Source organism: Mesorhizobium sp. Root157 (genome assembly GCF_001427385.1).
In the GTDB taxonomy this organism is placed as follows: domain Bacteria; phylum Pseudomonadota; class Alphaproteobacteria; order Rhizobiales; family Rhizobiaceae; genus Mesorhizobium.
This window is the reverse complement of sequence record NZ_LMGJ01000035.1, coordinates 48,383-105,510: the sequence shown is the minus strand read 5'-3', so window position 1 is coordinate 105,510 and position 57,128 is coordinate 48,383. Positions and strand designations below refer to the sequence as shown.

General features: G+C 60.8%; 52 protein-coding genes and 1 other RNA gene (1 of these 53 cut by a window edge). 15 read left to right on the top strand and 38 right to left on the bottom strand.

Going from position 1 to position 57,128, the window contains the following annotated elements:
- The 12 genes from murB to mraZ all read right to left on the bottom strand — a co-directional run.
- On the bottom strand, nt 1-388 hold the 5' end (the start) of the coding sequence (gene murB, locus ASD64_RS17200) for a UDP-N-acetylmuramate dehydrogenase (RefSeq protein ID WP_056107406.1). The gene continues 578 nt to the left of window position 1, outside the view; the window shows 388 of its 966 coding nt (coding positions 1-388); the start codon lies at nt 386-388; its stop codon lies off the left edge, out of view.
- The gene (gene murC, locus ASD64_RS17195; protein ID WP_056107403.1) at nt 385-1,791 is read right to left on the bottom strand and encodes a UDP-N-acetylmuramate--L-alanine ligase; all 1,407 of its coding nucleotides are present in this window, start codon (nt 1,789-1,791) and stop codon (nt 385-387) included. Before murC ends, murB begins: the two co-directional genes overlap by 4 nt.
- Nucleotides 1,788-2,915: an undecaprenyldiphospho-muramoylpentapeptide beta-N-acetylglucosaminyltransferase gene (gene murG, locus ASD64_RS17190; RefSeq protein WP_056107400.1), complete on the bottom strand. Its 1,128-nt coding sequence runs from the start codon at nt 2,913-2,915 to the stop codon at nt 1,788-1,790. The genes murC and murG overlap by 4 nt, the downstream gene beginning before the upstream one ends.
- Nucleotides 2,916-4,067, bottom strand: coding sequence for a putative lipid II flippase FtsW (gene ftsW, locus ASD64_RS17185; protein WP_056107395.1), 1,152 nt, complete (start codon nt 4,065-4,067; stop codon nt 2,916-2,918).
- A complete protein-coding gene (murD, locus tag ASD64_RS17180) occupies nt 4,067-5,467 on the bottom strand; it encodes a UDP-N-acetylmuramoyl-L-alanine--D-glutamate ligase (RefSeq protein ID WP_056107391.1) in 1,401 nt (466 codons plus the stop codon). The genes ftsW and murD overlap by 1 nt, the downstream gene beginning before the upstream one ends.
- 8 nt (nt 5,468-5,475) lie before the next feature.
- Nucleotides 5,476-6,558 carry a phospho-N-acetylmuramoyl-pentapeptide-transferase gene (gene mraY / locus ASD64_RS17175; protein WP_056107387.1) on the bottom strand — a complete coding sequence of 361 codons (1,083 nt, stop codon included), beginning with the start codon at nt 6,556-6,558 and terminating at the stop codon, nt 5,476-5,478.
- A gap of 23 nt (nt 6,559-6,581) precedes the next feature.
- Nucleotides 6,582-8,015 carry a UDP-N-acetylmuramoylalanyl-D-glutamyl-2,6-diaminopimelate--D-alanyl-D-alanine ligase gene (locus ASD64_RS17170; RefSeq protein WP_056107385.1) on the bottom strand — a complete coding sequence of 478 codons (1,434 nt, stop codon included), beginning with the start codon at nt 8,013-8,015 and terminating at the stop codon, nt 6,582-6,584.
- Complete coding sequence (locus tag ASD64_RS17165) at nt 8,012-9,466, bottom strand: UDP-N-acetylmuramoyl-L-alanyl-D-glutamate--2,6-diaminopimelate ligase (protein WP_056107383.1); 1,455 nt, start codon at nt 9,464-9,466, stop codon at nt 8,012-8,014. The genes ASD64_RS17170 and ASD64_RS17165 overlap by 4 nt, the downstream gene beginning before the upstream one ends.
- A 62-nt stretch (nt 9,467-9,528) precedes the next feature.
- A complete protein-coding gene (locus tag ASD64_RS17160) occupies nt 9,529-11,241 on the bottom strand; it encodes a peptidoglycan D,D-transpeptidase FtsI family protein (RefSeq protein ID WP_156460200.1) in 1,713 nt (570 codons plus the stop codon).
- Entirely contained in the window at nt 11,241-11,612 is a 372-nt protein-coding gene (locus tag ASD64_RS17155; RefSeq protein ID WP_056107377.1) for a hypothetical protein, read from the bottom strand. The genes ASD64_RS17160 and ASD64_RS17155 overlap by 1 nt, the downstream gene beginning before the upstream one ends.
- 4 nt (nt 11,613-11,616) lie before the next feature.
- Nucleotides 11,617-12,633, bottom strand: a complete 1,017-nt coding sequence (gene rsmH / locus ASD64_RS17150) for a 16S rRNA (cytosine(1402)-N(4))-methyltransferase RsmH (protein ID WP_056107374.1) — start codon at nt 12,631-12,633, stop codon at nt 11,617-11,619.
- Complete coding sequence (mraZ, locus tag ASD64_RS17145) at nt 12,630-13,088, bottom strand: division/cell wall cluster transcriptional repressor MraZ (protein ID WP_056107371.1); 459 nt, start codon at nt 13,086-13,088, stop codon at nt 12,630-12,632. Before mraZ ends, rsmH begins: the two co-directional genes overlap by 4 nt.
- A 404-nt stretch (nt 13,089-13,492) precedes the next feature.
- Between mraZ and ASD64_RS17140 the strand changes: the two genes are divergently transcribed.
- Entirely contained in the window at nt 13,493-14,626 is a 1,134-nt protein-coding gene (locus ASD64_RS17140) for a cystathionine gamma-lyase (protein WP_056107368.1), read from the top strand.
- Between the two features lie 86 nt (nt 14,627-14,712).
- Here the strand turns inward: ASD64_RS17140 and rnpB are convergent.
- The 5 genes from rnpB to ASD64_RS17120 form a co-directional block, all read right to left on the bottom strand.
- Nucleotides 14,713-15,110, bottom strand: an RNA gene (gene rnpB, locus ASD64_RS17605) — RNase P RNA component class A.
- A 61-nt stretch (nt 15,111-15,171) separates the two neighbouring features.
- Nucleotides 15,172-15,813, bottom strand: a complete 642-nt coding sequence (locus ASD64_RS17135) for a lytic transglycosylase domain-containing protein (RefSeq protein WP_056107366.1) — start codon at nt 15,811-15,813, stop codon at nt 15,172-15,174.
- Nucleotides 15,814-15,999: 186 nt separating this feature from the next.
- On the bottom strand, nt 16,000-16,764 hold the full coding sequence (locus ASD64_RS17130; protein ID WP_056107363.1) for an N-acetylmuramoyl-L-alanine amidase: 765 nt from the start codon (nt 16,762-16,764) through the stop codon (nt 16,000-16,002).
- Entirely contained in the window at nt 16,761-17,480 is a 720-nt protein-coding gene (locus ASD64_RS17125; protein WP_056107361.1) for a J domain-containing protein, read from the bottom strand. Before ASD64_RS17125 ends, ASD64_RS17130 begins: the two co-directional genes overlap by 4 nt.
- A 125-nt stretch (nt 17,481-17,605) precedes the next feature.
- Nucleotides 17,606-17,875: a hypothetical protein gene (locus ASD64_RS17120; protein WP_162249086.1), complete on the bottom strand. Its 270-nt coding sequence runs from the start codon at nt 17,873-17,875 to the stop codon at nt 17,606-17,608.
- A 189-nt stretch (nt 17,876-18,064) separates the two neighbouring features.
- Between ASD64_RS17120 and ASD64_RS17115 the strand changes: the two genes are divergently transcribed.
- The gene (locus tag ASD64_RS17115) at nt 18,065-21,808 is read left to right on the top strand and encodes a hydantoinase B/oxoprolinase family protein (protein WP_056107359.1); all 3,744 of its coding nucleotides are present in this window, start codon (nt 18,065-18,067) and stop codon (nt 21,806-21,808) included.
- A 32-nt stretch (nt 21,809-21,840) separates the two neighbouring features.
- Here ASD64_RS17115 and ASD64_RS21760 read toward each other — a convergent pair whose 3' ends face one another.
- Complete coding sequence (locus ASD64_RS21760; RefSeq protein ID WP_244480840.1) at nt 21,841-22,086, bottom strand: hypothetical protein; 246 nt, start codon at nt 22,084-22,086, stop codon at nt 21,841-21,843.
- Between ASD64_RS21760 and ASD64_RS17110 the strand changes: the two genes are divergently transcribed.
- Both ASD64_RS17110 and ASD64_RS20755 read left to right on the top strand, forming a co-directional pair.
- Nucleotides 21,994-23,139, top strand: coding sequence for a DUF3419 family protein (locus tag ASD64_RS17110; RefSeq protein ID WP_244480838.1), 1,146 nt, complete (start codon nt 21,994-21,996; stop codon nt 23,137-23,139). The two genes, ASD64_RS21760 and ASD64_RS17110, sit on opposite strands and share 93 nt — an antisense overlap.
- A complete protein-coding gene (locus ASD64_RS20755) occupies nt 23,136-23,870 on the top strand; it encodes a class I SAM-dependent methyltransferase (RefSeq protein WP_082550031.1) in 735 nt (244 codons plus the stop codon). Before ASD64_RS17110 ends, ASD64_RS20755 begins: the two co-directional genes overlap by 4 nt.
- On the opposite strand, the gene ASD64_RS17100 is transcribed toward ASD64_RS20755, so the two are convergent.
- Nucleotides 23,809-25,197: a serine hydrolase domain-containing protein gene (locus ASD64_RS17100; protein ID WP_056107353.1), complete on the bottom strand. Its 1,389-nt coding sequence runs from the start codon at nt 25,195-25,197 to the stop codon at nt 23,809-23,811. The genes ASD64_RS20755 and ASD64_RS17100 overlap by 62 nt on opposite strands.
- A gap of 192 nt (nt 25,198-25,389) precedes the next feature.
- Here ASD64_RS17100 and ASD64_RS17095 point away from each other — a divergent pair, with 192 nt between their 5' ends.
- Both ASD64_RS17095 and ASD64_RS17090 read left to right on the top strand, forming a co-directional pair.
- Nucleotides 25,390-26,181 (top strand): GH25 family lysozyme, encoded by a 792-nt coding sequence (locus tag ASD64_RS17095; RefSeq protein WP_056107350.1) that lies wholly within the window; start codon nt 25,390-25,392, stop codon nt 26,179-26,181.
- Between the two features lie 96 nt (nt 26,182-26,277).
- Entirely contained in the window at nt 26,278-27,453 is a 1,176-nt protein-coding gene (locus ASD64_RS17090; RefSeq protein WP_056107347.1) for a lytic murein transglycosylase, read from the top strand.
- A 2-nt stretch (nt 27,454-27,455) separates the two neighbouring features.
- Here the strand turns inward: ASD64_RS17090 and ASD64_RS17085 are convergent, their stop codons facing one another.
- Complete coding sequence (locus ASD64_RS17085; RefSeq protein ID WP_056107344.1) at nt 27,456-28,676, bottom strand: alanine racemase; 1,221 nt, start codon at nt 28,674-28,676, stop codon at nt 27,456-27,458.
- Nucleotides 28,677-28,887: 211 nt separating this feature from the next.
- Between ASD64_RS17085 and ASD64_RS17080 the strand changes: the two genes are divergently transcribed.
- Nucleotides 28,888-29,805, top strand: coding sequence for a DMT family transporter (locus ASD64_RS17080; protein ID WP_056107629.1), 918 nt, complete (start codon nt 28,888-28,890; stop codon nt 29,803-29,805).
- Between the two features lie 21 nt (nt 29,806-29,826).
- Here ASD64_RS17080 and ASD64_RS21125 read toward each other — a convergent pair whose 3' ends face one another.
- The 3 genes from ASD64_RS21125 to ASD64_RS17070 all read right to left on the bottom strand — a co-directional run bounded on the left by ASD64_RS21125 (nt 29,827) and on the right by ASD64_RS17070 (nt 32,101).
- Entirely contained in the window at nt 29,827-30,057 is a 231-nt protein-coding gene (locus ASD64_RS21125) for a hypothetical protein (protein ID WP_156460199.1), read from the bottom strand.
- 107 nt (nt 30,058-30,164) lie between these two features.
- Nucleotides 30,165-31,088: a methylenetetrahydrofolate reductase [NAD(P)H] gene (gene metF, locus ASD64_RS17075; protein ID WP_056107343.1), complete on the bottom strand. Its 924-nt coding sequence runs from the start codon at nt 31,086-31,088 to the stop codon at nt 30,165-30,167.
- Nucleotides 31,088-32,101 carry an ArsR/SmtB family transcription factor gene (locus ASD64_RS17070; protein ID WP_056107340.1) on the bottom strand — a complete coding sequence of 338 codons (1,014 nt, stop codon included), beginning with the start codon at nt 32,099-32,101 and terminating at the stop codon, nt 31,088-31,090. Before ASD64_RS17070 ends, metF begins: the two co-directional genes overlap by 1 nt.
- Nucleotides 32,102-32,262: 161 nt before the next feature.
- Between ASD64_RS17070 and tsaA the strand changes: the two genes are divergently transcribed.
- Nucleotides 32,263-32,769: a tRNA (N6-threonylcarbamoyladenosine(37)-N6)-methyltransferase TrmO gene (gene tsaA / locus ASD64_RS17065; protein ID WP_056107627.1), complete on the top strand. Its 507-nt coding sequence runs from the start codon at nt 32,263-32,265 to the stop codon at nt 32,767-32,769.
- The gene (locus tag ASD64_RS17060; RefSeq protein WP_056107337.1) at nt 32,766-33,080 is read left to right on the top strand and encodes a DUF2293 domain-containing protein; all 315 of its coding nucleotides are present in this window, start codon (nt 32,766-32,768) and stop codon (nt 33,078-33,080) included. Before tsaA ends, ASD64_RS17060 begins: the two co-directional genes overlap by 4 nt.
- A gap of 7 nt (nt 33,081-33,087) precedes the next feature.
- Here the strand turns inward: ASD64_RS17060 and tam are convergent, their stop codons facing one another.
- Nucleotides 33,088-33,858 (bottom strand): trans-aconitate 2-methyltransferase, encoded by a 771-nt coding sequence (gene tam / locus ASD64_RS17055; protein ID WP_056107334.1) that lies wholly within the window; start codon nt 33,856-33,858, stop codon nt 33,088-33,090.
- Nucleotides 33,859-33,875: 17 nt separating this feature from the next.
- Entirely contained in the window at nt 33,876-35,525 is a 1,650-nt protein-coding gene (ettA, locus tag ASD64_RS17050; RefSeq protein WP_056107331.1) for an energy-dependent translational throttle protein EttA, read from the bottom strand.
- A gap of 292 nt (nt 35,526-35,817) precedes the next feature.
- Between ettA and ASD64_RS17045 the strand changes: the two genes are divergently transcribed.
- The 4 genes from ASD64_RS17045 (at nt 35,818) to ASD64_RS17030 (ending at nt 41,019) form a co-directional block, all read left to right on the top strand.
- Complete coding sequence (locus ASD64_RS17045) at nt 35,818-37,101, top strand: sensor domain-containing diguanylate cyclase (protein WP_082550037.1); 1,284 nt, start codon at nt 35,818-35,820, stop codon at nt 37,099-37,101.
- A gap of 74 nt (nt 37,102-37,175) precedes the next feature.
- Nucleotides 37,176-38,105, top strand: coding sequence for an alpha/beta fold hydrolase (locus tag ASD64_RS17040; RefSeq protein WP_056107328.1), 930 nt, complete (start codon nt 37,176-37,178; stop codon nt 38,103-38,105).
- Nucleotides 38,106-38,200: 95 nt separating this feature from the next.
- On the top strand, nt 38,201-39,373 hold the full coding sequence (locus tag ASD64_RS17035) for a CaiB/BaiF CoA transferase family protein (protein WP_056107325.1): 1,173 nt from the start codon (nt 38,201-38,203) through the stop codon (nt 39,371-39,373).
- A complete protein-coding gene (locus tag ASD64_RS17030; RefSeq protein WP_056107322.1) occupies nt 39,370-41,019 on the top strand; it encodes a thiamine pyrophosphate-binding protein in 1,650 nt (549 codons plus the stop codon). The genes ASD64_RS17035 and ASD64_RS17030 overlap by 4 nt, the downstream gene beginning before the upstream one ends.
- Nucleotides 41,020-41,028: 9 nt before the next feature.
- On the opposite strand, the gene ASD64_RS17025 is transcribed toward ASD64_RS17030, so the two are convergent.
- A complete protein-coding gene (locus ASD64_RS17025) occupies nt 41,029-42,312 on the bottom strand; it encodes a cystathionine gamma-synthase family protein (RefSeq protein ID WP_056107319.1) in 1,284 nt (427 codons plus the stop codon).
- Between the two features lie 116 nt (nt 42,313-42,428).
- On the opposite strand from ASD64_RS17025, the gene ASD64_RS17020 reads away from it, so the two are divergent.
- Nucleotides 42,429-42,902, top strand: a complete 474-nt coding sequence (locus tag ASD64_RS17020) for an Lrp/AsnC family transcriptional regulator (RefSeq protein ID WP_056107317.1) — start codon at nt 42,429-42,431, stop codon at nt 42,900-42,902.
- Nucleotides 42,903-42,957: 55 nt separating this feature from the next.
- Here ASD64_RS17020 and ASD64_RS17015 read toward each other — a convergent pair whose 3' ends face one another.
- From ASD64_RS17015 to ASD64_RS16980, 8 genes are all read right to left on the bottom strand, one after another.
- Nucleotides 42,958-43,923: an ABC transporter substrate-binding protein gene (locus ASD64_RS17015; RefSeq protein WP_056107315.1), complete on the bottom strand. Its 966-nt coding sequence runs from the start codon at nt 43,921-43,923 to the stop codon at nt 42,958-42,960.
- A 24-nt stretch (nt 43,924-43,947) separates the two neighbouring features.
- A complete protein-coding gene (locus tag ASD64_RS17010; protein ID WP_156460198.1) occupies nt 43,948-45,057 on the bottom strand; it encodes an ABC transporter permease in 1,110 nt (369 codons plus the stop codon).
- Complete coding sequence (locus ASD64_RS17005; RefSeq protein WP_056107311.1) at nt 45,054-45,932, bottom strand: ABC transporter permease; 879 nt, start codon at nt 45,930-45,932, stop codon at nt 45,054-45,056. The genes ASD64_RS17010 and ASD64_RS17005 overlap by 4 nt, the downstream gene beginning before the upstream one ends.
- A gap of 5 nt (nt 45,933-45,937) precedes the next feature.
- Nucleotides 45,938-46,729, bottom strand: coding sequence for an ABC transporter ATP-binding protein (locus ASD64_RS17000; RefSeq protein ID WP_056107618.1), 792 nt, complete (start codon nt 46,727-46,729; stop codon nt 45,938-45,940).
- A gap of 171 nt (nt 46,730-46,900) precedes the next feature.
- Nucleotides 46,901-48,352 (bottom strand): dihydropyrimidinase, encoded by a 1,452-nt coding sequence (gene hydA / locus ASD64_RS16995; RefSeq protein WP_056107308.1) that lies wholly within the window; start codon nt 48,350-48,352, stop codon nt 46,901-46,903.
- An 83-nt stretch (nt 48,353-48,435) separates the two neighbouring features.
- Nucleotides 48,436-49,272: a hypothetical protein gene (locus ASD64_RS16990; RefSeq protein ID WP_200957845.1), complete on the bottom strand. Its 837-nt coding sequence runs from the start codon at nt 49,270-49,272 to the stop codon at nt 48,436-48,438.
- Between the two features lie 60 nt (nt 49,273-49,332).
- Nucleotides 49,333-50,595, bottom strand: a complete 1,263-nt coding sequence (locus tag ASD64_RS16985; protein WP_056107305.1) for a Zn-dependent hydrolase — start codon at nt 50,593-50,595, stop codon at nt 49,333-49,335.
- A 66-nt stretch (nt 50,596-50,661) separates the two neighbouring features.
- Entirely contained in the window at nt 50,662-51,990 is a 1,329-nt protein-coding gene (locus ASD64_RS16980; protein WP_056107302.1) for an aspartate aminotransferase family protein, read from the bottom strand.
- A 239-nt stretch (nt 51,991-52,229) separates the two neighbouring features.
- On the opposite strand from ASD64_RS16980, the gene ASD64_RS16975 reads away from it, so the two are divergent.
- On the top strand, nt 52,230-52,859 hold the full coding sequence (locus ASD64_RS16975; RefSeq protein WP_056107299.1) for a TetR family transcriptional regulator C-terminal domain-containing protein: 630 nt from the start codon (nt 52,230-52,232) through the stop codon (nt 52,857-52,859).
- 23 nt (nt 52,860-52,882) lie between these two features.
- Here the strand turns inward: ASD64_RS16975 and ASD64_RS16970 are convergent, their stop codons facing one another.
- The 4 genes from ASD64_RS16970 to ASD64_RS16955 all read right to left on the bottom strand — a co-directional run bounded on the left by ASD64_RS16970 (nt 52,883) and on the right by ASD64_RS16955 (nt 56,655).
- Nucleotides 52,883-53,341 (bottom strand): carboxymuconolactone decarboxylase family protein, encoded by a 459-nt coding sequence (locus ASD64_RS16970; protein ID WP_056107297.1) that lies wholly within the window; start codon nt 53,339-53,341, stop codon nt 52,883-52,885.
- An 11-nt stretch (nt 53,342-53,352) separates the two neighbouring features.
- Nucleotides 53,353-53,871 (bottom strand): RrF2 family transcriptional regulator, encoded by a 519-nt coding sequence (locus tag ASD64_RS16965; RefSeq protein WP_056107615.1) that lies wholly within the window; start codon nt 53,869-53,871, stop codon nt 53,353-53,355.
- A gap of 103 nt (nt 53,872-53,974) precedes the next feature.
- Nucleotides 53,975-55,288: an NAD-dependent dihydropyrimidine dehydrogenase subunit PreA gene (gene preA / locus ASD64_RS16960; protein WP_056107293.1), complete on the bottom strand. Its 1,314-nt coding sequence runs from the start codon at nt 55,286-55,288 to the stop codon at nt 53,975-53,977.
- Between the two features lie 2 nt (nt 55,289-55,290).
- Nucleotides 55,291-56,655, bottom strand: coding sequence for an NAD(P)-dependent oxidoreductase (locus ASD64_RS16955; RefSeq protein WP_056107290.1), 1,365 nt, complete (start codon nt 56,653-56,655; stop codon nt 55,291-55,293).
- Nucleotides 56,656-57,128: the final 473 nt, after the last annotated feature.

The following is a 57,128-nucleotide window of genomic DNA, read 5'->3' as shown; positions in this document are numbered from 1 at the left end:
AGAAGTGGAAACCGCCAATTCCGGCCTCCAGCGCCACCGCTGCAACGCGCTTGTCCGGCGTGGCGGCGCCGGCCTTGATACGGGTCGCTGAAATGGCCTCGGCCACGCCGAAGCCCTTTGCCGACAGGCGCACGACGAAACCCGCAATGCCGCCGTCGCGAACCAGCAAGTTGGAGCCGACGCCCACTACGGTCAGCGGCACGTCATCCGGAACGGCGCTCAGGAAGGCCGCGAGATCGTCTTCGTCCGCAGGCTGGAACAGGGCGTCGGCAAGCCCGCCCGCCCTGAACCAGGTAATCTTGTCCATCTCCGCATTCGGCGTGATGCGTCCTCGCAAGCCTGCGAGCGTATTGCCAAGCCTCTCGATCAATGCTTCGCCACGGCTCAAGTCGTCGCCTCGCCAAGTTCCTTGGGCAATGCGTATGCCCACTGCGTGATGTTACCAGCGCCAAGGAAAACAACGAAATCGCCAGGCTTCGCCAGATCGCGCACGATAGGAGCGATCGCTGGCGCGCCCTCAATGTAGCGTGCGTCGCGATGTCCGCCGGCGCGCATGCGTGCCACCAGGGCATCGCTTGTTGCCCCCTCGATCGGCTCTTCGCCGGCCGCATAGACCGGCGCAACCATGACGGTATCGGCATCGTTGAAGCAGACCGAAAAATCATCGAACAGGTCATGCAGACGCGAGAAGCGATGCGGCTGGGCAATCGCGATGATGCGTCCCTTCGTGGAGTCGCGCGCGGCGCGCAGCACGGCTTTGATCTCGACTGGATGGTGGCCATAATCGTCGAATATATCGACTCCGTTCCACGAGCCTGTGTGAGTGAATCGCCGCTTCACCCCACCGAATGACGATAGCCCTTTCCTGATCGCCTCGGCTGAAAGTCCCAGTTCGTGTGCAACGGCAATAGCGGCCGTTGCGTTGGAAACATTGTGGCGACCGGGCATCGGCAGCCTCAGGCCGGCAATCGTGCTGTCCGCACCCGTCTTGCGATTGCGGATGACCACGTCGAATTCGGAAATCGCACCGTGCATGCGATGGTTGGTGAAGCGCACATCTGCCTGGGCGTTTTCACCATAAGTGATGACGCGCCGATCTTCGATGCGGCTGACCAGCGCCTGCACTTCCGGGTGGTCGATACACATCACGCCGAATCCGTAGAACGGTACGTTTTCCACGAATTGCCGGAACGCCTCGCGCACGCGGTCGAAACTGCCATAGTGGTCGAGATGTTCAGGGTCGATGTTGGTGACGACGGCGATATCGGCCGGCAGTTTCAGGAAAGTGCCGTCGCTCTCGTCTGCCTCGACCACCATCCACTCGCCGTCGCCCATGCGGGCGTTGGTGCCGTAAGCATTGATGATGCCGCCATTGATGACGGTTGGATCGAGCCCACCGGCATCCAGCAGCGTCGCCACCATTGAAGTCGTCGTTGTCTTGCCGTGCGTGCCGCCGATGGCCACGGCTTGGCGAAAACGCATCAGTTCGGCCAGCATTTCGGCGCGGCGCACCACCGGCAGCAGCTTCTCGCGCGCAGCTTTCAGTTCGGGATTGGAGTTCTTGATGGCGGTAGACACCACGACCACTTCGGCATCGCCAAGATTTTCCTCCCGGTGGCCGACGAAGCATTCGATGCCCTTGCCGCGCAACCGCTGCACGTTGGCGCTATCCGCCTGGTCGGAGCCTTGCACCTTGTAGCCGAGATTGTGCAGCACCTCGGCAATGCCGCTCATTCCGATGCCGCCAATGCCGATGAAGTGCACGAGGCCGATGGATTGCGGCATCTTCATGCGTGCAGTTCCTTCCTGAATTCATCTACTGATTTGCCAGACGCAATAGCCTCTGTCAGATCGGCGAGCAACCTTGTGGCGTCGCGCTTGCCGGCTGTCTTTGCAGCCGTAGCCATCGAGTTCAGCCGGTCAGGCTCATTCATGAGGCCGCCGATCAGCTCCGCGATCTTCTCCGCCGATAGCGTTGCTTGCACATGCACCTCGGCACCGCCGGCAGCGGCAAGCGCAGCGGCATTTGCCGCCTGATCATGATCGAGCGCATGCGGATAGGGTACGAGCAATGCCGGCCGGCCAATCACCGCGATCTCCGACACGGTCGAAGCGCCCGAGCGCGAAATCACCAGTTGCGACGCGGCCATGCGTGCCGCCATGTCGGTGAAGAACGGCGATACCTCGGCACGGACGCCAATGTCGCCGTAAGATGCCTTGACCCGAGCCACGTCTTCCGCACGCGCCTGCTGGACGACGGAGAGCCGCGCCAACTGCTCCTTGCCCAGCCGTGCCAGGGCGGCGGGGACCGCATCGGAGAAGAATTGCGCACCCTGGCTGCCGCCAAAGACCAGAAGGCGGAACGGCTCGCCGTTACGGGACGCGGCGTAAGGCGTTCGAGCCGCCTCTATCACTTGCGGTCGCACCGGGTTTCCGGTCGCGATCGTCTTTGTCCCGGTAGAACTGGTATCTTCGGGCAGGAAGCCGCCCGCGATCACCGTCACGCGTTTGGACAGTGCCCGATTGGCGCGGCCCATGACCGCGTTCTGCTCATGAATGAGCGTCGGCACGCCACGCCTTGTCGCAGCATAAAGCGGCGGTAGTGTCGGGTAGCCCCCGAACCCAACAACGGCGGCGGGTTTGATATTCCCGATGATGGCGGATGCCTGGCGCACGCCACCCCACAACTTCCAGAACGTGGCCAGCAGCGCCAGCGGGTTCTTCGACCCGAAGGTCGCCGAACGCACCCGGTGAACGGCGGCAGCCGGAAAATTGCCGGCGTAGCGCTCGGCACGATCGTCGGTCGCGAGATGGACTGCCCAGCCACGCTCGTTCAGTTCGTGCGCCAGCGCTTCGGCCGGGAAAAGATGCCCACCAGTGCCGCCCGCGGCCAGAAGAATGACGCCTCTTGCCATTTATTCCGCCGGCATGGACCGCTGCAAAAAGCCGTGTCCAGCCTGTTTGCGCTTTTCCGGCCTCCTGCGCGTGAGAGCGAGCACCATGCCCATCGAAAGGGCAATGGCGATCTGAGAGGAGCCGCCGTAGGAAATGAAGGGCAGCGTCATGCCCTTGGCCGGCATCAACTGCAGATTGACGCCCATGTTGATGACGGATTGCAGGCCGAAGACGGTCACAAGGCCGCCGATGGCGTAGCGCGTGAAGTCATCGTACTCCTTGAGCGCGGTATTCAGCCCACGCAACACGATGAAGGCGAATATCAGCATGATGCCGAGGCACATGATCAGGCCGAATTCCTCACCCGCGACCGCGAAAACGAAGTCCGCGTGGCTGTCAGGAATCAGGCGCTTGATCGTGCCTTCGCCGGGTCCAAGCCCCAGCCAGCCACCATTGACCAGCGCCTCATGGCCCATATCGACCTGGAACGTATCGCCTTCGCCGGTCATGAAGCGGTCGATACGACCGGCCACATGCGGAAAAACCTCATATGCCGCAAACATGCCGCTTACGCCGATCGCACCAAGTGCAATGATCCAAAGCCATGGCAGTCCGGCCATGAAGAACATCACGCCCCAGGTGCCGGTCACCAGCATGGTCTGGCCAAGGTCCGGCTGGGCCACGAGCAGCGCCAGCACGAGCCCAAGCAGGATCATGGCGAACAGGTTGCCCGGAATGTCCGGCTGGCGCTTATGTTCGGCGAAAAGCCAAGCGCAGATCACCACGAATGCCGGCTTCAGAAACTCCGAAGGCTGGATCGACAGGCCAGCCAGCGACACCCATCGCCGGGCGCCCTTCACTTCAACGCCGACGTAGAGAACCACGACCATAAGCACCAGCATCAGGCATAGCATGATGACGGCCAATCGCCTGATCTGGCGTGCATTCAGGAAGGACACCGCCAGCATCACGCCCAGCGCAGGTATCGTGAAGATGATCTGGCGGGTAGCAAAATGAAACGAATCCAGGCCGATGCGCTCCGCGACCGCAGGGCTGGCAGCAAAGGAAAGGATGATGCCAAGCCCCATCAACGACAGAAAGGCGGCGAGAAACCAGCGGTCGATTGTCCACCACCAGTTGGCTACCGGACTTGTATCGAGACGGCTCTGCATCAGCGTGCCCCTCCAATGGGCGTTACGCCCTTTATTGCATGCGCAGCTTGCCTGAAGGCTTCGCCCCGCACCTCGAAGTTCTTGAACTGGTCGAAGCTGGCGCAGGCCGGCGACAACAGCACCACGGCCTCGCCGCTCCCATCCTGCTCGGCATCATGGGCGGCATGCTCGATAGCCGCTGCCAGCGTACCAGAGATCTCGTAAGGGACGGCCTCGCCCAATGTCGCCGAGAATGCAGGCGCCGCCTCTCCGATGAGGTAAGCCTTGGCGATACGCGAGAACAGACCGCGCAACGGTTCGATGCCACCCTCCTTCGGCAGTCCACCGGCAATCCAGTAGATGCGAGGGAAGCTGGACAAGGCAGGCGCTGCCGCGTCGGCATTCGTTGCCTTGGAATCGTTGACGAAAAGCACGTGACCTTTGCGGCCAACCTGCTCCATGCGGTGTTCAAGGCCCGGAAAGCTCTCGAGGCCCGACTGGATTTCGCCGAGATCGAGACCAACCTTGAGGCAGGCCGCCACCGCCGCCAGCGCATTCTGAGCGTTATGCTGGCCGCGCAACGAACCAATGCCCTCCAGAAAGCCGATACGGCTGTAGCGGCCATGGACAGCTTCCATGAGGTCCGCGCCATTCGCGAAATACCCATCCGTCAGCGGGAGGCGCTTGGAGATACGAATGACGTCCTTCCCGACCCGCTCCAATCGGTCGGCGATCTGGGCACACCAGGAATCGTCAACACCGATGATTGCCACATCGCTGCCGGCAACGAGGCGTTCCTTGATCGAGGCGTAGTGTTGCATCGTGCCGTGGCGGTCGAGATGATCTGGCGTCAGATTAAGCAGCACGCCAGCGGTTGGATTGACCGAGGGAGCCAGATCGATCTGGTAGGATGAGCATTCGACGACATAGTGCCGGCCGGAAGCGAGAGCATCGAGCGTCATCACCGCACGCCCGATATTGCCGCCCATCTGGGCATCGCGGCCAGCCGATTTCAGGATGTGCGCGGTCAGCGCCGTCGTCGTGGATTTGCCGTTCGTTCCGGTAATGGCGATGAACGGCGCATCCGGCGCACGGACGATACGCTCGCGCGCGAACAGTTCGATGTCGCCGATGACTTCGACACCGGCGCCACGGGCGAGTTCGACCGTCCAGTGTGGTTTGGGGTGGGTCAGCGGCACCCCGGGCGACAGGACGAAGGAAGAAAAGGTATTCCAATCGGCAGAACGCAAATCACCGGTTGGAATGCCCTCTGCCTCTGCGCTTGCCACGCTTTGCGGATTGTCGTCCCACGCAACTACGTTGGCTCCGCCGGCCATCAGTGCGCGCGCCGTCGCTGTTCCCGAGCCGCCAAGCCCGAAAAGTGAAACACGCTTGCCTGCAAATGCCGATGCTGAGATCAAGGTCGTTGCTACCGCAGCTTGAGGGTGGAAAGGCCGATCAAGGCCAAGATCACCGCGATGATCCAGAAGCGGATGACAACCTGGCTCTCGGTCCATCCGAGCTTTTCGAAATGGTGGTGGATTGGCGCCATCAGGAAGACGCGCTTGCCGGTCATCTTGAAGTAACCGACCTGGATGATGACCGACAGGATTTCGACTACGAACAGGCCGCCGACGATGGCCAGCACGATCTCGTGCTTGGTGGCAACCGCAATGGTGCCGATTAGCCCACCCAACGCCAGCGATCCGGTATCTCCCATGAAGATGGCGGCAGGCGGCGCATTGAACCAGAGGAATCCGAGGCCTGCCCCGATGACCGCACCAAGGATGACCGCCAGTTCGCCAGTGCCCGGAACAAAGTGGATCTGCAGATATTCAGCGAAAACAGCATTGCCGGACAGATAGGCGATGACGCCGAAGGACGCGGCCGCGATCATGATCGGCACGATCGCCAGGCCGTCGAGACCGTCGGTCAGGTTGACTGCATTACCGGCACCAACCACGACGAAGGCGGCGAACGGAATGAAAAACCAGCCCAGATTGAGCAGGAATTCCTTGGCAAAAGGAAATGTCAGCGACGAAGAGAACGGCGCCTGGCCGTTATGCATGATCACCCAGGCGGCCATGCCGGCGATCAGGAACTCGAAGGCAAGTCGCGCCTTGCCGGAAAAGCCGAGATGCGATTGCTTGGTGACCTTGAGATAGTCGTCATAAAAGCCGATGGCGCCGAAGCCGAGTGTCACCAGAAGCACCACCCAGACATAGACGCTGGAGAGATTTGCCCACAACAGCGACGACACCACGATGCCGGTGATAATCATCAGGCCGCCCATCGTCGGCGTGCCCGCCTTCTTGAAGTGCGTCTGCGGACCGTCGGCCCGGATCGGCTGGCCCTTGCCCTGCCGGATGCGCAGCGAATTGATGATGGTCGGGCCAAAGATGAACACGATCAAGGCGGCGGTGATCAGTGAACCGCCGGTCCTGAACGTGATATAACGAAAAACGTTGAAGACCGTGACCCGGTCCGCAAATTCAACGAGCAGCGTCAGCATGCGTTCTTCGTCCCCCTGACCCGCTAGGCCGGTCTTGAATATTCAGTTTCCGCCGGAAATTTCTTGAGCAAGGCGTCGACAAGCTTCGAAAAGCCGATCCCTTTCGACGACTTGATCATAATGACGTCACCCGGCCCGATCGCATCGATGAGAACAGGTCTCAAATCCTCGGCCCCAGCCCGGTAGGCTACCTGGATATCCGCAGGCAGCGCCTCGGCAAGGTACTTCATCTGTGGCCCGCCAAGCATCACGGTCGAGGTTTCCGTGCCGACGATAAGTTCGGCCAGTGCCGCATGCAGCTTGGCGGAATGGTCGCCCAACTCCAGCATGTCGCCAAGCACCGCTACCCGCCGGCCTTCGCCCGAGACAGGCGTCGTGTTGAGCAGTGCCATGGCCGCCTTCATGGAGGCCGGATTGGCATTGTAGCTCTCGTCGATAAGCGTGAACGGGCCCTTCGGATGGTGCAACAAATGCCGTTTGCCGCGGCCCTGCTCAGCGGCAAGATCGTTAAGCGCAAGCGCGGCCTTGGCGACATCGGCTCCGACAAGATGGACGGCACCCAGTACGGCAAGCGCGTTCTGCACCATATGACGTCCCGGCGCGCCGATGCGAAGCACCATTTCCTGGCCGGCAATCTTGACCGTCACTGTCGAATGGTCGGCATGCAGGACGCAATCGACCAGACGGTAAGTCGAACGCGCATTTTCACCAAAGCCGAAGACGCGCGGCACGCCGGCCGCACGCGCCATCTTGTTCAGCATATTGGCACGCGGGTCGTCGCGGTTGAGCAGTGCGGCACCCTCAGGCTCGATTCCTTCGAATATCTCGGCCTTGGCCTTGGCGATTTCGTCCAGGTTCTTGAAGAAGCCGAGATGGGCCGCGGCAATCAGCGTGATCAGCGCCACATGCGGTCTCACCATCTTCACCAGCGGGCGGATTTCGCCCGGATGGTTCATGCCGATTTCGAAGATGGCGTATTCCGTGTGTTCCGGCAGCCGCGCCAGCGTCAGCGGCACGCCCCAATGATTGTTGAACGATTTGTCAGAGGCATGGACCGAGCCGACCGAGCCAAGTACTTGTCGCAGCGCTTCCTTCGTCGTCGTCTTGCCGGCCGAGCCGGTGACGGCGATGATCTTGCCCTTCGACCGCGCCCGTGCCGCAATGCCGAGCTTTTCCAGCGCCACCAGCACGTCGGGCACGACGATCATTGGAGCCGTGAGCCGTCCCAACGCCGGCAGTTTGCCCTCGGCAACCACAAGCACGGCAGCACCGGCCTTGATGGCAGCGGTCGCGAAATCATGACCGTCCATCGTCTCGCCCTTGATGGCGAAAAAGGCATCACCCGGTTGCAGGCTGCGGCTATCGATGGAAATACCTGAAACGCCTTCCGGCATCTGGCCCAGAGGCCGTCCGCCCATCGCGGCGACAAGAGCGTCGGAGGTCCAGAGAAAACTCATGCGGCGCGATCCTTCAGCGCTGCACGCACCTCTTCGTGATCGGAAAACGGGAAAGTGTCGGCGCCGATCGTCTGGCCTTCCTCATGGCCCTTGCCGGCCACGATCAGCGTATCACCAGCGTGCAGCATGGCGACCGCCTCCTGGATGGCTTTGCGCCTGTCGCCGATCTCAATAGCGCCGGGCGCTGCCGCCAATATCGCAGCGCGGATTTCTGCCGGCGCCTCGGAGCGCGGATTGTCGTCGGTCACAATGGTGACGTCTGCAAGCCGGGTCGCGATCTCGCCCATGATCGGGCGCTTGCCGCGATCCCGGTCGCCGCCGCAGCCGAACACCACGATAACGCGGCCCGTCGTGAAGGGGCGCACCGACGTCAGCACGTTTTCAAGCGCGTCAGGCTTGTGGGCATAATCGACATAGACCGGCGCTCCTTCGGCGGTCGTCCCAACGAGATCGAGACGGCCAGGCGCACCTTTCAATTTTTCCAATGCCATCATGGCCTTGGCGACGGCAGTTCCCGTGGAGATCGCAAGTCCAGCCGACACCAGCGCGTTGGAAATCTGGAAGTCGCCCGCCAATGGCAGATCGATCTCATAGAGAGTGCCGTCAACGGTGATCTCGGCCCGCTGGCGATGTCGCTCGTGTTCGACGCGTTTCAACTTCAGAAACGAGCCATGCCGCCCCACGGTCAGGACATCGAGCCCCGCCGCTTGCGCGGCCTTGATTGTCGGCCCGGACCACGGATCGTCAGCGAAAATGACGGCGGGCGCACCTTTCGGCAGCAGTGTGTCGAACAGGCGAAGCTTCGCCCGATGATACTCCTCCACCGTCGGATGATAGTCCATGTGGTCGCGGCCGAGATTGGTAAATCCGCCAGCGGCGAGCCGCACTCCATCCAGGCGACGCTGATCGAGACCATGACTGGACGCTTCCATCGACGCGTGGGTCACACCTGCATCCGCCAACTCCTTCAACAGCCGATGCAAGGCGACCGGATCGGGCGTGGTCAGCGACCCATATTCATTGCGGTTCGGCGCAACGACGCCGGTCGTGCCGATCGAAGCGGCGGCGTAGCCAGCCTGTTCCCAGATCTGGCGGGTAAAGGCGGCGACCGAAGTCTTGCCACTTGTACCGGTGACAGCGACCATCGTCTCGGGCTGCTTGCCAAAGAATTTCGAAGCCGAAATTGCCAGTGCAAGCCGTGGATCGGCGACCTTCAGTATGGGGGTTGGAAGCTCGGGTCCCACACCGCCATTACTGGCCACCACGGCAACCGCACCCCGCCTTGCCGCATCGGCAGCATAGGCTGCGCCGTCGGCCTTCGTTCCAGGGAGGGCGAAGAACAGCATGCCCGGCTGGATCTGGCGCGAGTCCGAGGAAATCCCGGTAATTTCCGTGCCGGAGGAAAGCGCTCCTTCGACAGGCAATACACCGGCTAGGTCTTTCAGCTTCATCTAAATCCAGTCATCCATTTCCAGACATCGCGACCACGCGACGTGCCAAAGCGCCGACAGAATCACTCGTAGGAAACCAGCGTTGCCGCATTTTCATGGCTGAAATCCGGCTCTACGCCAAGCATCGAAGCTGAACGACGAATGATGTTGGCAACAATTGGCGCGGCATTCGAGCCGGCAGTCGCCCCCATGCCCGGCTTTTCCGGCTGCGGTTCGTCGACGATGGATAATACGATATATTGCGGATCATCCATCGGGAATGCCGCAACGAAGGCATTGAAGCGCTTGTCGCTCGAATAGCGGCCGTTGACGACTTTTTCAGCCGTACCCGTTTTGCCGCCGACCCGGTAACCAGGAACCTCGGCCCGCTTGCCCGATCCCTTTTCGGCATTGAGCCGGTAGAGATAGCGCATATCTGCACTTGTCTTCTCTTTGATGACCTTTTTCGCTCCGGCCATCGCCTGTTCCTGCGTGCGCGGCAGGAAGGTTGGTTCCATCAGGTAGCCGCCGTTCATGAGTGCCGCACAGCCAACGGCGGTCTGCAGGGGCGTCGTCGACACGCCGTGCCCGAAAGCGATGGTGATGGAATGGACCTTCTTCCACACCTTCGGCTCTGTCGGGCGAGCGACCTCCGGCAGTTCGGTCTGCATCCTCTCGAGGATGCCAAGCCGGTGCAGGAATTCGCGATGACCCTCGATTCCCACCACGTCGGCCTCCTTGGCCGAGCCGATGTTGGAGGAATAGATGAAGACTTCCGGCACGGTCAGCACACGGTGCTTGCCGTGAAAGTCGCGGATGGTCTGGTGGCCGATGGTGATCGGACGGGTGGCGTCGAAGGTGCTGTCCAGCGTTACTTTGCCGGAATCGAGCGCCATGGCAGTCGTGAAGCTCTTGAAGGTCGAACCCATTTCATAGAGACCGGCAGACATGCGGTTCAGCCTGTCCTTGTCCTGAGCGTTGAATGGATTGTTCGGATCGAAATCCGGAACCGAGGCCATGGCAACGACTTCACCGGTCTTGACGTTGAACACCACTGCGCCGGCGGCGATCGCGTGATACTTTTCAAGAGCGGTCGAGATTTCATCGTGGACGATGTGTTGCACGCGCAGATCGACCGACAGACGGACCGGTTCAAGGTCCTTGGCGATGGCAAGGCCGGACTGCTGCAGATCGGCAAGCCCCTGCCCGTCGATGTATTTTTCAAGGCCCGAAATGCCTTGGTTGTCGATGTTGGTCAGGCCGACGATATAGGCCGCTGTCTCACCGGCAGGATAAAAGCGGCGCTTTTCCGTCCTGAAACCTATGCCGGGAATGCCAAGCTGCAGGATTTCGGCCTGTTGCTTCGGCGTCAATTGGCGCTGCAGCCACACAAATCCGGCACCGCTCTTCAGCTTGTTGTAGGTCTGCTCGTAATCGATTTCGGGCAGGACGGTGGCGAGTTTTTCGATCGCCTCATCCGCATCCACGATGTGGCGCGGCTCTGCATAGAGTGACGACGTCTTGATATCGGTCGCCAGCACTTCACCATTGCGGTCGACGATGTCGGGACGCGAGGCCGTGACCCGGCTTGCCGGCGCGCCAGACGTGTCGGGCTCTTGGAAACCGAGATAGACCAGACGACCGCCAATCGTCGCATAGATGCCGAAAAACACCGCCATCGTCATGACGACGCGGGTCCTGGTTCTGCCTCCCGTAGCCTTGCGCGCGGCATCGACGACAATAGAGCCATCGTCCACATTATTGCGGCTGTGTCTGAAAGGGTTGAACTTGGCCATCATTCGACGGCTCCGGTCTTGGTCGGGTCAAGGAGTTCATCCGACAGGCCCGAAGCATCGGCCGATGTGATATCCTCGATCGTCAACGGGCGCGGCGGCAATACGTCCAGACCGGCGAACTGATGCGGATTGACCGGCTCCAGCCCAAGTTGCGCCTGATAGCGATCGACGAGCTTCTGCAGCCGCGACGGCTGCGTAAGCAGGCTCCAGTCCGCCTTGAGAAGATCGATCGTGTCCTCTTCGGTGCGGATTTGCACCTGCAGCCTACGGACCGCATCGAGTTGCTCTTCGGCGTCTCGCTTGATCGAGTAAGTCATGGCCGCTGCTGCAACCATGACTGCGATCAGGACAATGTCACTGGTACGGAACACGTGCTCACCTCTCTCCCGGTTGGTGGATACCGGGAAGCTTTGGAAGTCCGAAAATCGACAAGTCCTCGCCGCGCGCCGGCGCGTCGGTGCGGATGGCTGCGCGCAGGCGGGCAGAACGCGCGCGGGGGTTGCGCACCACTTCGGCATCACCGGGCGTGGTGCCGCCGCCAAGCTTCTTGAAGGTTGCGGTTCGCACTTGCGCTTCAGGCATATGGCGCGAGCCGGCAACGACATCGGCACGGTCGGCAATGAAGCGCTTGACGATGCGGTCTTCCAGCGAATGGAACGTCACCACAGCCAAACGTCCGCCCGGCTTGAGCACTTTCTCGGCGGCAAAAAGGGCCTTGGCCAATTCGCCAAGCTCGTCATTGACATAGATGCGCAGCGCCTGGAAAACCCGCGTTGCCGGATGGATCTTGTCCTTGGGCGAACGCCCGACATGCGTCTCGATAGCGTCTGCCAGATCGTGCGTGCGCTCGAAGAACCTCATTTCTCGGCGCGCTTCGATCATGCGGGCGATCCGACCGGCGTGACGCTCCTCGCCGAGGAAGCCGAAGATCCGGGCAAGGTCGCCTGCCTTGAACCTGTTGACGACATCGGCGGCACTGGGACCCGCTTGAGCCATACGCATGTCGAGCGGGCCGTCTGAACGAAAAGAAAAGCCTCGCTCGGCCTGATCGAGTTGCATCGATGAAACACCGATGTCCAGAACCACGCCGTCAGCCTCTACCACATGGTCGGCCATCGACGAGAACGGTGCCTGCACCAGCCTGAGACGCCCTTTAGACTGCGCCTCCAAGACCCTGCCGGCTGAAATGGCGTCGGGGTCGCGATCGATTGCAACCACGGAAGCCCCGGCATCCAGAATGGCCTTGGTATAGCCGCCAGCGCCGAAGGTTCCATCAACGATGACATCGCCCTGCTTCGGCGCCAATGCGTCCAGCACTTCGGCAAGAAGGACCGGAATGTGACGGATCGGTCCGCCATCGGCGTGGAGATCGTCGCCGTGACCCGTCATCATTCCGGCCGCTCCCCAGGCTTCGTCCCCTGCCGAAGCTTCAACAGCCTTGCCCGCGCCTCCGCTCCGTAGGCGGAAAGCCGGCCGGGCTCCCAAATCTGAAAGAAGTGACCGCGACCGACAAAGGCCACTTCCGCTCCAATTCCGGTATGTTCCCTGACGAAGTCCGGAACCGTGATGCGCCCATCCTGGTCGAGTTTCAGGAACGTTCCGTCGCCGTGACAGAAAAACGACATGTCGTCTGCCGTCTGAAGGAACGGGTCCACCTGGGCGATGCGTTGCTCGTAGCGGTCGAGCAAATCCAGCCCCCCGACATCCATTGCAGGAATATCCAGGCAACGCAGCGCATAAAGTTCGGCGTAGCCGCGCCTCTGCACGACCGTGCGGAAATGCGCAGGCACCGAGACGCGCCCCTTGGCATCGATCCTGTTCACTGAGTTGGATAGAAAACGGTCCATCACGCGCTACAGCCGCTTGCGCCGCCGCAATCCCCTCCATCGTCGCATCCGCGCCGCCGCGGCGCAGTTGCTTGCAAATTCCCCTGTCCGCGCAAATGGGTTCCGTCACACGGAAAGCCATTGCGGCTGCCCGTCTGGCGTACGCTTCACCCTGACACGAAACGAAGGCTTGAATCTCGATATGGGATACCATGGGGAACTATGGGCGTCAACGGGAACGGGTTCTGCTGTCCGCTCGCCACGACCTCACGAAGCGCTTCTGCGGCATGCTCGCCTTTATCGTCCATTAAGCCTAACGAACCGTTTAGAAACGGGTCGGAGCAACGCCTGTCTCTTGCAGCGGGCCGCGAGCAGGCATAGCGTCAGGCCTGCGTTTCAGCAGAATGAAGAAAGTTGCCTAGCCGATGTCCGATTCCACCCCGAGGTCCGGTAGCGCCAAATTGCGCGCCGCGGCCGTTTCCCATCTTCGCCGTGCTTCTCTCGAAAAAGGAGATTCCATACCGCTGCCTCTGACCATGGCCGCTGTATTCCACGCTCCGGGCGACGCGACCGGCTTCCATCAATATGGCCGCTTCAGCAACCCGACCTGGGATGCGGTGGAGCACATGATTGCGCATATGGAAGACGCGCAGTGCGTCGCTTTTCCCTCCGGCATGGCAGCGATATCGGCGGTATTCTTCGCGCTGCTGAAGGCGGGCGACCGTATTCTCATCGCCAGCGACGGCTACCCGACCACGCGCGGCATCGGCGACCGTTTCCTGAAGCGATTCGGCGTCGAATATGACACGCGCCCGACGGCCTCTTTCCTCGACGGAGGTTTCGAGGGCTACAGGTTGGCATTCATGGAGACGCCCTCCAATCCCGGGCTCGACATTTGCGACATAGCCGCCGTGGCCAAGGCCACCCAGGCCGCCGGCGCCCTGCTGGTGGTCGACAACACGACGATGACGCCATTCGGCCAGCGCCCGCTCGATTTCGGCGCCGATATCGTCGTTGCCGCAGATACCAAGGCCCCCAACGGCCATTCCGACGTGCTGTTCGGCCATGTCGCCAGCCGAAACGCCGATATCATCGCGGCGGTGCAGGATTGGCGCAAGACCTGCGGCGCGATCCCGGGCCCGTTTGAAGCATGGCTGGTGCATCGCGGCCTGGAAACGCTCGACGTGCGCTTCGAGCGCATGTGCGACACGGCGGAATTCATCGCGCCGCGCCTCAAGGCCCATCCCAAGGTGCGCATGGTGCGCTTCCCCGGACTTGAAGGCGATCCGTCGCACAATCTGGCGCGGGTCCAGATGGAGCGCTTCGGCTTCCTCATCAGCTTCGTTCTGGCGTCTGAAGAGGCGGCCGAGGATTTCATTAATGGCTGCGAGTTGATGGAATCCGCGACTTCGTTCGGCGGTGTGCACACTTCGGCAGAACGCCGCACGCGCCGCGGCGACATCGTGCCACCCGGTTTCGTGCGCATGTCGATCGGATGCGAACCGGCAGAAGAACTTTGGGGCGCGATCGAGGTCTCGCTCGATCGCCTGCCGGAATAGTGAGCACAGAAAAATGGAAAGGGCGATCCAAGGCTACACTTGAACCGCCCCTCAACTTTTCAACGTACGCGCTGAAATAGAAAGAAAATGCCAGCTGGCCTGTAAGCCGGGTTTTGTATGGCCCTCGCCCCTTACGGCGCGAGAACGTGGCGGCCATTCATCTTGGACGCCTGTTGCCAGGCGTCTCACGCAACCTACCCGGACGGTGAGCCGGAAACAGCCCTCGAAGGTTTCCCCTCGCACCGCCCCTATTCGGTCTTGCTCCCGGTGGGGTTTACCATGCCGCTCCCGTTGCCGGTCGCGCGGTGGGCTCTTACCCCACCCTTTCACCCTTGCCACGAACTTCGTGGCGGTCTGCTCTCTGTGGCACTTTCCCTGAGGTCGCCCCCGCCGGCTGTTAACCGGCACCGTGTTTCCATGGAGCCCGGACTTTCCTCACCCACAGCCTTTCAGCTCTCGCAGGTGCGGCCGCCCGGCCAGCTGGCAGGAGCGTATAAAGGGGGTCGCCGCTCAAAACGCAACAAAAAAGCGGCGACCGGCTTGGCTCAGGTCGAAGACCCGAGCGCAGCCATCTGAACCTTGACCTTGCTGCAATAGGCCGACGACACCGGATTCATACGCTTGGCCGCATGGCCGGCATTGTATTTCAGGATCGTTCCACAGGTCGTTCCACCGCCAAGATCATGCGCCATCGCCAAATACTTCATCCCGTACTTGATATTGGTCTCCGGGTTGAACAGACCCTTGGTGGAGCCACTGTAACCCATCATGCGGGCCGTGGCCGGCTTGATCTGCATCAGCCCGATTTCCCCAGCGCTGCCGACAACATTCGCCCGGTAGTTGCTCTCGACCTGGACGACTGCGTGGGCGAGGTGAACCGGTACGCCATAGCTGGCTGCGTAGCGCGCGATGATTGTGGTGTAGCGCGTTCCGCCTGTCGATTTCGAAGTCGATTTCGAAACAGCTCGCGGCTTTTTCTTGGTAGGCTTACCGGCATTGGCAGCAGCGGTCTTCAGGCTTTTCCCAGCAGATTTCTGTGTCGCGGGTTGCTTTTCAGCCGACTGGCCATTCGAGGCAGCGTAGCTCTTGACCCCCGGCAATTCGATTTGCGCAGCCTGTGCGGTGCTTGCGGCAATACTCAACACACCGGCAGCAAAGGCTACCGTCAAGACGGACAACTTGTTCATAAGATCCTATACTAATTGGGCCGCGCGAAGTTGTTCACGCGGGATGGCTTCATCGAGGTGGGAACATCTTGATAATGACGCCCGCGACCTACTCGATGTGGCCTTTGAAGGCCGAACTTGGGTCAAAGAAGGCAGAGCAAGTCACTTTGAGTGACAGCTCGTAATCTCGCCGGTTCGAATTGATATTCAGCCGAGACTTGTTTCAACCGTGGCGAGCATCTTGGAAAGTGTGCGCATGGTCGAACCATCTGCAATCCCATCCACGAGACGGGGGCGAAAATGGCGTTGGAATGCCTCGACGACAATCGAGGTCTGCCGGTCGAATACGCCAGTAATATCCACGCCGTAGCCATAGAGCGCCAGCATCGATTGCAATTCTTCGACAGCCTGCCCCTTGTCGCCGCTCCGCAACACGGCACCGCTCCTGATCGGGGAAGCCTTCACGAGGTTGCCGACGCCCGCGTCGAACAGCCGCGCCCAGGGAAACCTTTCACCTGGGTCGATTTTCCGTCCCGGCGCGACATCGGAATGGGCAAGTACATGCTCCGGCCTCATCCGGTAGCGGTTGACGATGCCGCGGCACAAATCGATCACGGCATAAATCTGCCTGTCGGGAAATGGCGGGTAGCCCAGCATGTGGCCGGGATTGACGATCTCGATGCCGACCGAGTGCGAATTTATGTCCGCCTCACCACGCCAGGAACTCTTGCCGGCATGCCAGGCACGGTCGCTCTCGCGCACCATCTGGATGATGCGGCCGTCCTCATGCACCAGATAGTGCGAGGAGACTGCGCTTGCCGGATTGCAAAGCCAGGCTTCCGCCCCTTCGCCGGTTTCCATGCCCGTGTAGTGAAGCACGATCATACTGGGCCGGTGCGCACCGCGTCGTGGACTGAAATTCGGAGAAACCCTGACCTCTGCTCCGGGATGGTCGGGTGAGAAGCCGCTCATGCCGCTTGCAGGCTCCGCTCGATGATTTCGTAAGCGGCATTTATCGCCGCAAGCCGGGTCGTCGCGATCTTGATGAATTCCTGCGGCAAGCCACGAGCGATCAGGCGGTCGGGATGATTGTCCGAGACAAGTTTGCGATAGTGCTTCTTGACTTCGGCCAGCGATTTACCGCGCTCAATTCCCAGAACTACGTAAGGGTCGGCGTCGCCGAGTTCGACGTGCCGCCCCAGGATGGTCTGGTAGTGATCTTCCTCGATTTCGAAGATTTCGGCAATCCGGTGCAGGAACTGGCCTTCCCGTTCGTGCAAGACGCCATCAACCGTGGCTATGTAAAACAGCCCATCCAGAACATCTTCCAGCATCATACAGTTCTGGGCGCCATTGCCGCAAAGCCCGGCCATCTGTTCGGCATAGGCCTCGAAGCCGGCAATGTCTCGTTTGGCCAGGTCGTATAGCCGCGCAACGTTGCGCGCCTCCTCCCTGGGCACATCGAAAATCGCCTGGAAGGCGCGCACCTCGTCTTGCGTGACGATGCCGTCCGCCTTGGCCATCTTGGCGGAGAGCGCGATCATGGCGACCGAGAACGCGACCTTGCGCCGCAATTCCGGGTCGCCGGCAAACATCGTGCGCACGGCTTCGACGACTTCGGCAACACCGCTGGACGCCGAAGACGATAGCCGTTGAACGAACTCACCGATGCGAAGCCAGATCGACATGGGCGCTTCTTAAAGCGAACGCCCCACGGCGATCAAGGCCACGAAACACCCAACTCTCCCAATTCGGCAAAAAGAAGGGCCGGCGGATGCCGGCCCTTCCGTTTCAAACATCCGCTCCTAGAGGCTTACTGTGCCGGAGCGGTCGGCGCTGGCTGAACCGGCATGGCCCCGCTATCGTCAGCCGAACCGTCCGACGGCGCAGGTGTGATGCTCTGCGTGGTCGAATTGTCGGTGGCCGGCGGTGCATTTGGATCCGGCGCTGCCGGAGTCATCGGCTGCTCGGTGGCCGGAGGATTTGTGCTCTGCGTCGTGGTCGTATCCGTGCCGCTATCGCTGCAGGCAGCAACGCCGAAAAGGGCAAGGGCAGAAACCGATGCGAGAATGAGCTTCTTCATAATATCTCTCCTTTACAACAACGCCCCGTATCCGCGGGCGGTCGAGAATGTAATGTTGAAAGAGCGACTCCGTTTCATAACGTTGCGTTTCGATGTGTAACAACACCTAGCCGCGTAAGCCGCTCAAAATCGTTGTCGATCAATCCATTGCGGTCTAACAGGCTCACAGAATGTCATCGGGAGCAGGCCATGCCGGGCGCCAATTGGGATTTCTGGATCGATCGTGGCGGCACCTTTACCGATATCATCGGCCGCGATCCGCAAGGCCGGTTTCATCCTTACAAATTGCTGTCGGAAAACCCGGAAGCCTATCGCGATGCCGCTATTCAAGGCATCCGCGACCTGCTTGGCCTGAAGGCCGGCGAGCCGATACCTTCTGACCGCATTGGCGACATCAAGATGGGCACGACTGTTGCCACCAACGCGCTTCTCGAGCGCAAGGGCGACCGCGTCCTGCTCCTGATCACCAAAGGATTTCGGGATGCGCTGAGGATCGCCTACCAGGCGCGGCCCGACATCTTCGCCAAGGAGATCATCCTGCCGGAACAGCTCTATGAGCGTGTTGTCGAGGTGGACGAACGCGTTCTGGCTGACGGCTGCGTCGAGAGCTTGCTCGATATCGCCGCCGTCAAGCCGGCTATAGAGCAGGCCAGAACAGACGGCTTCGATGCCGTTGCCATCGTTTTCATGCATGCCTGGAAGTACCCCGACCATGAGAAAGCGGTGGCAAAAGTCTGCCGCAAGCTCGGTTTCGGCCAGGTATCGGCAAGCCACGAGGTTTCGCCGCTTATCAAGCTGGTCGGGCGCGGCGACACAACGGTGGTGGACGCGTATCTCTCGCCAATCCTCTCGCGCTATGTGCAACAGGTGGCGCAGCAACTTGGCGTGACGGCAGAACGGGCGAAGCCCGCAAGTGCAACCGCACGTCGGCCGTCGTCGGCCGCCTTTCGCCGCGACGCCGACAACGCGCAAATGAATGGAGAGGCCGGCGAGCAGAGCGAGCGCTCGACCGCGGCGAGCCCAAGATTAATGTTCATGATGTCTTCGGGCGGACTGACTGCCGCGGACATGTTCCAGGGCAAGGACGCACTTTTGTCCGGACCCGCCGGCGGCGTGGTCGGCATGGTGGAGACCGCAAAGCTTGCCGGCTTCGGCAAGGTGATCGGTTTCGACATGGGCGGAACCTCCACAGACGTCGCCCACTATGACGGCTACTACGAGCGCGCCTTCGACACCGAGGTGGCGGGGGTACGCGTGCGGGCACCGATGATGCGCATCCACACGGTCGCTGCAGGCGGCGGTTCAATCCTCCACTACGAGGCGGGGCGTTTCCGTGCCGGGCCGGATTCGGCCGGAGCCAACCCCGGTCCTGCCTGCTACCGGCGCGGTGGGCCGCTGACGGTCACCGACGCCAATGTGATGCTGGGAAAGCTTCGGCCCGACGTGTTCCCGGCAATCTTCGGCACCACCCAGAACGAGCCGTTGGACGCCGGCATCGCGCGAGAAAAATTCACGGCACTGGCCGCCGAGATCGATGACGGCCACACACCGGAAGCCGTGGCGGAAGGTTTTATCACGGTCGCTATCGAGAACATGGCCAACGCCATCAAGAAAATATCCGTTCAGCGCGGCTATGATGTCACTGAATACCTGCTGAACTGCTTCGGTGGCGCCGGTGGCCAGCATGCCTGCCTCGTGGCCGATGCGCTCGGCATGGAAGCCGTGCTCATCCACCCCTTTTCCGGCTTGCTTTCCGCCTACGGCATCGGCCTTGCCTCGGTCTTCGCCTCGCGCCAGCAGGCCCTGCTCCAACCGTTGGATGAGGCCACATTGCCCGTGATCAATCAACTGATCGGCGCCTTGCAGGAAGCGGTCACAAAAGAACTCGCCGGACAAGGCATTCCAGATGCAGACATTGGAACGAAGCCAGTTCTCCATATCCGCTATGACGGAACCGACACTTCCCTCCCGACAGGCTTCGAGCATCGCTCGGTTGAGCGGGCCAAGCGGGATTTCGAAGCGGCGCACAAGGCCCAGTTCGGTTTCGTTTACGACAACAAGCCGATGGTGGTGGAGGCTGTCGGCGTCGAGGGTTCCGACACCGGCACCAAGGGGTTGAGCGAAAGTGACTCAGATGTCGAGGATATTGCCGCAACTACCTCCGAAACCGGCAAAATCTTTGCCGAGGGCCAATGGCGCGATGCCGGTATTTTCCATCGCCATCAACTCAAGTCAGGGTACAAGATCGCTGGCCCCGCGCTCATCATAGAGCCTAACCAGACGATCGTCGTCGAACTTGGTTGGCAGGCCACTATCACCGCAAAGAACCATGTCCTGATACGCCGCATCGAACAGAAGCGACGCCAGGCAGCACTCGGCACCAAGGCCGATCCGATCTTGCTGGAAGTCTTCAACAACCTGTTCATGTCGATCGCCGAACAGATGGGCGTGACGCTGCAGAACACGGCCCATTCGGTCAACATCAAGGAGCGGCTGGACTTCTCCTGCGCCGTTTTCGACCGCGATGGGGCACTGGTCGCCAATGCGCCTCACATGCCAGTGCATCTGGGCTCCATGGACCGCTCGGTCGAAACCGTCGTCCGGCTCAACGCCGGTAATATCCGGCCGGGAGACGTCTTTGCCCTGAACGCGCCTTATAATGGCGGCACCCACCTGCCTGACATTACGGTGGTAACGCCGGTCTTTGACGACACCGGCAACAAAATCCTGTTCTGGGCTGCCTCGCGCGGCCACCACGCCGACATCGGCGGAACCGCACCCGGTTCGATGACGCCGCTTGCCACGACCGTGGATGAGGAAGGTGTGCTCTTCGACAATTTCCAGATCGTCGAGCGCGGGCGCTTGCGCGAAAAGGAGCTTCATACGCTTCTGACCGATCATCCCTACCCGGTGCGCAACCCTCAACAAAACATCGCCGACCTCAAGGCGCAGATCGCCGCCAATGAAAAGGGCATCGCCGAACTCAAGAAAATGGTCGATCATTTCGGCCTCGAAATGGTCGAAGCCTATATGAGCCATGTGCAGGACAACGCCGCCGAAAGCGTGCGGCGCGTACTTGAGCGCCTGCCGGACAGTTCGGAATATGAATACCCAACCGACACCGGACAGGTGATCAGGGTGAAGATCACGGTGGATCGCCAGAAACGCCAGGCCACCGTTGATTTCACCGGCACCTCGCCGGTGATGAAAAACAACTTCAATGCGCCCGAACCGGTCACGCGGGCCGCCGTGCTTTATGCATTCCGCGTTATGGTCGAGGACAATATCCCCATGAATGCGGGCTGCCTCAGGCCGATCGATATCGTCATACCCGACGGATGCATGCTGAAACCCGCCTACCCCGCCGCGGTCGTAGCCGGCAATGTCGAGACCTCTCAGCACGTCACCAACACGCTGTTCGGCGCCATGGGCGCGTTGGCCAACGCGCAGGGCACCATGAACAACCTGACCTTCGGCAATGAAAAATACCAATACTATGAGACCATCTGTTCAGGTTCCCCAGCCGGCCGCATGAACGACGGCCGCGGCTTCGCCGGCACATCGGGCGTGCATACGCATATGACCAATTCGCGCCTGACCGATCCGGAGGTGCTGGAACTGCGTTTCCCGGTCGTGCTGGAGGATTTTCACATCCGGCAAGACACGGGAGGCAAAGGGAAGTGGAACGCCGGCGACGGGACCAGCCGCACCATTCGTTTTCTGGAGAAGATGGAGTGCGCCATCCTGTCTTCGCACCGCAACCGCCTGCCAAAGGGCCTGGAAGGAGGAGGCGACGGAGAACCTGGGGCAACTAGGGTACGCCGCAAGGGCGGCGCCATTGAAGTGCTCAAGGCCTGCGACCAGACCGTCCTTGAACCTGGCGAAGCCGTCATTGTGACTACCCCGACACCGGGCGGATTTGGAAAAGCGTAGGGCGCAACCACCGGAAATCCGTCACCCCCCTGTCACGCCTCTGCGTTACCCGCTTGCGCATTGCAAACGGGGAATCGCATGCGATGGCCGATGTTTCCGACGAACTGGTTTTTCAGCGCGGCAAGCACGTCGGAAAAGCCGTTTACCAGAACAATGCGTTCTCGAAGGCCGGCCTCTCGGAGCGGTTGTTTGCTCTGGCCTTTTCCGGCCTTGTCTATCCGCAGATCTGGGAAGATCCGGAAGTCGACATCGAGGCCATGCAACTTGGCGAAGGCCATCGCGTCGTCACCATCGCTTCTGGCGGCTGCAACATTCTCGCTTATCTTACGAGATCGCCGGCACGAATCGACGCGGTCGATCTCAACGCAGCCCACATTGCTCTGAACCGCATGAAACTGACGGCAGTCCGGCATCTGCCATCGCACGCAGATCTTTTCCGCTTCTTTGGCGCACCGGACAATAAACACAATTCACAGGCCTATGATCGGTTCGTGGCACCGCATCTCGACCGGGTGAGTCGCCATTACTGGGAGCGCCGGAACTGGCGCGGCCTGCGGCGCATAGAAATGTTCGACCGGAATTTCTACCAGACGGGCCTTTTAGGACTTTTCATTGCAGCCGGCCACCGGATCGCCAAGCTCCACGGAGTTGACCCTGCGGGCATCATGAGCGCTGGCTCGCTGGCCGAACAGCGCCGCTTCTTTGACGAGAGGCTGGCTCCCATTTTCAACAAGCCCTCAGTCAAATGGACGACTTCGCTCAAGTCGTCCCTTTTCGGCCTCGGTATTCCTCCCGCACAGTACGACTCGCTGATCACCGCTGGTGATGGCTCGATGGCGAGCGTTTTGAAAGTCAGGCTGGAGAAACTCGCTTGCGGCTTTCCCCTCAGTGATAACTACTTTGCGTGGCAGGCTTTCGCGCGCCGCTATCCCGAACAGGGAGAGGCGGCCTTGCCGCGCTACCTCGAAAATCGAAACTACAGCCTGCTACGTCAGAACACTGATCGCGTCGCCATCCATCATGCCAATATGATCGAGTTCCTTGCCGGCAAAGATGCCGGTTCGGTGGACCGCTTCGTTCTGCTGGATGCACAGGACTGGATGACGGATGAACATCTCAATGGCCTGTGGACGGAAATCACCCGAACCGCCTCGATCGGCGCTCGCGTCATCTTCCGCACTGCGGCCGAACCCACCTTGCTGCCGGGGCGCGTCTCCTCGACCCTGCTCGATCAGTGGATTTATGAGGAAACGGCCTCGCTCGAATTCTCCAGGCGCGACCGCTCCGCCATCTATGGCGGCTTTCATCTCTACGTAAAGAAGGCACCATGAGTTCTGTAGACACGCCAGCAGCAAGCCATGCCGCCCTGATGGATGGTGTCTACCGCCGGCAGCGCCATATCTACGACCTCACCCGCAAATATTACCTGCTTGGTCGCGACCGCCTTATCGCTGGACTGAATGCGCCAGCGGATTCCGCGGTACTGGAACTCGGCTGCGGCACCGGCCGCAATCTTGTCCGAGCGGCACGGCGCTTCCCGAGTACTCACCTTTTCGGCCTCGACATATCCGCACAAATGCTGACTTCGGCCCAGCAATCGATCGAGCGGAATGGCCTGTCTGGTCGCGTTTTGCTGGCGCAGGGCGACGCCACCAACTTCGACACCAATGCCCTGTTCGGCATCGGAAGTTTCGACCGGATATTCGTCTCCTATTCGTTGTCGATGATTCCAGGCTGGGAACGAACGGTCGCCGCCGCACTAGCGGCTCTGTGTCCGGGCGGCTCGTTGCATATCGTTGATTTCGGCAGGCAGGAGGGGTTGCCACGATGGTTCCGACGCCTGCTTCGTTTATGGCTCGCCAAATTCCAGGTCACGCCGCGCGACTCTTTGCGCCAAGTACTAGAATCGGAAGCTGAGCGCAGCGGTGCAAGCCTCTATTTTGAAACGCTTTATCTCGGATACGCGTCACTCGCCATCATGACCAGAAGCGTTGCACCTCTCACAGCGGCTGACGCACCATGGCAAGCAGGGCAGCCACCAGTTTCTGTGGCCGGTAATTGAGCTTCGCTGGCGTCAGGCCCATGCGCACCACCACCAGACGCTCGGAAGGTATGATGGCCACCGACTGACCGTCATGGCCTTCCAGCCAGAAGGTGTCCTCGGGCAACTGGGCGCCTTTGATTGCCCCCGGCGTTTCTTCTCCAGGCCCCGCAAGCCACAACTGGCCTTTTGCATAAACGCCATCGGAGGCGGGCGCGACCTCGCGCATCCACGACACAAAGCCGGGAGGCAGTATTTCGGCACCATTCCAGCGGCCATCCTGAAGCAGGAACTGGCCGAAACGCGCCCAGTCATGCGCTGTCGCATAGAGGTATGAGGAACCAACGAACGTTCCGCTCTCATCCGTCTCGAGCACGGCACTGCGCATGCCGATCGGGTCGAACAGCGCCTTGCGCGGCCAGTCAAGAGCAGCTTGCGGATCGCCCAACGCATTCTGCCACAGCTTCGACAGGATCATCGCCGTGCCGCTCGAATAGGAGAACACCTTGCCGATTTCGCCAGCCAATGGCTTGGCTGCGGCAAAACCGGCCATGTCCGGCTCCAGATAAAGCATGCGGGTGACATCGGCGTCATCGCCATAATCCTCGTTGAATTCGAGGCCGCTCGACATCGCCATCAGGTCGGAAATGCTGATCGAAGCACGTTCATCAGCACCCCACGGCTCGACAAGTTGCTGGCTGCCCAGCCTGATCTTGCCATCCCTGACCAGTGTTCCGAGGATTGCCGCGTTGACCGTCTTGGTCATCGACCAGCCTAGCAGCGGCGTCCGTTGCGAAAACCCGTCGCCATAGCGTTCACCAACGATACGGCCGTCCTTGACCACCACGATGGCGCGCATCCCCTCACCGGCTAGAGCCTCATCGTCGAGGATGGCGGCAAGCTCGGCAGCCTGCGACGGCTCGACACGCTCGCCTTCAGGCCAAAGCGCATCGACAGGAGATGAAGGCGGCAACACCGGCCCCGTGAGCGCGCGTGCCCTAACTACATCGCCGTCAGGCGCATTGGCGCAGCCAAGGCCATCGCGCACCACCGCAACACTATTGCCCAGAATTCCGAACAAGCCTGCGGAAACCGTGCCCGCTTCCCTGTCAACGGAAACAGACATCAGCTTGAGCAAGGGATGGCCTGGCGCCTGCACATCGATCGCCAACACCTCATCAGCATTACGACCGGCAAGGAACACATTGGAGCAGACTATCTTGGCCGAATAGCCGGACCCGACACGGATCAGGTCCGGCGGGACGAAATAGAGCCAGGCGAACACCCCGATGATTGCAAGGACGAACAGCACCAGCAGCCATTCGAGAAACTTGAAGACAAGCCGCATTCCGACCCTTTGCAAACCACAGTCCTGTCGCCATTGCTCTCTCAATTTTCCGGTTCTGTCGAGCGTCATCAATCGAATATCAACCATGTTGGCGGATGACGTTGTGTCAGGGTGGCGGTAGAAGGAGAGAACGGCAGACCGTAAGGCGCCTCCTCCGCTTGTGAATTGCGACCGGACAGATTTGGAGAAACGATGCGCCGACTTGCGCTGCTTGTTGTGTGGATGCTGCTCAGTGCTTGCACGACCATCGACGCCCTTGCTCCCATTGGTGGGTCGGGAGCTTCGGTCACCGGACGTGCGCCAAGGTTTCAGGACAGCGACCCGCACAAATGGGAAAGCGCCGCGCCGTGGCATTACGCTGTCCATGGCACCGATGTTTCGAAATACCAGACTTCAATCGATTGGCGCCAGGCCAAGGCAAGCGGCATCTCGTTTGCCTTCATCAAGGCGACAGAGGGCGGCGACCGCATCGACGACTATTTCGACGACCACTGGCGCGGCACCAAGTTGGCAGGCGTCCCCCGCGCCGCCTATCATTTCTATTATTTCTGCCGGCCGGCCGCAGAACAGGCACGCTGGTTCATCCAGAACGTGCCGAACGACCGTTCAGCCATGCCGCCGGTTCTCGATATGGAATGGAACCCGCTTTCGCCGACTTGCAGGCTGCGGCCCAGCCCCGAAACCGTGCGCGCCGAAATGAGCACCTTCCTGTCGATCGTCGAGAAACACTATGGCAAGAAGCCGATCATCTACACCTCGATCGACTTTTTCGACGACAACAACCTTTCGACCTTCAGAGGCTATCCTTACTGGCTGCGTTCGGTTGCCGGCCACCCGACAGAGCGGTACGGCAGCCATCCCTTCACCTTCTGGCAGTACACCGGTACTGGCGTCGTGCCCGGCATAAGAGGCAACGCCGACATCAACGTCTTCAACGGTTCCGAGACGGCATGGAACAAGTGGCTGCGGCAGAACACCCGTTGACAACCGCGCCACTAGCCTGCTTTTCGACTGAATAGCGGCGCACGCAGCGCCACAGGCATCTAAGACCAAAGCCATCGTCACCCCCGGAAGGTTACCATGCGACTGCATTCGATTGTTTTCGCGGCACTGCTGTCAGCCGCGACCGGTTCGGCAATGGCTCAGCAATGTGGAGGCGACTTCGAAGCCTGGAAACAAGACGTCGCCACCGAAGCCAGGGCCACAGGCGTAGGATCAGTGGGACTGCAGGCACTCGAAGCTGCTTCAATCGACCCGAAGGTTCTGGCCCGGGACCGTGCCCAAGGGGTCTTTTCTCAGACCTTCACCCAATTTTCAGGGCGCATGATTTCCGATTACCGCCTCAAGCAAGGTGCGGCCAATCTCAAGAAATACGCCGACATATTTGCTCGTGCCGACCAACAGTTCGGTGTGCAACCGCCTATCATTGCGGCCTTTTGGGCGCTGGAAACTGACTTTGGCGCGGTCCAAGGGGACTTCCACACGCTGAGCGCGCTGGTCACGCTTGCTCATGACTGTCGCCGGCCGCAATTGTTCAGGCCTCAACTCGTTCCCTTGCTCACCCTCATCGATCGCGGTGTCCTGCCGGCCGATGTGAAGGGCGCTTGGGCCGGAGAAATAGGGCAGACGCAGATCCTTCCGTCCGACTATCTGGCCCGCGGCACCGATGGCGATGCCGACGGCGTGATTGACCTGCGCGGCAGCGCTCCGGATGCCATCATGACCACCGCCAACAAGGTACTGTCACACGGATGGAAGCGCGACCAGCCGTGGATCGAGGAGGTCCGTGTTCCTGACCAATTGCCTTGGGACCAGACCGGCCGCACCAACAAGTTGCCGCTAGCGCAATGGGCTGAATGGGGCGTCACTCGTTCGGACGGCACGCCCTTGGTGGACAACGGCCTGCGGGCTGGGCTGGCGCTGCCGATGGGCCGCAAGGGGCCTGCCTTCCTCGCCTACGACAATTTCGATGTTTATCTGCAGTGGAACCAGTCCTTCACCTACGCTTTGACGGCAGCGGTGCTTGCGACGCGACTCGCAGGTGCTCCGCCCTACGATCCGCGATCCCCGGAGCCGGGCTTGAACGGCGACCTCATGAGGGAGCTTCAGGCAAAGCTGGAGGCCAAAGGCTACGATGTCGGTACGGTCGATGGCATTCTCGGCACCAACACCCGCGAGGCGGTGCGCCAGGAACAGATGAAACTCGGCCTTGCCGTCGATGGTTGGCCGACCGAAGAGTTGCTGGCGAAGTTGTAGCCCTATTCCGCCATCGTCTCCAGGCTGGCAAATCCCTCCGGTGCATCGCCCTCGTCGAACGGCGTTATGACCTCGACAAAGGTGTTGGGGTAAAATCCGTTGAAATGCGTGCGCAGCGAAAGCGAATAGGCCCCGATATGGCCGATTTCGATCCAGTCACCGGTGTCGACCGTTTCCGGCAGCCAGAACGGGCGTGACAGGATGTCGACGGAATCGCAGGTTGCCCCGCACACCTTGAAGGGAACGATCGTCTTTTCCGAACCGTTGCGCGAGCGGATCGCCGGATCGGGAATGAACCTGGCGGGCAGCGTGATCTTGCCTGTCCAGGAATCCGACAGCGATGCCCAGATGCCGTCGTTGATGTAGAGCCGCCTGCCCTTTCGCAGAAGCACGCGCACGATCAGCGAAAGGCAGCGCGCAGCGATTACCCGACCCGGCTCCGCCACCAGTGGCATCTGATCGAACTGATATTCCTTCAGGTCTCCTGACAGGCGCGACATGATTTGCCCAAGCGAGGGCATCTCGATCTTCTTGCGGTTCGGATCGTGACCGTATTCGGCCGGAAAGCCGCCACCGACATCAAGGCCCGCAAGCTCGAAACTCAGCCGGTTGCGCACCCAGTCGGCGGAAGCCAGCGCCCTCTCATAAGTATCCGGGTCTTCGATCTGGCTGCCAACGTGGAAGCAGAGCCCGACCTTGTAACCGGTGCGTGCCAGCCGTTCGCCCAGCTCGACCGCATAGGCCGGCCCCGCACCGAATTTCTTGGACAATTCGTAGGCGGCATGACCCTTGGTCTGCACGCGCACGAAGACGGTGATCGCGGCCGGATCGATGTCGAGCGCCCGCACCACCCGCGTCAGCTTGGTGATTTCGTCCTCATGGTCCACAGCGATGACACGGATACGATATTTTTCCAGCGCCAGCTTGATGTCGGACTGCGCCTTCACGGGGTGCATATAGAGCATTTCCGCATCCGCCGAAACCTCGCGTACCGCCGCGAATTCTCCCGGTGATGCAACGTCGAAGGCCGTGACGCCCGCCTCTACAAGCGCCTTGAGCACTATAGGCTCGCCATTGGTCTTGACGGCATAGGCGGTCTTGCCTGCAAACATGCCCATGAACTGGACGGCATCAGCCTTCAGAACCTGGGGCCGGAAGCAGTAGACCGGCTCGTCCGGGCGAAGCGCCAGCGCCGCGGCACGTGCATTCTCGAATCGCTGCATGAGGCAAAATCCCTGTTTCAGCGCGCAAAACTAATCCGGGCTGGCAAGGAATGAAAACCCCTCTTTGCCTCGCTCTGATGTCATGACGGGGTTAAATCTCACCAAGCCAGCGAGTTGTGCAACGCGTGGGTTTCGGGTGGCGGCCAGCGGTAACGTGTCTATGGAATCCAACACAACGCGCAATCCGGCGCATTCCTTCACAGGCGGTTCGATGACAGTAGTAGCCGAAACAGTGCAGCGCGGACCAATGGCGCTAAAGGACTGGGCGCAACTTCTGCTTCTCGGCGCGATATGGGGCGGATCGTTTTTTTTCGCCCGCATTTCCGTCGCTGAAGTTCACCCGATCGTTCTGGTGCTGTTTCGTGTTGCGATCGCCGCAGCCGCGCTCCAGCTTTATCTAGCAGTGCGCGGACCGTCCTTTCGCCTCGCATTCAAACACACCAGCCTGTTTTTCTTGCTGGCGCTTGCCAACAACGTCATTCCCTTCTCCCTTATCTTCGCAGGCCAGACCGAACTCGGTGCGGGTCTGGCATCGGTGCTGAATGCGACAACGCCGTTCTGGACGCTGATCGTCGCCAACTTCTTCACTGTCGACGAAAGGCTGTCGTTGAGCAAGGTCGCCGGCATCGCGCTTGGCATAGCCGGAACCGCCATCATGATCGGTCCCGGCCTGATGGCCGGCCTCGACGGTTCCGTTTGGGCCAAGTTCGCGCTTGTCGGCGCCTCCTTCTCTTACGCCGTGGCGCTTATGGTCGCGCGGCGGTTCAAGGATGTACCGTCGCCGGTCGTCGCCACCGGGCAACTCACCGCTTCCACGATCATCATGATCCCCGTCGTTCTGGTGGTCCACGGGCCGGACGGTCTCTTCTCAGCAAGCTTGCCGGTCTGGGCGGCGGTACTGGGTCTGGCGCTTCTGTCGACTGCCGTAGCCTATATTCTCTATTTCAACATTATCGCCTCGGCCGGCGCGACCAACGCCTCGCTGGTCACGCTTATCGTTCCGGTGAGTGCGATACTGCTTGGCGTGACCTTCCTTGGTGAACATCTGGAATTGTTCGAGATCGCCGGCATGGTTGTCATCGCGCTTGGCCTCGTGACCATTGATGGCCGCCTGCTTCACAAAAAATGACACGATCGCGCCACAATTTATTCACAGTCCGGCACGTGCGGTTTGCCAAGGAATTTCAAAGCCTAACGTCCAAAACTGGTCGAAAATTCCACAATTGCGTCGCAATGCAGCACATTTTCCACTTGCCTGTGGCTGAAATGCTTCTAGATTCCGGCCATAGCTTTTCAAGAGGAGGCTATCCATGGGACTGACGAGGCCAATCAACGCACTAATGATCTGCGCTGCATTTGCTTTTATCGGCGCCCTGATCATGGGCGTTCTTCCATAACCGCTGGAGCGGAGTAGGCTAGCACCTAACAAAAGCAAAAAAGACGAAAAGGCCGGGTTTATGCCCGGCCTTTTTTGCGTCAAACCACTGCCTACGCTGCGGCCGAATTTGCCGAGCCTATCGCCGGGCGATGTGAACGGATGCCGATCATGTGACACACGGCGAAGGCAAGATCGGCGCGGTTCATCGTGTAGAAGTGGAAATCGCCCACCCCACGCTCGACCAGATCCAGGACCTGTTCGGCCGCAACGGCGGATGCCACCAGTGCATGCGTCTGCGGATCGGACTCAAGCCCCTCGAAGCGCTCGCGCAACCACGCAGGCACATGGGCGCCCGCACGCTCGGAGAAGTTCGCCACCTGCGAGATATTGTGTACCGGCAGAATGCCCGGCACGATGGGAATATAGATGCCCGCACGCCGCACCCTTTCGACATAACGTTCATAGACATCGTTATCGAAGAAGAACTGGGTGATGGCGCGAGTGGCCCCGTTATCGACCTTTCGCTTCAGCATTTCGATGTCGGTGGCGAAGTCCGGGCTCTCTGGATGCTTCTCCGGGTAGGCGGAAACCGAAATATCGAAGTCGCCATGACGGCGCAGTGCCGAAACCATATCCGCGCCGTTGGCATAGCCTTCCGGATGCGGCTGGTAGCGGGTGCCGACGCCAGCGGCCGGATCGCCGCGCAGGGCGACGAAGCGCGTAATGCCAAGGTCCACAAACTGTTTGATGACCTCGTCGACCTCTTCCCGGCCTGCATCGATACAGGTCAGATGGGCCGCCGGATGCAAACCCGTCTCGCCGAGAATGCGCGCCACGGTGCGCGCCGTCCTTTCGCGGGTCGAGCCGCCCGCGCCATAGGTCACGGAGACGAACTGCGGCCTCAGCGGCTCCAGCCGCGTCACAGTCTCCCACAAGCGCTTCTCCATCTCATCGGTCTTCGGCGGGAAGAACTCGAAGGAAACCCGAATCTTGTCGCCAATGTCGGGCCGGCGTGAAAAACGGAACTGGCTCATCAGGCGATTTCCCCGATTCTGGTGGATTGCGTGTCGTCGGATGGGTCGGCGATCAGGATGCGCCTGTCGCGGCCAAGCCAGAGCTTGACCGTCAATTTTGCCTCGCCCTTGCCGCTTGGCGCGAAATCCTGGCTGTTCTCCACATCAAGGCCAGCGTCGTTCAGCCACTCGGCAATCTGCTTGTCGGAAAAGCCGAGGCGCTGATGGGCGTGTTCCTCGCGCAGGAACTCCAGTGTGTGCGAGGCGAAATCGACAATGACCAGCCGACCCGAAGGCCGCAAAAGCCGCGCTGCCTCGCCAATCGCCCTGCCCGGATCGTCCAGGTAATGCAGCACCTGGTGGATGCTCACCAGATCGAAGGCATCGCGCTCGACCGGAGGGGCAAAGATGTCGCCTTGCCGAACCTGCGCATTGGTAACCCCGGCCTTATCGAGATTGGCGCGCGCCACCGTCAGCATCTCGCGCGACATGTCGATGCCGACGCCGCGCCGATAGAGGGGGGCAAAAATCTCCAGAAGCCGGCCAGTGCCGGTGCCGAGATCGAGCATAGACTGGAATGGGCGCTTGCCGACCAGGGCCAAAAGCGCATTTTCCACGGCGCGATCCGGCACATGCAGCGAACGAATCTCGTCCCAACTCGCGGCATTCTCGGAAAAATACTCCGCCGCCCGCTCTTGCCTCTTGCGCTTGACGGCAGCCAGACGCTCAAGGTCGCGTTCAACCTGGGGATCGGCCTTGCTGATACCGCCAATCAGGCCGAGCACGAATTCGCGCGAGGCATCGAAATCCGACAGACGGAAGAAGGCCCACGAGCCTTCCTGGTATCGCCCGATCAATCCAGCATCCAGAAGCAGCTTCAAATGGCGCGAGACGCGCGGCTGCGACTGATTGAGAATCTCGGTAAGGTCCGAAACCGTAAGGTCGCCGCGCGACAGCAGCGCCAGAATGCGAAGCCGGCTGGATTCTGCAGCCGCCTTCAAGGTATCTACCATCGTATCAAGCGCGACGTGCATGTGTGTTCTTTCGAAAAGATATAAAGATATGTTTATGTCACCTGGCGATCTGACGCAATGGCAAATGTCTCGGCCAAGCCAGAAAGCATCGCGGCGGGATGGCCGACCGTGCACCTGCCTCGATGATCGCCACCCTCCAGTTGCCCCGGCAAGAGGTTGCCATGTTTGAATGGCGCGACAGCGAAAAGGCGATGGCGGTGGATCCCGCCACCATGGCCGGAGACGCTCATATCGTTTTCATCGGGCGCGTCCTGTCGCCGTGGATCAGGCGCGAGGATTGTCCCAAGAACATGCGCGCCGCCGTCGAAACCGGGCAACGCGCATCCTTGCTCGTGGACACCCCCTATCGCGATGGCCTGCTCGGCCTCGAAGGCTATAGCCACGCCCATATCCTGACCTGGCTACACTACGCGCCGCGGAATCTGATTGTCCAGAAACCGCGCCATGCGCCTGAGGCGAAAGGCGTTTTCGCGCTGCGCTCGCCAGTTCGCCCGAATCCGGTCGGCTTGCATACGGTGAAGCCGCTCGCCATCGACATAAGCACCGGAAAGATCGAGCTCGAAGCCATCGACGTGCTCGACGGAACACCTGTGATCGACATCAAGCCGTATTTGCCGTCGATCGATTCCATCGCTGACGCAACGACGCCGGACAGGAACCACAAGTGAAAACGCCAACCGGTCGCCGCCGTGCAATCGCCAAGGCACTGACCGCGCTTCTTCCTTTGGCGCCCTATGCCGACATGGAAAAAATCCGGGCAGATGCGGGCGCACCGCACATGAAGACGCTACCGCCGACGATCGCGGTGTGGCTTGCCACGGTTGCCCATGTCCGCCACGCCCATACGGATTACGAAAAACTGCTCGCTGAAGGCTATGACCGCGACGCCGCGCGCTTCTTCATCGTTGACGAGATCAATGCCTGGCTGACCAAATGGCGCGCCACCCGTTTGCTAGACCCGGATGACGAGGATGCATAGGTCGGCGCTACGTGCCTCGCCTGGCGACGATGAACAGGCGCGGGAAGCGCAACAAGACCTTGCCGTTACCGGTCGGCGGATAGGCTTGCCTGATCTTTTCCAGATAACGCGCGAGGAACGCCCGCTTCTCGCTCTCATCCAGCGGATCGATGAACGGTTTCAAGCCGGTGGATTTCAGCCATTCAACGATCGCTTCGGCGTTTGCCAGCGGATGATTGTAGTAGGTGTGCCAGATGTCGACCCGGTCGGCTAGCGGCGTCAACAGGTCGTAATAGAATGACACCGGCGGCAGCGGCTCGCGCGCAGCATCCGCCATTTTGGCAGCGAACGGCATTTCGGCCGCCGCCTCCCGCATGGACCGATGCGACGCCTCATCCAGATTGTCCGGCATCTGCACGGCCAAGGCTCCACCCGGCGCAAGCAGGCCCATGAGGCGCTGGAACACCGCCGGATGCTCCGGCAGCCACTGGAACACGGCATTGGCAAAGATTACGTCGACGGGGCCGTCCGGCTGCCAGTCTGCCGCATCCACCAGTTCGAATTTCACGTTTGGCAGGCGCTTGCGCGCCTTCTCGATCATATCCGGAGACGTGTCGAAACCGCTTACTGTCGCGTCCGGCCAGCGCTCGACCAGAAGCTCGGTCGAATTGCCCGGCCCACAACCGATATCGACTACAAGGCGCGGGTTGGCCACAGGAACCTGCGCAACAAGGTCCCACGAAGGTCTGGTCCGCTCATCCTCGAATTTCAGGTATTGAGCAGCGGACCAGTCGTTCATGGCAGTTTCCTTGCAGATCAGCGGGTAAGGCGCTTGTAGGTCATGCGGTGCGGGTTGGTGGCCTCCGCGCCGAGACGCCTGATCTTGTCTTGTTCGTAATCCTCGAAGTTGCCTTCGAACCATTCCACGTGGCTGTCACCTTCGAAAGCGAGGATATGCGTCGCGAGACGGTCGAGGAACATGCGATCGTGCGAGATGATGACCGCGCAGCCGCCGAAATTCTCCAGCGCGTCTTCCAGCGCCGCCAGCGTTTCGGTGTCGAGATCGTTGGTCGGTTCGTCGAGTAGCAGAACGTTGCCGCCGGTCTTCAGCATCTTAGCCAGGTGAACGCGGTTGCGCTGGCCGCCGGAAAGATTGCCGACTTTTTGCTGTTGGTCGCCGCCGCGGAAATTGAAGGACGCGCAATAGGCGCGCGTGTTGGCCTCGAACTTGCCGAGTTTCACGACTTCCGCTCCGCCGGAAATTTCCTCCCAGACGGTCTTGGCCGGGTCGAGAGTATCGCGGCTCTGGTCGACATAGCCGAGCTTGACCGTCTCGCCGACCCGGATGGAACCGCTATCCGGCTTTTCCTGGCCGGTGATCATGCGGAACAGCGTCGTCTTACCGGCGCCGTTGGGGCCGATGATGCCGACAATGCCGCCGGGCGGCAGCTTGAAGGTCAGATTCTCGATCAGCAAATCGTCGCCGAAGCCCTTCGACAGGCCCTCTACCTCGATCACCACGTTGCCGAGCCGCTCGCCATGCGGAATGACGATCTGCGTGTCGCTTGGACGCCGCTTGTCGGCTGCATCCAAAAGGTCCTGGAACGCCTGGATACGCGCCTTGGACTTGGTCTGTCGCGCCTTCGGGCTCGACTGGATCCACTCGCGCTCGCGGCCAATGGCGCGCTGGCGGGCGTCGTCCTCGCGGCCTTCCTGCTTGAGGCGCTTGGCCTTGGCTTCGAGATATTTGGTGTAGTTGCCCTCGTAGGGAATGCCGCGGCCGCGATCCAACTCGAGAATCCAGCCGGTGACATTGTCGAGGAAGTAGCGATCGTGGGTGATGATCATCACCGCGCCCTTATAGGCGCGCAGGTGCTTTTCCAGCCAGGCGGTGGTTTCGGCATCCAGATGGTTAGTCGGTTCGTCGAGCAGCAAGAGGTCAGGCTCGCGCAGCAGCAATTGGCACAGCGCCACGCGGCGGCGCTCGCCACCTGAAAGCTTGATCACGCTGGCGTCCTTGGGCGGGCAACCAAGCGCTTCCATCGCCATCTCGACCTGCTGTTCGATATCCCACAGATTGAGCCGGTCCATCTCGTCCTGGAGCTTGGCCGATTCGTCGGCCGTCTCGTCGGAATAGTTCATCATCAATTCGTTGTAGCGCTCGATGATGGCGGTCTTGGCGGCAACGCCGTCCATGATGTTCTCGAACACCGTCTTGGCAGGATCGAGATCGGGCTCCTGCGCCAGATAACCGACGGTCGCACCTTCGGCGAGCCATGCTTCGCCGCTCCATTCCTTGTCGAGACCCGCCATGATCTTGAGGATGGTCGACTTGCCGGCGCCGTTAGGACCGAGAATACCGATCTTGGCGTCCGGATAGAAGGAGAGATGGATGTTTTCGAGCACCTTCTTGGTGCCGTAGGCCTTGTTGAGGCCGGCCATATGATAGATGAACTGGCGTGCCACGCGCGCTTTCCCTGCAAATTGACTGAAGTGTCACACTGGACGGAGGTTGGCCGCTATGTAGGCGATGGGGCACGAAACGGCAATCGCTTTCGGCACCGACTTGACGCCAACACCTGGCTTCCCGCTGCCGGAGTTGGCCATGTAACGAAGAAGAGCCCGCCAACACAGCCGCCCGATGCGCTTTGAGGTACGAAAACTCATAAAAGAAAGGGGCAATTAACCCTTCCCCGGCAAAAGATTGGAGAAGGAAATACCGGCATCTGGCGATTTCCGCGGTGGGGAGTCGATCGTATTGTACAACAGCCTGCTGCTCCTTCTTGAAGCGGTCGCCTATTTCGGCGTGATGGTCACGCTGTTCCGACTTCGCCGGCGAATTGGCATCGGTGTGTTTGTCTGCGCACTCGGTGCCATGCACTTCCTTGAAACCTACCTTGCCAGCACCTTCTACGTCGCCTTGCCGTTCGGCATCGTCTCGCCCGGTTCTTCGGTGCTGTTCTCCGGCAAGCTGGTGATGCTGCTTCTGGTGTACATGAAGGAAGACGCGGCAACCGTCCGGCAGCCGATCTACGGCCTCCTGTTTGGCAATGCGCTGATGATCGGGCTGGTCCTGCTCTTGCGGCAACACGATATCGCACCGCTGCCAAGCGGGCTGCAACCGGACATCGCCTTCATCGACCAGATGGGCTGGCTGATGGTTTGGGGCACCGCCCTGCTCTTCGTCGATGCCATCCTGATCATCCTGCTCTATGAGCGGTTGGGCAAATATCTGCGCAAGGCGCTATTTGCCCGCATATTGATCTCCACGGCCTGTGTCCTGACTTTTGACCAGGTCGGCTTCTTCACCGCCCTGCATTTCATCACCGGCGCGCCGGCCGAGGTCTTCTTCGGCGGCTGGTATGCCAAGATGGCGGCTGCCTTCACCTACAGCATGATGCTCGTCGCCTATATCCGTTGGGCAGGAATCCACCCGATTCCAGCGCCCCGAGGCCTCGGCGACATTTTTGAAACGCTGACCTATCGCGAACGCTATGAGGCCCTGGTCCAGCATGTCGGGCGCGACGGTCTCACCGGCCTGTGGCATCGTGGCCGGTTCGAGACTGACGGCGAACAGGAAATCGCCGCGAGCCTGGCTTCCGGGAAACCGCTCAGCCTGATCGTGATCGATGTCGACCATTTCAAGTCGATCAACGACCGTTTCGGGCACGCCGAAGGCGACCGCGCTCTGAGGTCGATTGCAACCCGGTTGCACGAAATCGCCGGTCCCGACGATCACGTCTATCGCACCGGCGGCGAAGAGTTCGCCATTCTGTGCCGACGTCCCCATCCCGTGGCTCGCCTGCTCGGCGAAAACATCCGCCTCGCCGTCAAGGCCTCGGGAACGGCGGACGTTTGCGCGGTGACGATCAGCGCCGGCATCGCCACAGTATCCGGCTCGACTGCCAGTCTTGCTGAACTCTTCGCTCTTGCGGACCAGCGCCTCTATACGGCCAAGGCGAGCGGGCGTGACCGGGTGGTCGGCGAGCCGTCCCTGGCCGAGCCGGATCAAGCGCAGCTTTCGGCCGGTCAGGCTCACTGATCTCGGCATTCGATCGGGCAGCCCCGGCTTGACGGCGGCAGTAGCCGACCTACTCTTCGCACAGAGAGGGTACAATGCCGTTCGATGATCAAAGCACCTTGGCCTCGCCAACCGGCGCGGCACTCAACCTCTACGTCAGGCGAGCAGAGGGAAAGCTGCGCGCTGTCGTCCAGATCAATCACGGCCTTGCCGAGCATGCTGCCCGCTACGCCCGCTTTGCCGATTTCCTGAGCCGGCGGGGCTACCACGTCTATGCCCACGACCATCGCGGCCATGGCTTCACCCGCGCTCCCGACGCCCCGCAAGGGCGCTTCGGCGAACGCGACGGCGGCGCCAAAGTACTGGCCGACGTGGCGGTGGTTCACGAACTCATCGCCAAAAATCATGCCGGTGTCCCGGTCATTGTCTTCGGCCACTCGATGGGCGGCCTCATCGCCCTGAATTTCGTGCTGCGGCATTCTGGGCGCGTCCATGCCGCGGCCGTCTGGAATGCCAACTTCACTGCTGGCGTATCCGGCCGGCTCGCCTTGGCGATCCTGGCCTGGGAGCGGTTCCGGCTCGGCTCGGACGTGCCCTCACGCATCCTGCCGAAACTGACTTTCCAGGCCTGGAGCAAGGTAATGCCCGGTCACCGCACGCCTTTCGATTGGCTGTCGCGCGACCCCGTCGAAGTGGACAGATACGTCGCCGATCCGCTCTGCGGCTGGGACGCGTCGGTTTCGTTGTGGCGCGACCTGTTCGGGTTAATCTTCAACGGCGCGGACGACGCCAGTTTTTCTGAGGTACGCAAAGCCTTGCCTTTCCATCTTGTCGGCGGCGCGAAAGACCCGGCGACAAACGGCGGCAAGGCGGTCGAACACCTTGCAAGGCGCATGCGGCGGCTTGGCTTTTCGAATCTCGTTTCAACGGTTTATCCCGAAACCCGCCACGAAAGCTTGAACGAGGTGAACCGCGACACCGTCATGGCCGACTTCGCGATGTGGCTGGACAAAGTGCTGAATTAGCCGATGCAAATCCTGGCCCAGCGCAAGGTCCGTGACATAGAAGCGGCGGATTGCTAGAGCGACACCACCCAGTCCGGTTGATGGCGTAGGGATTGATGACCGAAGCTCCCCTGAAAGGCGTCCGCGTAGTCGAGCTCGCCCGTATTCTCGCCGGCCCGTGGGCCGGGCAGTTGCTTGCCGATCTCGGCGCCGACGTCATCAAGGTTGAAAGCCCTGACGGCGACGACACCCGCAACTGGGGACCGCCTTTCGTCACCGGCCATGACGGCGAAAACCTGTCCGCCGCTTATTACCATTCCTGCAATCGCGGCAAGCGCTCGATGGTGGTCGATTTCTCAACGCCTGAAGGTGCCGAGACGATCCGCAAGCTTGCAGCCGACGCCGATGTCCTCATCGAAAACTTCAAACTCGGCGGCTTGAAGAAATACGGGCTGGACTATGACAGCCTGAAGGCCGTCAATCCGCGCCTCATCTACTGTTCGATCACGGGCTTCGGCCAAAACGGTCCCTATGCGCCGCGCGCCGGCTACGACTTCATCGTGCAGGGCATGTCGGGCCTGATGTCGATCACCGGCGCCGCCGATGGCGAGCCGCAGAAAGTGGGCGTTGCCGTCACCGACATCTTCACCGGCCTGTACTCCGTCATCGCCATACAGGCTGCCTTGCGCCACGCCGAAAGTACCGGAGAAGGCCAGCATATCGACATGGCCTTGTTCGACGCTCAGGTCTCGGTGCTGGCCAACCAGAACCTGAACTACCTTGTCTCGGGCACGCCTCCGACACGCATGGGCAATGCCCATCCGAACATCGCGCCTTACGAAGTGCTTCCGGTCAAGGACGGGCATTTCATCCTGGCGACCGGCAACGACAACCAGTTCCGCAAATTCTGTACCGTCATCGGTCGCGAGGACATGGCCGACGACCCCGCTTTCGCCACCAATTCGGCGCGCGTCGCCAACCGCGTGGCGCTACGTGAGAATATGGTCGCAAGTCTCGCCTCCCTCGCCCGCGAGGACGTGCTTGCGGCGCTGGAGAAAGCGCATGTGCCGGCAAGCCCCATCAACGACATCGGCCAGACCTTCGCCGATCCACAGATCGTCGCGCGCGGCATGCGCCTCGACCTCGATGACGGCCACGGCAACACCTTGCCTTCCGTCCGCTCGCCCATCGTGTTGTCGCAAACCCCGCTTGCCTACGATCGTCCCTCGCCTCGGCTCGGCGAGCACACCGACGAAATCCTGGCCGAACTGGAGCAGAAAAAGTCATGAAAACCGGCGGACAATTGATTGTCGATGCGCTTGAAGCCAACGGCGTCGAGCGCGTTTTCTGTGTGCCCGGCGAATCCTATCTGGCCGTGCTGGACGCGCTTCACGATTCGAAGATCGAAACCGTGGTCTGCCGTCAGGAAGGTGGGGCTGCAATGATGGCCGATTGCCACGGCCGCCTCACCGGCCGGCCCGGCATCTGCTTTGTGACCCGTGGCCCCGGCGCAACCAACGCCTCGCCTGGCATCCATATCGCCAGGCAGGATTCTATTCCTATGATCCTGTTCATTGGCCAGATTGCCCAAAAGGCACGCGAACGCGAAGCGTTTCAAGAGATCGATTACCGCGCCTTCTACGGCCCGATTGCCAAATGGGCGACCGAGATCGACGATGCCGCCCGCATACCGGAAATTCTGACGCGCGCCTTTTCCGTCGCCACGTCAGGCCGCCCCGGTCCGGTGGTCATCGCCTTGCCCGAAGACATGCTGACCAGCCTTACCGATGCGCCTGAAGCTTTGCCGTACACGCCCGTCGAAACCCGGCCGGGCAACGCAGAGCTTGACAGGCTGGAGGCGCTGCTCGCCAAGGCAAAGCGCCCGATCGCCATTCTGGGCGGCACGCGCTGGGGCGAACAGGCAACAGCGCGCATGAAGACAATCGCGCATAGATGGTCGCTGCCGGTCGGCGTCGAGTTCCGCCGCCAGATGCTGTTCGACCACCTCGACCCGAACTATGCCGGCGATGTCGGCATCGGCATCAACCCCAAGCTTGCCGACTACATCAAGGGCTCCGACCTCGTCCTCCTCATCGGCGACCGCTTCGGCGAAATGCCGTCATCCGACTACACGCTGCTCAAGAGCCCCTATCCTGACCAGCAGCTTGTCCATGTCCATCCGGACGCCGGTGAACTCGGCCGCGTCTATCGGCCGACATTGGCCGTCAACGCCTCTCCGGCCGCCTTCATCGAAGCTTTCGCGGATCGCCAGCCGAAGGGCGCGCCGGCATGGGCCGAGGACACAAAGCAACTGCATGCCAGCTACCTGAAATGGTCGACGCCACCCGAGACCGGCCCAGGTCAGGTATGGATGGGACCGATCATCAATTACCTGAATAAGGTATTGCCTGACGACGCCATCCTGACAAACGGCGCCGGCAACTACGCCACGTGGGTCCACCGCTTCTACAAGTTCCGCCACTATGCAACGCAAGCTGCCCCGGCATCCGGTTCGATGGGCTACGGCACGCCGGCCGCCGTCGCGGCCAAGGCGCTCTATCCTGAGCGCACTGTGGTCGCTTTTGCCGGTGATGGCTGTTTCATGATGAACGGCCAGGAATTCGCGACTGCCGTTCAGTATAACCTTCCGATCATCGTCATTGTCGTCAACAACAGCATTTTCGGTACCATCCGCATGCACCAGGAACGCGAATATCCGGGCCGCGTTTCCGGCACCGGGCTCGTAAACCCCGATTTCGCCGCCCTTGCCCGCGCTTACGGCGGACACGGTGAAACGGTTGAGAAAACGGCGGACTTCGCGCCCGCGTTCGAACGCGCCCGCGCCAGCGGCAGACCGGCGCTGATCGAGATCAAGCTCGATCCCGAGGCGATCACGCCGTCGCGGACGCTATCGGACATCCGCGACAAGCGCTGAAACCTATGCTCAGGCGGCGGACAGCGCCTGTGCCAGGTCGGCGACAAGATCGTCCGGATGTTCGACGCCGATCGACAGGCGGATGGTGGTATCCAAAACGCCGATACGTTGGCGCACCTCGATCGGCACGCCCGAATGGGTCATCGCCGCCGGGTGGCTGGCGAGCGACTCCGTACCGCCAAGGCTCACCGCCAGCTTGAATACCTGAAGCGAATTGAGGAAGGCGAACGCCGCTTTCTCGCCGCCGCGTATATCGAACGAAAAGGTCGAGCCTGCACCACTGCACTGCGCCCCGAAAACCTTCCCCTCCGGCGAATTCTCGTCAAGGAATGGCAGATAATGGACCTTGGCGACCTTGGCATGGTCGCGCAGGAATTCAGCAGCGACACGTCCATTGGCATTGGCCTTTTCCATGCGGATCGAAAGTGTCTCCAGCGAGCGCCCCAGCATCCAGCAGGAATGAGGATCGAGTTGCGTACCTATTGCGCCGCGCAACGCCTTGATCGGCTTGGTCACGGCCTTCGAGCCCATGACCGCGCCGGCGATGAGATCGGAGTGGCCGCCGACATATTTGGTCAACGAATAGAGCGAGATGTCGGCCCCGAATTCGATCGGGCGCTGGAAGACAGGACCCAGCAGCGTGTTGTCGCACATCACCACGGGCCGATGCCCTTGCGTCTTGCCAAGTTCATCGGCGACGGCCTTCATCAAGGCGAGGTCAATGACACTGTTGATCGGATTGGACGGCGTTTCCACCAGTATGATCGAGACCTTGCCCTTGGCTGCAGCTTCCTTCGCCGCCTTGCGGACCGAATTGCCGTCGACACCATCCGAGAAGCCGACGGCGCCAATGCCGAAGCCGGCCAGCGTCCGAGACAACAAAGTCTCGGTGCCGCCATAAAGCGGCTGCGAGTGCAGCACGACATCCCCCGGTCGCGCATATGCCAATATCGCTGTCGCGATTGCCGACATGCCGGAAGAAAACAGAATACAGGCTTCCGTTTCCTCGTACACCGCCAGGCGATCTTCGACGATCTCGCTGTTTGGGTGGTTGAAGCGCGAATAGACAAGACCTGCCGCGGTGCCCTTCGGTGGCTCCTTACGGCCGGAAGTGTAGTCGAAGAAATCGCGTCCCTCCTCGGCAGACTTGAACACGAAGGTCGATGTCAAAAAGACAGGCGGCTTGACCGCGCCTTCCGAAAGCAGCGGATCGAAGCCATAGCCCAACATCAACGTCTCGGGATGGAGCTTGTGGTTGCCGATATGGGTCTTGGAGGGTTTTGGCGCGGTCATGATGTCCTCAATGTGGGATTACAGGCGCAATCTAGTCGATCACGACAGATCGGTCCTTGCTATTTTGCAGCCGCTGTGGCTGCGATCGCGCAATCCAGGTTCATGCGGTACCCTAAATGCAGCAGAAAATTGCGGACGAATTCGACCAGAAGATCCTCCGTGAATTGCAGGCGGACGCGCGCCTGCCCAACAATGAGCTTGCCGAGCGCATAGGCCTGTCTCCGTCGCCTTGCCTGCGGCGGGTGCGGCGGCTGGAAGATGCCGGCGTCATCCGTGGCTATACGGCGCTGGTTGACCCGGCGGCTTTCGGCTGGACCATGATCGCCATCGCCACCATCCGGCTCAGCCAACAGAACGAAGACGAGATCGTCATGTTCGAACAAGCCGTGCAAGGTTGGGACGAAGTGCTGGAATGCTACCTCGTCACCGGCTCACGCGACTACATGCTGAAGGTCGCAGCTTCCGACCTCGGAGACTATGAGCGGTTCATCAAGCAGAAAATCGCGCGCCTGAAATGTGTCGCCTCGCTCGAGACCAGTTTTGTCATGAGCACGATCAAGGAGCGGCGCGTCCAGGACAAGGTACTATAAAACGAAAAAGGGGCGGCTTCCCGCCCCTTCCTTGAATTGCACCAGCCAGAATTGACTACTGAAGCGCCTTGTCCGTGATCGCGGTCGTGTAAGCGCCCGCCGGCTCCTTGGTGACGATCTTCTGGTCGAGCAGCGCCTTGGCGGTGCGCTCATAGGTTGCCGGATCGAGCTTGCCCGAACCGATAAGCTTGGCCACTTCGCCCACCATACGCTTCTGGTGGTTCTCGTCCTGGCCGCCGGCCTCGATCACCATGCCTGCCGCCTCGTCGGGATTCTCGACGGCATATTTCCAACCCTTCATCGAGGCCCGTACAAAACGGACCATTTTGTCCTCGAAGGCCGGGTCCTTCAGTTTGTCTTCAAGCACATAAAGGCCGTCTTCCAGAAGGTCGTTGCCGAGGTCGGTGTAGTTGAAGACCACGAGATCCTCAGCCTTGAAGCCTGCGTCGATCGCCTGCCAGTACTCGTTGTAGGTCATGACGGAGATGCAGTCGGCCTGCTTCTGGATCAGCGGCTGCACGTCGAAGCTCTGCTTCAGAACGGTCACGCCGTCCGCGCCGCCCTCGGTCGGGATGCCCAGCTTGTTCATCCAGGCATAGAACGGATACTCGTTGCCGAAGAACCAGACGCCGAGTGTGTGGCCCTTGAAGTCGGCTTCGGTTTTGACCGGGCCGTCCTTCGGGCAGATCAGTTCGAGGCCGGACTTGGCGAAAGGCTGGGCGATGTTGACCAGGTTGACGCCCTTGTCACGAGCAGCCAGGGCGGCCGCCATCCAGGTGACGATGACATCGGCACCGCCACCGGCGATGACCTGCTCGGGGGCAATGTCAGGCCCGCCGTTCTTGATGTCGACGTCGAGCCCTTCCTCTTCGTAGAAGCCCTTGTCCTTGGCCACGAAATAGCCGGCGAACTGGCCCTGCGCCACCCATTTCAACTGCAGGGTCACCTGGTCGGCAGCCCAGCTTTGTACTGCAGCCAGCGACATTGCGCCGGCAAGCATGGAAACGATCAGTCTTTTCATTCTTTTCACCCTCTGAAGTGCCACCTATCCACCACGGATAGACGGATGCCAAAACGTGACGGCCCTCTCGATGAGAGCAACCGCACCATAGAAGACCGAACCAGCGACCGCTGCAACCGCGATCTCGGCCCACACCATGTCGATGTTCATGCGTCCGACCTCGGTCGAGATGCGGAAGCCCATGCCGACCACCGGCGTGCCGAAGAATTCCGCGACGATCGCGCCGATGAGGGCGAGCGTCGAGTTGATCTTCAGTGCGTTGAAAATAAACGGCATCGCGGCTGGCAGACGCAGCTTGAAAAGCGTCTGCCAGTAGCCGGACGCGTAGGTGCGCATCAGATCGCGCTCCATATGGCTGGATGCGGTCAGCCCGACGACGGTGTTCACCAGCATCGGAAAGAACGTCATGATGACGACGACTGCCGCCTTCGACTGCCAGTCGAACCCGAACCACATCACCATGATCGGCGCGACACCGATGATCGGCAGCGCCGCCGCCATATTCCCGATCGGCAGCAGGCCCCGCCGCAGGAAAACGAAGCGGTCCGCCGCGATCGCTGCCGCAAATCCGGTGCAGCAGCCAATGGCATAGCCGGCGACAACCGCCTTGAAGATGGTCTGGTTCACGTCGGCTGCGAGGATCGCGGCAGATGCAGAAATACGCACCGCAATTGCGCTTGGCGGCGGCAGCAGCAGGAACGGAATGCCCGCACCGCGTACGATTGCCTCCCAGATGATCAGTATCCAGGCGCCGAAAATCACCGGAATGACAAGCCCGAGAACGGCAGCCGCCTGTCGCGATGTTGGTTTGAATGCCGACAGCACCGTCACGCAGCGCCAGGCCAGCAGCCACGCGCCGGCCAGTGCCAGATAAAACGACGCGCCGGCCTGTCCTTCGTGACCAGTAATACCTGAAAGCAGCAGCCAGGCACCAAGATGCGCGCCTGCAAACAGCACAACCGCCTCGGTCAAAGGGCGGGTGGCAACTGCCGCGGCTAACAAGGCCGCAACAGCAACCACGCCAAGCGCCGGCCACACATCTGCCGTTCCTTGCGCAGCGCCCACTTCCAGCGCAGCTCCGACAAGAACCAGAACCAGGGTCAGCGCAATCTGCCAGACAAAGCCGCGCATCATGCCGGCCTCCCGCCCATGGCTCGATCGGTGATGCGGCCAGCAATACCGACCAGCGCGACCAGCACCACGGCAACCAGAGAGCCTGCAACAAGGGCCGCCCACATTTCGATGGTCTGGCTGTAGTAGGAACCCGAGAGAAGTTTTGCGCCGATACCGGCGACCGCCCCTGTCGGCAACTCGGCGACGATTGCACCCACAAGGCTTGCAGCGACGGCGACCTTCATGGAAGCGAAAAGGAACGGTATCGAGGCCGGCACCCTGAGCTTCCAGAATATTTGCGGGCGGGTGGAATTATAGGTGTGCATCAGGTCGAGATGCATCAGTTCAGGCGAGCGCAAACCTTTCACCATGCCGACCGCTACGGGAAAGAACGACAGGTATGTCGAAATCAGCGCCTTTGGAAACAAACCGGTGACGCCGATCGCGGCGAACACCACCACCACCATCGGCGCGATGGCGAGGATTGGAATGGTCTGCGAAGTGATGATCCATGGCATCAGGCTGCGGTCGAGCGAAGCGAAATGCACGATACCAACGGCAATCAGGATGCCGAGCGCCGCACCGAAGATAAAGCCGACGAAGGTCGAGGACAGCGTCACCCACGAATGGTAGACGAGGCTGCGATTGCTCCAAGGCTTCACCGTAAAAGTCGTCTTGAAGAAGTTCTGCGCCACTTGATGGGGTGCAGGCAGGGTCGGCTTCGGCTGCGACCATGTCTTCACCAGGAATTCCAGTGTGCCCGGCACCTCACCGGCGCGCCGATCTAGGTCGCGCTGGAATGGGCCGTTGAGCACAACCGCAAACGCGTACCAGCCAACCACAAGCAATGCCAGCAGTGTGGTGACCGGGATGATCTTGTCGCGAAGGCGATCCATCCCGCTCAATCCTCGTAGGAATGGCCGGCGCGCAAGCCGTCGCGCACGCGGGCGGCAATTGCGAGGAACTCCGGCGTCTCGCGGATATCGAGCGGCCGCTCCTTGGGCAGCGTCGATTCGATGATATCCGTCACCCGCCCGGGGCGCGGCGACATCACCACGATGCGCGTCGACAGATAAACGGCTTCGGGAATGGAGTGGGTCACGAAGCAGATCGTCTTTTCGGTGCGCCCCCACAATTCGAGCAGTTGCTCATTGAGGTGATCGCGCACGATCTCGTCGAGCGCCCCGAACGGCTCATCCATCAACAACAGGTCGGCGTCGAAGGCAAGCGCACGCGCGATCGAGGCACGCTGCTGCATGCCGCCGGAGAGCTGCCACGGATATTTCTTCTCAAATCCCGACAGGTTGACCAGATCGAGCGTGCGCTTGATACGAGCGGCCTGCTCGGCCCTGGACACGCCCATGATCTCCAACGGCAGGGCGACATTGCTGGCGATCGTGCGCCATGGAAGCAGTGCCGCCGCTTGAAAGACATAGCCGTAGGCTCTGCGCGCGCGGGCCTGCTCGGCGGACATGCCGTTGACCAGGATTTTCCCCGATGTCGGCTTTTCCAAATCCGCAATAACGCGCAGCAAGGTCGTCTTGCCACAACCGGAAGGACCGATGAAGGAGACGAACTCGCCCTTGCCAATGCTCAGGTTGACATTGGCCAGCGCCTGCACCGGGCCGTCATTGGTGTGGAAGGTCAGCCCTAGCTTCTCGGCCTCGATGACGGCATTCTTTATCTCAGCCATGCTGGCAGCCTGTTTTGGCTCTGGGATCATTATCGACACCTGACCGCTTCTCCCAGAAAATTGCCGCAGTCATTGCTTCTCACACGCTTTTTGCCGGTTGTCATGAATTGCGCAAGCGTCTGCGCGGGCGCGACAATGGCGACCGCCGCCAAAAGATACAATAGGTGCAAATCAAACCCCTGTCGCCGGAATGCCTGTCCGCTCGACCTTGCGCGGCGCGGAGATTTCCTTCCAGGTCGACAGCGCCCGATTGACCGCCATATACGGCTCGCGGGAAACAAATTCGCCATGTCCAGGTTTCGTCTTGACCTCGGCTTCCTGAATGGCCAGTTCGCCACGAGAAAAGACAAAGCGCGGCATGCCGGTCAATTCCATGCCCTCGAACACATTGTAGTCGATCACCGACTGCTGGCTGTTTGCCGAAATCGTCTTTTTGCGCCTGGGATCCCACACCACGATGTCGGCATCGGCACCGTCAACGATGGCGCCCTTCCTGGGATACATGTTGAGGATCTTGGCAATGTTGGTCGAAGTCACGGCCACGAACTCGTTCATCGTCAGCCGGCCGGTATTGACGCCCCTGGTCCAAAGCACCGGCATACGGTCCTCAAGGCCGCCGGTTCCGTTCGGAATCTTGGTGAAATCGCCGACGCCGAACCGCTTCTGCTTGGTGGTGAAGGCGCAGTGATCGGTCGCAACCACCTGCAGCGATCCCGCCTGAAGGCCGGCCCACAGCGAGTCCTGGTGCAGCTTGTTGCGGAATGGCGGGCTCATCACGCGGCGCGCAGCGTGGTCCCAGTCCTTGTCGAAATACTCGGATTCGTCCAGGGTGAGGTGCTGGATAAGCGGCTCGCCAAATACGCGCATGCCCTTCTGGCGTGCGCGGCGGATCGCTTCATGGCTCTGCTCGCACGACACATGGACCACGTAGAGCGGGACGCCGGCCATATCCGCGATCATGATGGCACGATTGGTCGCTTCACCCTCCACCTCGGGCGGGCGCGAATAGGCATGGCCCTCCGGACCATTGTTGCCCTCGGCAAGCAGTTTCTGTGAAAGCGCGGCCACCACATCGCCGTTCTCGGCATGAACGAGCGGCAACGCGCCAAGCCCTGCACAGCGCTGGAACGAGGCATACATCTCGTCATCGTCCACCATCAGTGCGCCCTTGTAGGCCATGAAATGCTTGAATGAGGTGATGCCTCGGTCGACTACCGTTGCCATCTCCTCGAACACTTGCTGGCTCCACCAAGTGATCGCCATGTGGAAAGAATAGTCGCAGGCCGCCCTGGAGGTCTTGTTGTCCCACATCTGCAACGCTTCCAGCAGCGATTGCTGCGGTGCGGGCAGGCAGAAATCAACCACCATGGTGGTTCCGCCGGCAAGCGCCGCTCGCGTGCCGCTCTCGAAATCGTCCGACGAATATGTGCCCATGAAGGGCATTTCCAGATGGGTATGCGGGTCGATGCCGCCCGGCATGACATAGCAGCCGGTGGCGTCGAACTCATGATCGCCATGCAGGTCCGGGCCGATACCGATGATCTTGCCGTGCTTGAACAGCACGTCCGCTTTATAGGTGCGATCAGCAGTGACGATAGTGCCGTTCTTGATGACTTTCGACATTGTTCTTGTTCCCCGTATTCCGTAGTGCTGTTTGTCGGTTTCGTACCGTACGAGTCTTTTGGCGCTGCTACTGCGCTGTCAGTTCAGTTCGCGATCCTCCGCTGTCGCCGACTGCGCCACTGCCGCATATCCTCGATCAGCACGTCGAGCGTGCCATAGACCGGAACGACCACGGCAAAGTGTGCCGAGCGCAAGCTGCGGGATGGCGTGCAGGCCTTGGCGATCTGCTGCTGATAGTCTTCCGTGAGCCAGATTCTCGCGAAGCCCAGAAACTGGACGATGATGTCCTCGCGCAGATTGCCGATGCGGAAATGATTGGCGCGGAAAATTGCGAACGTCGTGTAGAGCGCCGTCAACAATGAGAGACCGAGGATCAACAGAAGGAAATTGGTGTCGCCCGAATATCCGCCGGAAGCCATTGCATAGGCCCATGCCCCTGCCGAAAACAGGATGAACGTCTTCGATATGGCAAAGGCTGCGTTCACGCCTTCCAGTTCGGCCCGGTAGTCCTTCTCGATGCTTTCCTCGATATCCTTGAGCTTCTTCTTGAATTCGTAGAGGCGCTGATTTTCCTCTTCGGTATGTTCCGTGCCGCGGGCTTCTCGCAGGATATCGAACGCGCTCAGCGTCACGTCGTCGGTTGCTGTCCAGCCCGGCAGTGGCAGGATCGCTGGCGGCAGATACTCCCCGATGCGGCGGAACACGACGTAGATGATGTGGATCGTGGTCAGAAAAATGAACAGGATCAAAAGAAGCGCAAAATCCGACACCCCCAGCACGTCGAAGATGGTTTGGTAGTTCTGCACCACCTTGTTCACCAGTTCGACATCCGGCAGGAATCCCGCCGACGTGCTGCCTATCGGGGTGAACCCCGCCGCCACGTAGAACACCACGCCCGAGACGATCAGCCTCGACGTCATGAAGTTGGAGAACCGGATTACGCTTTGCAGTAGCGCATCGACATCCATACGGCGGTCTACTCACTCCATCTTGTCCGATACGATCTCGGCGGTTTCGAGGACGGCATGGAAGAGGACGTCGCAGCCTGCGGCGGCCCATTCCTTTGAAATGTCTTCGGCTTCGTTGTGCGACAGGCCGCCCACGCACGGACACATCACCATCGTCGCCGGTGCGACCTTGGCGGCCCAGCAGGCGTCGTGGCCGGCGCCCGAGATCAGGTTCATGTGCGAATAGCCGAGGTTCTCGGCCGCCTTGCGCACCCGCCCGACCAGCACCGGGTCGAAGGTGACGGGATCGAAATGGCCCACCGCCTCGACCGCGCACCCGACGCCGAGGTCGGCGCAGATTGCCGCCGCCTCCTTCTCGATGCGGGCCCGCATGCCGTCGAGCTTGGCCTGGTCCGGCGAGCGGATGTCGACGGTGAACACCGCCGTGCCCGGCAGCACGTTGCGCGAATTGGGCGAGAACTTGACCTGGCCGACGCCGCCGACCGCACCCGGCTGCGCATCCATCGCCACCTTCTGCACCATCTCGAAGATGCGCGCCATCGCCAGCCCGGCATTGACCCGCATCGCCATCGGCGTCGAGCCCGTATGGGCTTCCCTGCCGGTCAGCGTGAACTCCAGCCACCACAGGCCCTGGCAATGGGTGACGACGCCGATCTGCTTGTTCTCGACCTCGAGGATCGGCCCTTGCTCGATGTGGTATTCGAAATAGGCGTGCATCCGGCGCGCGCCCACTTCCTCCTCCCCCACCCAGCCGATGCGCTTCAACTCGTCGCCGAAGCTCTTGCCGTCCGGGTCCTTGCGGCCATAGGCGAAGTCGAGCGAATGCACGCCGGCAAACACGCCCGATGCCAGCATGGCCGGGGCAAAGCGCGCACCTTCCTCGTTGGTCCAGTTGGTGACGACGATCGGATGCCTGGTCTTGATGCCGAGGTCGTTGAGGCTGCGCACCACCTCCAGCCCGGCGAGCACGCCCAGCACCCCGTCATATTTGCCGCCGGTCGGCTGGGTGTCGAGATGCGAGCCGACATAGACAGGCAGCGCATCGGGATCGCTGCCTGCACGGGTCATGAACATGGTGCCCATCCTGTCGACGGCCATGGTCAGCCCGGCAGCGTCGCACCAGGACCTGAACAGGTCGCGGCCTGCCTTATCGGCATCGGTCAGCGTCTGGCGGTTGTTGCCGCCCGCAACGCCTGGCCCGATCTTCGCCATCTCAAGCAGCGTAGCCCACAGCCGCTCGGCATCAATACGCAGATTCTCGCCGGGTGCGGACATGCAGTTCCTCTCATTCAATTTCACAACAGGCGGCGGTTCCCGTCGCCGCCTGTTATAGGCCTTCGGTCAGTCGACCGCGCGCAGCACTTCGCGAACGTGATCAACCAATTCGTTGATCTGGCCCTTGGTGATGATGAGCGGCGGCGACAGCGCGATGATGTCGCCGGTCGTGCGTATCAACAGGCCGCGTTCGAACGCCTTGAGGAAGGCCGAGAAAGCCCGTTTTGTCGGCTCGCCGGCAATCGGCGCCAGTTCGATCGCGCCGACAAGACCGATATTACGGATGTCGATGACGTTCGGCTCGCCTTTCAGCGAATGCAGCGCATCTTCCCAGTAAGGCGCGAGTTCTTCACCGCGCGTCAAAAGCCCCTCTTCCTTGTAGGTGTCGAGCGTGGCGAGGGCTGCAGCACAGGCAATCGGGTTGCCCGAATAGGTGTAGCCGTGCATGAACTCGATCAGGTGTTCCGGCCCGGTCATGAAGGCATCATGGATTTCCCTCTTCACGAACACCGCGCCCATAGGAATAACGCCGTTGGAAACGCCCTTGGCGGTGGTCATGATATCGGGAATGACCCCGAAATAGTCGGCGGCGAACGGCGCACCAAGACGGCCGAAACCGGTGATGACTTCATCAAAGATCAGCAGGATGCCGTGCTTGGTGCAGATGTCGCGCAGCTTCTGCAGATAACCCTTCGGCGGCAGGATGACGCCGGTGGAACCCGCGACCGGCTCGACGATGACCGCCGCGATGGTCGAGGCGTCGTGCAGCGCAACGATGCGTTCCAACTCGCTGGCGACATCAGCGCCGTGTTCCGGAACGCCACGCGAAAATGCGTTCTTATCCGGGAAATGCGTATGCGGCATGTGGTCGACGCCGGTGAGCAGCGTGCCGAACATCTTGCGGTTGGAGACGATGCCGCCGACCGAGATGCCGCCGAAATTGACGCCGTGATAGCCGCGCTCGCGGCCGATCAGGCGGGTGCGCGAGCCTTCCCCCTTAACGCGGTGATAGGCGATCGCCATCTTGAGGGCGGTCTCGACCGATTCCGAACCGGAATTGGTGAAGAACACATGGTCCATGCCCTTCGGCGCGATGTCGACCAGCCGGTTCGCCAGTTCGAACACGATCGGATGGCCCATCTGGAAGGCCGGCGCGTAATCGAGCTCGGCCGCCTGTTGCTGGATCGCTTCCGTGATCTTGGGGCGGCAATGGCCGGCGTTCACACACCACAGGCCGGCTGTGCCGTCCATGATCTGGCGACCATCGCTCGCCGTGTAGTGCATATCCTTCGCCGCAACCAGCATTCGAGGCGTCTGCTTGAACTGCCGGTTGGCCGTAAACGGCATCCAGAATGCACTAAGATCGTTCGGCGTTACCTTGAGCCGGTTAGACATGACCAAGCTATCCCTTTGGTTTCTTGTTTCGTTGCGGCCAACGCTTGGTCCTTGCCATAAATTCGTGCTACGCAATTTTTGACCGATTGGACAAACGTTAGCACCGCCATGGTGGCGGTCAAGCTATTAGTAGCCGGGATGCGCCTTTGAAAGCGCGCTCCACAGGCCAGTAAAAACTGGTCCAGATCATTGGTCCAGATTTAAGCCAAAGCCTTGGCTTGGTTGAGGTGAGCATAGAAATGGAAGCGCCTGTTCCACGCCGCACTCGCATCCAGCAGGAAAAGCGCGAGCTTATTCTCGAAGCAGCGCTCGACGTGTTCGCGGCGAACGGTTTTCGCGGCTCCACCATAGACCAGATCGCCGAAGCGGCCGGAATGTCGAAGCCCAACCTGCTCTATTACTTCCGCCGCAAGGAAGACATCCACGAAACCCTGATGCAGCGATTGCTTGACACATGGCTGGCGCCGCTGCGCGAACTTGACGATGTCGGAGATCCGATCACCGAACTCAAGAGCTATGTTCGCCGCAAGCTTGAAATGGCGCGCGATTTTCCACGCCAGAGCCGGCTTTTCGCCAACGAAATATTGCAAGGTGCGCCACGCATCATGCCGATGCTGGAAGGCGAATTGAAAAGCCTCGTCGACGAAAAGGCGGCAATCATCACAGGCTGGATGCATGCAGGCAAGATCGCCGGGACGGACCCTTATCATCTCATCTTCGCGATCTGGGCGACAACCCAACACTACGCCGATTTCGACGTGCAGGTTCGGGCAGTGCTGGGTCCCGACCGAGGCGGCGACGGCCGCTTCGAAGACGCCGCCCGTTTTCTGGAGCAGTTGATCGTCAACGGCCTCACTCCGGCGCGCTGATCGAGCCCCTGCTTCGGTGTTAGTCAGGCAGCCTTGGCTTGCTGTACCGGATGCAGTGCGTGGAAGCTGACGCACAGCCGGTTCCAGACATTAATCATGCCGACGGCAACGGTGAGCCTGGTCAATTCTTCCTCGGAGAAATGCTTCAGCGCCTGCTCGTAAAGCGCATCGGACACGCCCCCTTCCGAAATTTTGGTGACGGCCTCGGTCCAGGCGAAAGCCGTGCGCTCGCGTTCGGAATAAAGCGGCGATTCCTTCCACGCGGCAACGAGGTAGAGCCGCTGCTCGGTCTCGCCATCCTCACGCGCCTCGCGGCTGTGCATGTCGACGCAAAACGAACATCCGTTGATCTGCGACGCCCTGAGCTTGATGAGATGCAGCAAGGAGCGTTCAAGACCTGAGTTTTCGACCGCCTGGTTGAGCGCCTGCACCTGCTTCATGAGGGCCGGGGCCTTGGCGAAGAATTGCAATCTCTGTTTCATCGTCTTTCCTTTCACTTGTATCTGGGAGAACTGGATTTCTGCAGCCGCTGATGTCGCGCGACAAACGCGCAACTGGCCGCCACCGCGCGCGGATCGGCATCGTTCTGGAAACCGGCAACGATGTCGGAAAGCTTCTCGACAGCCAAAGCGGCGCGGTAGGCTTTTTCTGCCTTGAGCATGGCAACATTGATGCCACATGGCTTCATATAGGCCGAAGCGGGCAGCTTGACTGGCCCGCGCTGACGGATCTCGCCGCACCTGAAGGCCGGCTGCGCGCCCTCCACCGCCAGGACGATATCGAGCAGAGAGATGCGCTCCGCCGGCCGCGCCAGGCGATAGCCGCCGGCAGGACCGGGCAACGATTCCAGCACGCCAGCACTGGTCAGGGTATTCAGGTGCTTGAGCAGGTAGCTCGGCGAGACGCCGAACGCTTCCGCCATAGCCGCGCCCGACAAGGTCGCGTCGCCTTCCACGCCGGCAAGCATGGCCGCGCAATGGATCGAAGCCTCGACGCCTTCGCCCAATTTCATGCCATCACCTTTCCAATCATAGATATTATTTATCATGGATATTTTATATCCGCAATAGAACGATGAAAAAGGCGGCGCAAAAGCGCCGCCTCGTGAGGGGTTCCTACTCAGCCGCGACCTTGGCCATCGGGTTGTTGGGATGCGTCGTCCAGTTGGCATAGACCGGCGACACCGGCTTGCCGGTGCGCTGGTCGAGCACGCCCGCTTCCAGCGGCACCATGGTGATGCACCCTTCGACCGGGCAGACATTGACGCACAGATTGCAGCCGACGCATTCGTCGTCCATCACCTCGAAGTGCCGCACGCCATCAACCATCGCGGTGATGGCCTGGTGCGAGGTGTCTTCGCAAGCGATGTGGCAGCGGCCGCATTTGATGCAGGCGTCCTGATCGATATGCGCCTTGGCGACATAGTTCAGGTTGAGGTATTGCCAGTCGGTGACATTGGGCGTGGCGCGGCCGATGATGTCGTCGAGGCAACGGTGGCCCTTTTCGTCCATCCAGTTTTCGAGGCCGGCGATCATCTCCTGCACGACCTTGAAGCCATAGGTCATCGCCGCCGTGCAGACCTGCACGTTGCCGGCGCCGAGCGCCATGAACTCGGCTGCGTCGCGCCAGGTGGTGACGCCGCCGATACCTGAAATCGGCAGGCCACGCGTTTCGGCATCGCGGGCGATATCGGCCACCATGTGCAGTGCCATCGGCTTGACCGCCGGGCCGCAATAGCCGCCATGCGACCCCTTGCCGTCGATCGAAGGCTCCGGCGAGAATGTGTCAAGATTGACCGAAGTGATCGAGTTGACGGTATTGATCAGCGACACCGCATCGGTTCCACCGGCCTTGGCTGCCCTTGCCGGCTTGCGGATGTCGGTGACGTTGGGCGTCAGCTTGGTGATGACGGGCATGCGCGAATATTGCTTGCACCAGCGCACCACCATTTCGATATATTCCGGCACTTGGCCGACGGCCGCACCCATGCCGCGTTCACTCATGCCATGCGGGCAGCCGAAATTGAGCTCGATGCCGTCCGCGCCGGTTTCCTCGACCAGTGGCAGGATCGCCTTCCACGCCTGTTCCTCGCAAGGCACCATGATCGAGGCGACCAGCGCCCGGTCCGGCCAGTTCATCTTGACCTGCTTCATCTCGCGCAGATTGGTCTGCAAATCGCGGTCGGTGATCAGCTCGATGTTGTTGAGGCCGAGCAGGCGTCGATCGGCGCCCCAGATCGCGCCGTAGCGCGGGCCGTTGACGTTGACGACCGGCGGACCTTCCTCGCCCAGCGTCTTCCACACCACGCCGCCCCAGCCGGCCTTGAATGCGCGCTCGACATTGTAGGCCTTGTCGGTCGGCGGCGCGGAGGCCAGCCAGAAAGGATTTGGCGACTTGATACCGACGAAATTGTTGCGGATGTCAGCCATGCTCATGCCCTCCCGTTTGCGGTGAGTGCTTTGTGAATGCTTTCGGCAGCGTCGCGGCCTTGAGCGACGGAGGTCACCGTCAGGTCCTCACCGCCACGGATGCAGTCGCCGCCAGCCCACACCTTGGGCATCGACGTGCGCCCTTCCGCATCGACCTTGATGCGCCCGCCTTCGAGTTCAACCGACGCGACGCTGCCGTTGAGCGCTGCCGGAACGAAGGTCTGGCCTATCGCCTTGAACACCTGGTCGGCCGGCAGCGTCAGGACTTCGCCGGTGCCGGTAAGCTTGTCGCCCTTCAGGGCAGTATATTCCAGTTCGATGGCGGTGACCTTGCCATTGTGCGAGATCACCCGCCTGGGCTGGAGCCAGTGGCGGATGGTGACGCCGTTGGCCGCCGCCAGATCCTGCTCGAAGCCGGAGGCATTCATGTCTTCCTTGCCGCGCCGGTAGCAAATGGTGACGTCTTCCGCCCCAAGCAGCTTGGACTGCAGGGCGGCGTCGATCGCCGTCATGCCGCCGCCGATGACGACGACACGCCGCCCGATCGGCAGCTTGGTCAAATCCTCGGCCTGCCGGAGCTCGGAAATGAATTCCACGGCGTTTTCGACGCCCTTTGCGTCTTCGCCTTCGGCTCGCAGCGCGTTGATGCCGCCAAGGCCCATGCCGAGGAACACGGCGTCGTGGGATTTGACCAGTTCCGCAAGTTGCACGTCGCGGCCGAGCGCCATGCCGTTGCGGATATCGATGCCGCCGATGGCGGTCACGTAATCGACCTCGGCCTGGGCGAAATCATCGGTGCTCTTATAGGCCGCGATGCCATATTCGTTGAGGCCGCCGGACTTCGGCTTGGCCTCGAAAACGGTGACGTCATGGCCATGGCGGGCAAGGCGGTGGGCAGCGGCAAGACCGGCTGGCCCGGCACCGACGACCGCGATTGTCTTGCCTGTCGAAGCCGCGCGCTGGTAAAACTGCTTTTCCTCGTCCATCGCCACGTCGGTGGCGTAGCGCTGCAAGCGGCCGATCTGCACCGGCTTGCCCTCGGCTATCTCGCGCACGCAGGCTTCCTCGCACAGCGTCTCGGTCGGACAGACTCGGGCACACATGCCGCCCAGAATGTTCTGGTCGAAAATGGTCTTGGCCGAGCCGAGCGGATTGCCGGTCGCGATCTGCCGGATGAACAGCGGAATGTCGATCGAGGTCGGACACGCCGTCATGCACGGCGCATCGTAGCAGAAATAACAGCGGTCGGATTCGACCAGCGCTTCGTGGTGATCGAGTGGCGGATGCAGATCCGAAAAATTGTCGGCATAGGCTTCAGCCGGCAGCCTACCATCGGTAATACCATCCTTGAAATGACCTGTCGCCATTCCACATTCCCCTTTGTTATCGTTGGAGAAAGGCTAGCACATCCTGATTTTTTATCAATTGGTCAATTTTCGATGCAAGTCATTGAAAAGTCATGGTAAAAACATGATGATTTTAATCATGTTTGAGATGAATAACCTTGATTAAGCCGTATCTGCCTGCCCCGATAGATCACGGCATAGATCCCGGAAAGCATCGCCGTCGCTTCGCTCGGCTCGCTTCCGGGATGACGCGGTGCTTTTCTGCTTCGTCATCCTCGGGCAAGCCTGAGCGGAGCGATAGGCACGACCCGAGGATCCATGCCGTGAGGATTGGGTATGCGGGGCGGATCAGAATGATGAGTCATCTTCCGAACCCTTTATGCGCTGCCGCTTGGTCACGGCATGGATCCCAGGGTCTGCGCGACGGCCTTCGGCCTGCTCCGCCCTAGGATGACGAAGGGAAGGCATACTTATTCATTGCCACGCTGCCTTTT

Bases quoted from the DNA above. Each gene is read 5' to 3' on its own strand.
- murC (WP_056107403.1), bottom strand. From the start codon at position 1,791: ATGAAGATGCCGCAATCCATCGGCCTCGTGCACTTCATCGGCATTGGC.
- murG (WP_056107400.1), bottom strand. From the start codon at position 2,915: ATGGCAAGAGGCGTCATTCTTCTGGCCGCGGGCGGCACTGGTGGGCAT.
- ftsW (WP_056107395.1), bottom strand. From the start codon at position 4,067: ATGCAGAGCCGTCTCGATACAAGTCCGGTAGCCAACTGGTGGTGGACA.
- mraY (WP_056107387.1), bottom strand. From the start codon at position 6,558: ATGCTGACGCTGCTCGTTGAATTTGCGGACCGGGTCACGGTCTTCAAC.
- ASD64_RS17170 (WP_056107385.1), bottom strand. From the start codon at position 8,015: ATGAGTTTTCTCTGGACCTCCGACGCTCTTGTCGCCGCGATGGGCGGA.
- ASD64_RS17165 (WP_056107383.1), bottom strand. From the start codon at position 9,466: ATGAAGCTGAAAGACCTAGCCGGTGTATTGCCTGTCGAAGGAGCGCTT.
- ASD64_RS17160 (WP_156460200.1), bottom strand. From the start codon at position 11,241: ATGGCCAAGTTCAACCCTTTCAGACACAGCCGCAATAATGTGGACGAT.
- rsmH (WP_056107374.1), bottom strand. From the start codon at position 12,633: ATGATGACGGGTCACGGCGACGATCTCCACGCCGATGGCGGACCGATC.
- mraZ (WP_056107371.1), bottom strand. From the start codon at position 13,088: ATGGACCGTTTTCTATCCAACTCAGTGAACAGGATCGATGCCAAGGGG.
- ASD64_RS17140 (WP_056107368.1), top strand. From the start codon at position 13,493: ATGTCCGATTCCACCCCGAGGTCCGGTAGCGCCAAATTGCGCGCCGCG.
- ASD64_RS17135 (WP_056107366.1), bottom strand. From the start codon at position 15,813: ATGAACAAGTTGTCCGTCTTGACGGTAGCCTTTGCTGCCGGTGTGTTG.
- ASD64_RS17130 (WP_056107363.1), bottom strand. From the start codon at position 16,764: ATGAGCGGCTTCTCACCCGACCATCCCGGAGCAGAGGTCAGGGTTTCT.
- ASD64_RS17125 (WP_056107361.1), bottom strand. From the start codon at position 17,480: ATGTCGATCTGGCTTCGCATCGGTGAGTTCGTTCAACGGCTATCGTCT.
- ASD64_RS17120 (WP_162249086.1), bottom strand. From the start codon at position 17,875: ATGAAGAAGCTCATTCTCGCATCGGTTTCTGCCCTTGCCCTTTTCGGC.
- ASD64_RS17115 (WP_056107359.1), top strand. From the start codon at position 18,065: ATGCCGGGCGCCAATTGGGATTTCTGGATCGATCGTGGCGGCACCTTT.
- ASD64_RS21760 (WP_244480840.1), bottom strand. From the start codon at position 22,086: ATGGCCTTCGCCAAGTTGCATGGCCTCGATGTCGACTTCCGGATCTTC.
- ASD64_RS20755 (WP_082550031.1), top strand. From the start codon at position 23,136: ATGAGTTCTGTAGACACGCCAGCAGCAAGCCATGCCGCCCTGATGGAT.
- ASD64_RS17100 (WP_056107353.1), bottom strand. From the start codon at position 25,197: ATGCGGCTTGTCTTCAAGTTTCTCGAATGGCTGCTGGTGCTGTTCGTC.
- ASD64_RS17095 (WP_056107350.1), top strand. From the start codon at position 25,390: ATGCGCCGACTTGCGCTGCTTGTTGTGTGGATGCTGCTCAGTGCTTGC.
- ASD64_RS17090 (WP_056107347.1), top strand. From the start codon at position 26,278: ATGCGACTGCATTCGATTGTTTTCGCGGCACTGCTGTCAGCCGCGACC.
- ASD64_RS17085 (WP_056107344.1), bottom strand. From the start codon at position 28,676: ATGCAGCGATTCGAGAATGCACGTGCCGCGGCGCTGGCGCTTCGCCCG.
- ASD64_RS17080 (WP_056107629.1), top strand. From the start codon at position 28,888: ATGACAGTAGTAGCCGAAACAGTGCAGCGCGGACCAATGGCGCTAAAG.
- ASD64_RS21125 (WP_156460199.1), bottom strand. From the start codon at position 30,057: ATGATCAGGGCGCCGATAAAAGCAAATGCAGCGCAGATCATTAGTGCG.
- metF (WP_056107343.1), bottom strand. From the start codon at position 31,088: ATGAGCCAGTTCCGTTTTTCACGCCGGCCCGACATTGGCGACAAGATT.
- ASD64_RS17070 (WP_056107340.1), bottom strand. From the start codon at position 32,101: ATGCACGTCGCGCTTGATACGATGGTAGATACCTTGAAGGCGGCTGCA.
- tsaA (WP_056107627.1), top strand. From the start codon at position 32,263: ATGTTTGAATGGCGCGACAGCGAAAAGGCGATGGCGGTGGATCCCGCC.
- tam (WP_056107334.1), bottom strand. From the start codon at position 33,858: ATGAACGACTGGTCCGCTGCTCAATACCTGAAATTCGAGGATGAGCGG.
- ASD64_RS17040 (WP_056107328.1), top strand. From the start codon at position 37,176: ATGCCGTTCGATGATCAAAGCACCTTGGCCTCGCCAACCGGCGCGGCA.
- ASD64_RS17035 (WP_056107325.1), top strand. From the start codon at position 38,201: ATGACCGAAGCTCCCCTGAAAGGCGTCCGCGTAGTCGAGCTCGCCCGT.
- ASD64_RS17030 (WP_056107322.1), top strand. From the start codon at position 39,370: ATGAAAACCGGCGGACAATTGATTGTCGATGCGCTTGAAGCCAACGGC.
- ASD64_RS17025 (WP_056107319.1), bottom strand. From the start codon at position 42,312: ATGACCGCGCCAAAACCCTCCAAGACCCATATCGGCAACCACAAGCTC.
- ASD64_RS17020 (WP_056107317.1), top strand. From the start codon at position 42,429: ATGCAGCAGAAAATTGCGGACGAATTCGACCAGAAGATCCTCCGTGAA.
- ASD64_RS17015 (WP_056107315.1), bottom strand. From the start codon at position 43,923: ATGAAAAGACTGATCGTTTCCATGCTTGCCGGCGCAATGTCGCTGGCT.
- ASD64_RS17010 (WP_156460198.1), bottom strand. From the start codon at position 45,057: ATGATGCGCGGCTTTGTCTGGCAGATTGCGCTGACCCTGGTTCTGGTT.
- ASD64_RS17005 (WP_056107311.1), bottom strand. From the start codon at position 45,932: ATGGATCGCCTTCGCGACAAGATCATCCCGGTCACCACACTGCTGGCA.
- ASD64_RS17000 (WP_056107618.1), bottom strand. From the start codon at position 46,729: ATGGCTGAGATAAAGAATGCCGTCATCGAGGCCGAGAAGCTAGGGCTG.
- hydA (WP_056107308.1), bottom strand. From the start codon at position 48,352: ATGTCGAAAGTCATCAAGAACGGCACTATCGTCACTGCTGATCGCACC.
- ASD64_RS16990 (WP_200957845.1), bottom strand. From the start codon at position 49,272: ATGACGTCGAGGCTGATCGTCTCGGGCGTGGTGTTCTACGTGGCGGCG.
- ASD64_RS16985 (WP_056107305.1), bottom strand. From the start codon at position 50,595: ATGTCCGCACCCGGCGAGAATCTGCGTATTGATGCCGAGCGGCTGTGG.
- ASD64_RS16980 (WP_056107302.1), bottom strand. From the start codon at position 51,990: ATGTCTAACCGGCTCAAGGTAACGCCGAACGATCTTAGTGCATTCTGG.
- ASD64_RS16975 (WP_056107299.1), top strand. From the start codon at position 52,230: ATGGAAGCGCCTGTTCCACGCCGCACTCGCATCCAGCAGGAAAAGCGC.
- ASD64_RS16970 (WP_056107297.1), bottom strand. From the start codon at position 53,341: ATGAAACAGAGATTGCAATTCTTCGCCAAGGCCCCGGCCCTCATGAAG.
- ASD64_RS16965 (WP_056107615.1), bottom strand. From the start codon at position 53,871: ATGAAATTGGGCGAAGGCGTCGAGGCTTCGATCCATTGCGCGGCCATG.
- preA (WP_056107293.1), bottom strand. From the start codon at position 55,288: ATGGCTGACATCCGCAACAATTTCGTCGGTATCAAGTCGCCAAATCCT.
- ASD64_RS16955 (WP_056107290.1), bottom strand. From the start codon at position 56,655: ATGGCGACAGGTCATTTCAAGGATGGTATTACCGATGGTAGGCTGCCG.